A 42,004-nucleotide genomic window follows, 5' to 3' on the forward strand; every position below is an offset into this window, starting at 1 on the left:
TGGATGATCTTAAGACACATAACAAAAAAGTAGTACCATTTTTTGCATAATAACATTAAGTCGAATCTTGAAAATAAAATCTTTGGAAAAATATCTTTTTTTAAATTGATTAGAGGGTGCTTAAAATATTAAAACATTACTGGTTAACTTTCTCTGTTAATTTTTGCAGTATTGTCAAAGAGATGAACATCCTTAGTCTGACTTCAGACTAAGGTGATTTTTCCTAAGAGGTGTTAGAAGTGTCTATTTTTTTAGTTAAATTAATTTATATATATATTGTTTTTATTGTATCCATAAAAATTTTAGGGAATCAGCCCTAGCACAACTTACCCCTCACGAATTTGGAGCGATTCTATTTTTATCTTATTTAGCATTGGGGTCCATTAAAGTAAATGGAGTAACAGAGGGGATTATTGGAATCATTGTTATAACGGGCGTCACTTAGTTATATCAAAATTAAGTTTATTAAATTGGTTAAACCCTTTTATTATAGGAAAACCGACTATTTTAGTTAAACATGGAAAAATTGTATATAAAAATTTAAGGAAAAATAGATATCCTTTATCTGAGCTGTTGTCAGGTTTAAGAACAGCAAGATATCCAGATATTCAAGATATTGAATATGCGATTTTGGAAGCAACAGGTGAAATCAGCATTTTACCAAGGAAAGAATTAGTTCCTGTTACTCCAAAGGATTTACATATGAAAGTAGAATACCATGGATTCCCAATAGCTGTTGTAATTGAAGGGAAAGTTCAGAAGCGTAATTTAAAATTAATCAACAAGAATGAAGAGTGGCTTAAGCAAGAACTAAAGGCAAAGGGATATCATCAAATTAAAGATATATTTTACGCTTCTGTTAGAGATACCGACCATTCACTAAACATTAACACATTTGATATTAGCGACTAATCTTAAAACGATTTCCCCTCCCTATATTAATCCTAGATAAACGGTTTTAGGTAAATATGGTTTTCTTAGTACAGTACCTTATCAAACTATCAAGTTCTAAGTATTTTTGAAGAAAGATGAGAAACCAAATGCATCATTATAACTTTTTCCATACTATGGGGATATAAAGAGTGAAACTTTGAGTGTGGTTGTTGTTTAATAATTAATTTTCTTTCCCGAAAAAACAGTCAAATGCCTAAAAGGCTAATGCTATAATAGAGTTTTCCATTAATCTAATAAAAATCAATTCACCAACAAATTGATCCGAAATAATTAATTAAAAAGCCGATTTTTCCTTGACATAAAAGGAGAATCGGCTTTTTACTAGTTATCCCTATTACTCATCTTTATTATCCCTATCGAAGAGGGGCAGATCTCAACAAGAAAAATTGCTAATTTTAAAGTTGGGCATGTATTCGATATATCCCAAACGAATGCACCATTAGAAGATTTACCAAAAATATTCCCTAATAAACAGTTTAATTTCCAAATTGAAGAAGGCAGAAATGTCGAGCATTTAAGGAAAGGGATAGAAGCTGTTTCTAAAGAATTAAATATCGATATGAGAGATATGCGACAATCGGAATTAGGTGTAACAGAATTAGGAGCATCTAAAGGTGCCTTTGTTCAAGGTAAAGATGGTAAAGGTAAAGAGATTGTTATGAATAGTCGTAACACAGAAACACAAGCATTAGCAACGTCTATTCATGAGTTGGCCCATATAGTACCATTATGACCAAGTGCAATCTACGTTAAGCGATGGGAGCCGTTTCGTTCATTATGACTATAGAGATAAGTTTAATATCAACCTCGGTGAACCGTATCATAAGTAAAAGAGGTTTTTGAGGGCATATAAGATTCTAAACATTGAAAAACAGTTAATTTATCTAATCAAGTTTTTAAATTGACTAGCACTTTGAAAGGATGTTGACACGCTAGTAAAGCAAAAAGGCTGCCTAAAAAACAAAAATTTCTTTTAGCCAGCCTTTTGGATTATGCAGTTTTGGAAATGAGTTCGTTAATTTTTAATAAGACCCTTGATTCATCATTAGCGGAATGGAAGCCTTTTGATATATTCTTTTATGTATAATTTATTTTAAATAAAAGAAAACACAATCCCTGTTCAGTTGAACCAATCCACAGCATAAATGATCCAAATACTCCGCAATTAAGCATAAAAAGCACCTTCCTTACAGTTAAGTGAAGGTGCTTCTTTTCTAATAGATTTTGTAAAGCAACATTGTAAATGTAAGCTTATGCTTAATTGTTTAATTCCGAAATATCCATTTCTTTTATGATTTCTGCTATCCGATTTTTTCCCCATTCATACATCATTTCAACGATAGGAAGTAAAGTCATCCCCAATTCAGTCATGGAATATTCCACTTTCGGTGGAACTTCTGGATAAACCTCGCGATGAACTATTCCATCTTCCATCAGTTCTCTTAATTGATTCGTTAATATTTTATGAGATATTTTTGGAAAAAGCCTTTGGAGATCACTGAATCGATGTGGTCCTTCTACCCCTAAATGCCATAAAATAACGATTTTCCATTTACCACTTATAATTGATAAGGTAAGTTCTTTTTCACAATTATAATCACCATTTATGATCTTTTCTTTAACTTCATCTCTAAATGTATCTGGCATAAATTCTTACCTCCTTATTTGTATCAATTGTAACCTGTTGGTAACCTCCTTACAAAAAAGTGCAGTCTTCACAGTGAAGAAACCCAGCAGTAGAATGAAATAGTCGTCTTACCGGCGAATTATTTTTATTAATGAGGAGGAACTACTAATGAGTAAAAAAGCACTTTTAATTATACCACCAGAACGTTTCAATGAAGACGAATTATTTCAACCAAAAGCGGAATTGGAAAGCAACGGAATTGAAGTGACAATTGCAAGTACAAAAACAGGTGAAATCATAGGGGATTATGAAGGTAAAGCAATTGCTGAGGTCATTTTCTCAGACGTTTCTGCGACTGACTATGATGTTGTATCTGTTATTGGTGGATCTGGTACGAACGATCATTTATGGGAAAATAAAGAATTACAAGACTACTTGAAACAAGCGTATACTAATAAAGTTCTTGTAACAGGGATTTGTGCAGGTGCGGTTACTGTAGCTAAAACGGGTTTACTTACTGGAAGAGAAGCAACTTGCTATCCAGTAGATATACAAAAAGACCAATTAAAAGCGAATAAAGTAACATATGTTGAAAAACATGTTGTTGCTCATGATGATATTATCACTGGTGATGGTCCAGATGGCGCTAAAGAATTTGGAGAAGCTTTAGTAAAAGCATTAAGCTAATTCTACAGTCTCTTCGCTGAATTTTCATATAATCAAAAGCCTACGGAATTAATTCCGTAGGCTTTTGGCTATCCAAATGTAAGAAAAATACACCAAATATTAACTCTGATTCAATATGAACCGTGTTACGATATTTATATAGTTTTACTAGGTCGTCTTTTAGTTGAATATCAATCAAATTCAATCGAAAATCAAACCTCAACTTTTTCGTCATACTAAAAAAGTTAAGAGTAAACAGTAAAAGCTTACATAATTGAAGCTGATAAGAGATTTAAAAGGGTATATTTTTTACACGATGCTGGGAGGGACATAAACCCCACTGCCACCTTAAAACTTTATAAAAGAAAGACAAACTACTCATTATTAAGGAGGATTAAAATGGAACATATTGTAATTAATGCTGTATTAAAACCAAAAGAAGGCCTGCAGGGGCAACTATTATCAGAACTCAAAAAGGTACAAGCGGTATCAAGGGAAGAGAGTTTTTTTAGTGGTCTTTATTAAGAAGGGAGCATTTCGCCGTATCTCCTTCGAAACAAATCTTTTGATTTGGACAGACCAAATGGCTAATATATTAATATCGCGAATTACCGATTTGGCGTGATGCTTTCAGATCATCTATCCAGCGTCCATTGGGATAGTGATAATCGATATAGAAAGAGGCAAATGACATTGAAGCAGAAATTGGAACGCTTAAATGATGAACAAGCCGTTGAAATTTTTAAAGCATTGTCGAACCAGACGAGGGTGAGCATTCTTCAAATGTTAAAAGATCCCGACAGTCATTTTTCACCGCAAGCCCATATTATTGCTGATGAAGGATTTGAAGGTGGGGTTTGCGTAGGGGATATCCGAAGCAAGGCCGGGATTTCGCAATCCACTACTTCACAGTATTTATCGATTCTGCTGCAAAGCGGACTGGTTGAAATGAAGCGAATCGGACAATGGACGTATTATCGCCGTAATGAGGAAACGATTAAAAAGTTAGAAAAATACATTGGTACAAAAATTTAAGGAGAATTGAAGTGAGTTTATTACAGCATCGAGCATATAACAGGTTGTACCAAAAGGATAAAATGACGCTTGGTTTCACGATTCCGACGGCAAGGATGTCCAAATATCCGATTATGGAAAATCAGTTGTCGCTTGCCCGCAAAATTGAAGACCATGGTTTCGCGGCATTGTGGCTTCGGGACGTTACGATTCAGAATTTGAATATTGATGATAACGGTCAATTGTATGATGTATGGATTTATTTGACCTATCTTGCGGCCCATACCAAGGAAATTGCACTTGGGACGGCGAGTGTGGTCCTCCCGCTGCGCCACCCTGTCCGAGTGGCAAAGGAAGCATCATCTATTGACCGGTTGTTTCCCGAACGGCTGATCATGGGAGTGGCTTCAGGAGACCGGGATAAAGATTTCACAGCTTTGGGAATATCCAAGCTCGAAAGCGGAGGGCTGTTTAAAAAGAATTATGCATTCCTTGAACGGCTATTAAAGGAGCACAATCCCACTATCAACAGCGATTTAGGCATCATCGATGGAACGGATATGAGAATGATCCCCAAACCTTTTTCTTCGATTCCGACCATGGTGACAGGATTCAGCAATCAATCGATTGAATGGATCGCCCAGAACGGGGACGGCTGGATCCAGTACCCGAGGATTATCCCGCAACAAACTCAATTGATTAACGAGTATCGCGAGTTGTCGGAAATTTACGCCCCAGGAGTGTTTAAACCTTTCACTCAGACTTTATTTATCGATTTATCGGAAAATCCCGATTTGTCTCCTGTTCCGATTCCGTTAGGATTTCGTGTAGGGCGCAAACAGTTATTAGAAATTCTATATCAATTTCAATCCATTGGTGTCAATCACCTGGCATTTGTATTGTATTTTTCAAAGCGCCCTCCAGAGGAAGTCATCCAGGAGCTTGGAGAGTTTGTGTTGCCTTACTTTTCGACTCATGAAATTCCAGTATTAGATTAGTTTTAAAAATTAGATAAGGGAAGAAGATGAACTTATGTCTAAACATGCAAATAAACTAAACGAAATTCCTTTCTCGGTGCTTGATCTTTCACCGATAACAGCCGGAAGTACTCCTGCTGACTCTTTCCGCAATACATTGGAACTCGCACAGCATGCTGAAAAACTTGACTACAAACGTTTTTGGCTCGCTGAACATCACAATATGCCGTTTATCGCCAGTTCCGCCACTTCTGTGGTGATGTCCCATGTGGCAGCCGGTACATCAAAAATCCGGGTTGGTTCAGGAGGAATCATGCTGCCGAATCACGCTCCGCTCGTCATCGCTGAACAGTTTGGCACTCTTGAATCCTTATATCCTGGGCGAATTGACCTTGGTCTGGGGCGTGCACCTGGTACAGATCAGTTGACCGCTCGTGCATTGAGACGCGACTTGAGAAGTACCGGAGATGACTTTCCTGAGCAATTAGCGGAACTCCGCGGTTACTTTGATCCATCCCTGGCCCAAGGGAACCCTATAAAAGCGATTCCGGGTGAAGGTTTGAATATTCCAATCTGGCTGCTGGGTTCAAGCGGCTTCAGTGCGCAGCTGGCCGGAGAACTGGGTTTGCCATTCGCGTTTGCCGCCCATTTCTCGCCACTTAACACTCTGGGTGCTCTACAGATCTATCGCAAGGCGTTTAAGCCTTCGAATGTTCTCGATAAGCCGTATGCGATGGTGGCATTGAATATCATTACAGCAGAAACGGATAAAGAGGCAAAGCGCCTTTTCACAACCCTGCAGCAGCAATTTTTGAATCTGATGAGTGGCAACCTTACACAGCTTCAACCACCGGTAGATGACATTTCCGAATTGGCCAGCAGCTACCAATTAAAGTCTCTCGAGCAGCAATTAGGCTCATCGATTGTTGGCAGCCAGCAGACGGTAAAGGACAAGCTATATACATTTTTGGAGGAGAGCCAGGCAGATGAAATAATGGTCATTGCACAAGTTTACGACCACAAAGCTCGCCTGCATTCATACGAGCTTCTGTCAGAAATTACAAAAAGTGAAAGGTAATAAGGAGGACATCAGCAAGGAAAGTATTGATGTTTTACTTGATAAAAGGGAACCGTTTTTAGATGTGGTTTGGATCAAGTATTTCTATGTGTCACAAGCAGGATTTGACATCACGAATTCTTCCAAAGGGCATCACCATCCTTAAACACGTGACAGAGCGATACTAAATGTTTTTATACCATCATATATCTAGCAGTAACATATACTAAAAACAGTAGATTATTTGTATTTATTGTGTTAAATGAGAATAATACCAACGATGCTTTACAATTATAAGGGGGCTTATCATAATGAGCAAAAAAATCGCTACACTAATAACAGACTTATTTGAAGATGTAGAATTCACAGAACCAGCACGAGCATTTAAAGATGCTGGTCATCAAGTGATCACAATCGACATACAGGCTGGAAAAGATATTACTGGTAAAAAAGGTGAAGCAGTAAAAATTGATAAAGGAATTGGGGAAGTTAATCCTCAAGACTTTGATGCTTTATTCATCCCTGGCGGCTTCTCTCCCGATTTATTACGTGAAGACGACCGTTTTGGTGAATTCGCAAAAGCATTTATACAAGAAGGTAAACCTGTTTTTGCCATTTGCCATGGCCCACAAGTATTAATTGATACAGACCTATTAAAAGGCGTCGACATAACAGGTTTCAAATCAATAAGGAACGATCTCAAAAATGCAGGTGCTAACTACAAAGATGAAGAAGTTGTGGTAAGCAATAATATTGTAACAAGCCGTTTTCCGGATGACATTCCTGCCTTTAATCGTGAATCCTTAAAATTATTAGCTGAATAATAGCGTAAGTACTCAATAGTATCGTTTTAGAAATTAATATTTCACAATGAATTTCAATAAAAAAAGGTTTTAATAAGAAAGGGGTTTTACTATGTCATTAAATGGTAAACGAGTAGTTGTTTTAGGGGGTACTTCTGGTATTGGTTTAGCAACTGCCAAAGCGTTTCTCGATCAATCAGCTCAAGTGATCATTGCCAGCCGTTCTGTTTCCAAATTAAATGAAGCAAAACAAGTTCTTGGTGGCAATGTAGAAGCAATTGAAATCGATTTTCGAAGCGAAGAAAAAGTAGCAGAATTTTTCAGTAAGGTTGGAAAATTTGACCACCTTGTGGTAACAGCAGGTGAAGGCGCAATGGGGCACTTTAGCGAACTGCCTGTGGCAAGTGCAAAAGAGGCGTTTGATAGTAAATTCTGGGGGCAATATATCACTGTCCGTTTTGCACTTCCATATTTAAGCAATGAGAGCTCAATCACCTTAACCTCTGGTGTATATGGAGTTCGTCCTCCTCAAGGCGCTACTACGTTAGCGGCAATCAATTCAGCCATTGAAGGATTGGTTCGAGGACTTTCTATAGACCTAGCGCCTATTAGGGTAAACGTGGTTTCACCTGGAATTGTAGATACTCCAATCTATGCTGGAATGTCAGATGATCAGAGGCAAGCACTGTTCAACGGCATTGCACAACAGCTCCCTGTTGGACGGATTGCAAAGCCGGAAGACATAGCTGAAACCTATGTATACCTTGCTAAAAATGGTTTTACTACTGGGACGACTGTTCTTATTGATGGCGGGGCTCACTTGGTATAAGTGAGATTATAATGTTATTTTTGTGGCTATACTACAACATGTATAGCCACATTTAATTTTTTAATAATGATCCGATTTTCCAATAAACGGTAATGATTGAAGAATTGCAGTTCAAGAAAAACAAGGTGAGATATGAAAGGCATGATGAAAATGAGTTTACCTGACAATGAAAAAATATTGAGAATTAAGCATTCACTTGAAAAACGTGTAGTAACTTTACCTGATGGAACCTTTCTTCCAAGCATTGGTCAAGGAACATGGTACATGGGTGAAAATCCTGAATCGAGAAACAAAGAAATCAAAGCTTTGCAACTTGGAATTGAACTAGGCATGAAGCTAATCGATACGGCTGAAATGTACGGAAATGGCGATTCCGAACGTTTAGTTGGTGAGGCAATCAAGGGGCGTAGAGATAAAGTTTTTTTAGTATCGAAAGTATATCCTCATCATTCCGGGTTAGATTTGATTGAAAGTGCATGTGAAAATAGTCTAAAACGACTAGGAACAGATCATCTTGATTTGTATCTTTTACACTGGAGAGGTCGTGTTCCATTGGCAGAAACGATTGAAGGAATGGAGAGACTGCGCAAGGATGGTAAAATTGTAAGATGGGGAGTTTCTAATTTTGATACGGATGATATGTTAGAGTTGTGGGATACCGCTAACGGAAAAAATTGTGTGACAAATCAAGTGTTATATCATCTAGGTTCTAGAGGAATTGATTATGATCTCCTACCATGGCATCATGAACATAACATGCCAATTATGGCCTATAGTCCCCTGGCCCAGGGAGGGAGCTTAAGAAGACAATTACTAAGCGATCCAACCATCATTGAGATTGCAGAAAGATACAATGTGCAGCCATTACAAATTGCTCTTGCATGGACCATTCGTTCGAACAACGTAATTGCTATCCCAAAAGCTGTTAAGGAAGAACATGTTTTAGCCAATGCTCAAGCTGCTACTATTCAATTGACCATAGAAGATCTGAACAGACTTGACGAGGTATTTCCAAAACCAACAAGAAAAATACCTTTGGATATTATATAAAATGAATGGGAACAAAGGATCGATCGAGACTTATTAAAGCTTCAGCGACTCCTTTTTTTCCTATTTCAACCGGCCAAGCGACTTTTGTATCCAATCATGGAAGGATTTCCTCAAACGTATTGGAAAAAGTTTTGAAATCTTTTAATACGGTTTTCCCTTTTTCCGTGAAGAGAGGATAGATCACCATTCCTTCGATTTTGTCTCCTTTCTTATCATAAGGTAGTGTATCAATGATTTGAATTTTATCGATAATTCGGTCAGCACCATACCCTGATAATAGAACAAGAATGAACAAAACAACGAGGGTCTTTTCCATCTATTTCATTATTATCCAACATTTCATTCAAGAGGCTAGTTTAAGTACAGTAATTTTAAAAATTACAAACTCTAATGCGTTCTGATTTTAATCCATAAATTTACAGTTGACTTTACAAACTGTAATAATTAAAATTACAGTATAGCCAGTAGATGAGCTGAATAATATGAAGGAGTGTGTATAAGTATGGTTAATTTGTATACGACACCAAGTTGTACTTCTTGCCGAAAAGCAAAAGCTTGGTTTGAAGAACATCAAATTGAGTATATTGAAAGAAACATATTATCCAATCCCCTTACAGTCGATGAGATTAAATCAATTCTTCGATTGACTGAAGATGGGACTAATGACATTGTTTCAACTAAATCAAAAACATTTCAGGAATTAAATGTAAGTATTGAATCTCTTCCACTTAATGAATTTTATAAATTAATAATCAACTACCCTCAAATGTTGCGCCGGCCAATTATCCAAGACGAAAAAAGATTACAGGTTGGATATAACGAGGAAGAAATCCGCAGTTTTTTGCCTCGTAGACTTCGCACATTTTCGAACGTCGAATGGCAAAAAGTGGCCAATTAATATTATTTCGGAAGGAGGAAGAAAGTGATGATTGAAGTATTCGTTACAGTTAATTATAAAGATAAAAATTATCAAACCAATGTCATTGTAAATAAAGAAATGGCATGGGAAAAAATTAAACAGTTAGCAGAAGAACAAGTTAAAAAACAATGGGGTTATTAAACTTAATTATACAAAAATTTCTAAACAAACAAATATGTTTACGCACCTTTAAGGAAGTGAAGGTGATTCGTAAAGATTTACAGGATGCTTGGAATTCCTTATTCATGGTTAAGAGTTAATACAACATTTCTAATTAGATACTTGACAAGATAAACTGTAATATATATTGTTACACTATGTTGATTGATTTTAAAAAAAGATGCAGAAGCTATATGTAAAGCAAAAAGGTAATTAGCTGTGTTGATTTATAAGGAGGCAGGACATGAATAGTGATTTTACACTTGCCATTCATAGTTTAACTTATCTTGCGTTGCAGCCGGACCGTATGTCAACAAGTGATGGTATCTCAGAGAGTGCTGGTGTCCACCCAGTACGCATTCGTAAAGTGCTGAGCTTGTTAAAAAAACATGGATTTATAAAATCAAAAGAAGGAACCGGCGGCGGATTTATTTTTACTCTAGAGCTTAGTGAAGTTAATCTTTGGGAAATATATATGATAACCTCTGAAGGTGCTTTACAGCCTAAGTGTACTGATTCAAATGAAAAGTGTATTGTGGGAGCAAATATGAAAAGTGTATTATTTACAATTTTCTTAGGTGCGGAAGAACATTTGGGTGAATATTTAAAGAACTATACAATTAAAGAAGTTGTCGATCTTATAAATCAAGAACAAAATAGCGGCTGTGACTGACGGCCGTAGACTTCTTTTTATTAAATTGTAATAAAAAACATTACAGATTTATCTAGGTGATATATCCCCGATGACTGTAGCTTAAAAAAAGGTTCTATCTTGATTACATTCATAAAATACAAAAATAACTTAAGAAGGTGAAAAAGGATGTTGACGAATGGTAATTCCGTTTTGAAAACAGGTGATTGGATTAAGGGAAAATCAGAGGATGGGGAATTAATAATTGGTTATATTGAATCACAGAGTATTCTGGATGGAGTTGTTAAAGTAACGGTTGCTACGAGTGACAATCGTGAAACGCTTGGCAAAACAATTCCGATTTTAAGTAAAAATGTTAGGAAACTGCCACTTTCTAAGGTGGTAAACAAGGAAGAAATTCTATTTCTAATAGACTTGGCATTATCAACGGGGGATGAAGCATGGTTTATTGAGCTTTCTTCCAAGTTAAACTCAATCAATCAGCTTGTTGATGGAGTACATTAAAACTTATACAAATTATATATAGATTTTTTAAATTAAATTACAACGTGTTTGGAAATATTCATTTTTCGTGAAAATCGTGATTCATCACTAACGGAGCCAGTAATGGTTTTCCGTTGTACATATGAGATATGTATAAGGTATATATAGTTTTAATATCATGGTTATATTCGGTTAGGACAATAACAACAAGAATTATTGTAAAATATTTATAAAGTTTATAGATAACATATGCAATTAATACATATATGTTATCACGTCTGTTGATTAACTAATTTTTATCACTAAAAACTAATAAAAAAGAGAGATTCCATGTAAAATGTAAGTTACCACACAAACCTTTACAAGGAGGAATCTCTAGGCTTGCGAATACCACGATTTTCACACTACTTCAAAACTTTATTTCACAAAAAGAAATCGACGGGATTCTAGCTGTTCAGTTTGAAGATACGGCTCGTAAATGTGATGTATCAACACTTTTAAACTACTTGGTGGGTGCCGCTACATTTGAATGGAAAAGTATGCACCACGCTGCGGATGTTGCACCAGCACAAGGCTTGAAATCAGTGGATTATTCGACACTTTCAAAACGTTTAGGTGAACTGAATTATCTCATCGTGAAACGCATTTTTGAACGGATTGTCAGCCGTTTAATTAAAGTTTTTACACAAGCGCATCCAGGTAAAATCAGATGTAGAAGCCTTGTCATTTGCAGGTTTTACACGCCTGTTTCTTTGGCATGCACTTCCATTAAAATGGCGAATATACGTCGAAGAAATTCTGTCGTCAGCTCGGATGATGTATCAAAAAAGTGTTACGTGATTTTGGCTAATCAACACGTGTGACATTTAAGTATAGAAGAAAAGCGAAAACTCACGTATCGTAATTGTTGCTTAGACAAACCACGATAGGAGTTTTCGCCTTGTATAACCAGTTTATCAAATTGATTTTACCGTTACCATCTTTTTTTACAATTTCTTTGCCAACCGACGATGAACCAAACGGATTTCCATCTGCCATTCATGTGTTGGATCGCTTTCATCTCGTCCAATTTTTCACGGATGCCCAACAAAGATGTAGACGGTATTTAGGTGAAGTAAAGAAACACCATAAATCACGTTTTATTGACCGCTGCTTAGCACAAAAACCTGCAGAATTAACAGCGGAAGAACGTGGGTGGGTTTGTGGCTGAATGGCACAAGGAAGATTTGCATACGAAGCATATTTATCAAGCATTAAATCACATACGTTATGAGTTATTCGATAAGAAAAATTAAAAGTTTTGCCTTTTTGAATTTGCATCCGTCAAAGGATCGATATTAATATTGTATTGTATTTTAATGTCCATCTTCTCAAACAATTCAATCCATTTTTTTTCTTCCATTGGTTTTGAGAATGGTCTTTTTGTTTGTATGCCAATCTGTAATGGATCCACTTTCAATTCTTGCATCTTTTTAAACAGTTCATGTGTTTGTTTTTCAAGATGGGTTTCGATATCTTTTTTCATATTTTCTAATTCCTTTGGGTCAAATAATTGTTTCTCTCCCCGGTATTCCTCAATTCTAGTGTCCATATTCACGGTATAGGTCATTGTAGAATAGCTGCTATCGAAATCTACTATTACTTTAGATCTAACATGACCCAGTACAATTTCAAATTTTTGAATCGGTAAAACAACTAAGTAGTGATCGTTGTTTATCAGCTGGAAGATACGATCATCTAAAGATGAAATAGTTTCAACTAGCTTGTCATCTTTAAACAAGGCTGTACCTTCATAGTTGACCCCATCCTCTTCTATTTTGAATACAGGCAAAAAAGGATCTGAATAAGGAGTATAGAGCAAATTTTTAAATTGATGAAGATTAACGACAGTTAATTCTCCTTGGTTTTTTTCCTCATAATGCTTCAGCATACGGTAAAACGAGTAATCAAAGTTTTCATCTTTGTCCAATTGACTTTCCAAGTATTCATCAAAATTTCCTTTTACGATTACTAAATAGATTCTCGGAGAAATATCCGGATCAGTCAATAATACATTTATAATGGACATAATGCCGTCTCTTCCAAGTTCATCACTAATTACCAGCATCCGCATTTGTCCAGATTTCATTTCCTGGTAGAAGTTGAGGTTGTACTTCTGTACTCCCTCCTTTAATAAGCTGACTTCTTGCGACATAACAAACTTCTTTTCTTTACTTAGAGGAGGCAAAATTGTACTGACTTTTAATTTCCCTGTATCCCCCTTACTAATTGCCAAAAAGGTAACGGGAGAAATTTCTTCAATAAGGTTATTTTCGGTAAAAGGGGCACAGCCAGATAAACAAATAGTCATAAAAAGAAGTATTAATCTATTACATATCTTTTTATGTAGACGCACTTTTTTTAACTCCCCTTTTTTTCATTGCTAAAACAATAACAAGTGGAACAAGAAAATAGCTTATGCTTCCAGCTATAATTTGAAGATTAAGTAAAAAATTCTGCTTCTCCCAAGGCTTCCAAAATAATTCATTCACAAGAATCATTCCGATAAAAATAAGGAATACACTGAATAACAAACCTTTTCCACTGGTTGGCTTGCTCAATTTACCAAAAGCTATTCTAGATGCTCCATAAAACAATAGTAGAAATAGAGAAACTGCAAAAACTAGGTTAAATAATTCAAAGGAAAGCATGATCATATCAATTCGTTCAAACACTGGGTTTTGAAAATAACGGGACATATTAATAATTGGATATTGAGTTTTACTTAAATAATTGGAACCGAAAAAAAATAGGGATGCTATAAATAGGAATACATACTCTACAACGGTGAGAGCGTTTCCGTAAGACAAATAGCGAAAGGTTTTATTGTTTGTTTTAAGCCATGGTCCCAAAAATACCAGAAATTCCGGACCAGAATAGGAAGACAAAATTAAAAAAACGGCTTTCCAATTTTCTACTTTCCACTCCATTGGAATAAGTGGATACAAATCACTGAGTTGAGCTATTGGAGGGAAGACGAAAAAAACGAAAAATGTGAACATCCAAAATGTACAGAAAAAAGAAATCAACACAAAACGAATGGTATGTTCAACGCCCCTACCTGCGACATAAAAACATAACAACAAAATAAAAAAGACAAGAAAATTTGTATCTGTTGATGGAAGTATAAATGTTTGAACAATTTCGATGAATCCTAACGTTATGACGGAAAGTTTAAGTAGAATAAAGAACAACCCGATGAAAGAGAGAAAACGTACCAATTTTTTCCCAAACAATTGGACAAATCCATTATATCCATTGCTAGATAAACGGGTTAAAAGCCACTTCGATAAAAGAAGAAGGTTTAGTTGGGATAATATCCCGACAGCTATAAGCACCCAAATCATATATGGATTGATCAAGATATTTGGCATAATCAGAAAGAAGTATAGCATTTGGAGGCGATTTACCAACAACATGGCATAGAACCCATTATAGGTTTCATTCTTTTTAAATAATTGGTGGGTTTCCATCATCAAGTCATCTCCTAGTTTTATCTCTCTTCTGTTTTAGAGGTTTAAGATGCTCTGGACGCTCCAACATTTTGACTAATGGCCCTCGAATGAATAAGTCAATCCAATCCTTACCGAAAAAAGGGGAAACTGGTGAAAAATAGGGTTGCTTGATTGAAGACAAGCTATTAAGATGAGCCAAAATAGCAATGCTTCCTAGTGCAATCCCAATTATCCCAAGTAAAGAAGAAAAAACAAGAAGCATCAATTGAATTAATGAATTTGCTTTTGTCATAAGGTAGTTGGGAATAAGAAAGGAAGCTATCGTCGAGATCCCAACCATGACAATTAATACTTTGGTAGCGAATCCAGCCTCAACAGCTGCTTGACCAATCACAATACCACCAATAACCCCAAGTGTTTGACCAGTTTTTGTAGGCATTCTTAAACTTGCTTCTTTTATGATTTCAATAAAAATTAACATGATAAATGCTTCCCAAAAAGGAGTAAAAGGAAGCATGCTCCTTGATTCGACCAAGACCAGAAGTGTTTGCATAGGAATCATTTGATAGTGATGAGTTGTCAATGCCACATAGAAAGGAATCAATGTGATTGACAGAACAAAACTGGCATATCGGATGATGCGCAAAAAACTGGCAACTACCCATCGATTAATATAGTCCTCGGGTGATTGGAACAAATGGAAAAAAGTAATGGGTGCAACAAGAGCAAATGGTGTATTGTCTACCAGAAGGGTGATCTTTCCTAATCCCAGAGAATAAGCAACTACATCAGGCCGGTCAGTTTGCTGAAACTGAGGAAAAATACTGTTTTGATGTTCCTCCATGAATGCCGCAACTTGAGAGGAGTCAAAGAAGAGATCAAAATTAATTTCAGAAATCTTCTCTTTGACTGTTGAAACAAAATCTGGATTAGTCAGCCCCTCTATGTACATTAAAACAACACTTGTCTCACTCATAGAACCGACAGTAAACTTCTCTGCTTTCAGTTCATGTATGGGGAGTCGTCTTCGAATAAGCGTAATATTTTGTTCTACTTGTTCACTAAAGCTGTCCTTTGCTCCGAACAGAATGGTTTCTGTTTCGGAAGTTTCAATGGCACGTCCAATAGGATTTTTTAATGGCACAGCTAACCAAAGGTTTTGCGAAGAATCAAATAACAAAATGGAACCTGAAAACAACTGTTTTTTTGCCTCTATAAAATTAGGAATGTGAATAATGGAGGAATTCGTAATACAATCTTGAATAGACGGTTTGGAACATTTAGTTAAAGGTTTTATAATGCTTTCATTTAATTTTTCTTGGTCAATGAGAGTTCGTATGTAAACAAGATGAATTTTTCGAATAACGGAAATGTCAATTTCCACAAATTCTGCATCATCCATTTGAACGAGGCTTTTTTTCAGAGCTTCTATCGATAATTCTGATTCAGCTATTGATTGAGCAACAAACTTACTTTCAATTTGTTTTTTTTTCCAAAACATGTACATCCCACCCCTCTTATTGAGAAAAAACATTTCTAGTCGTACTTAAAAATTTCATATTCATACACATTGTTACCAATTTAATTTTAAAATATACAAAACACGTAGAGGTGCATAACGACCCAAGAGGAACAAAGGCAATCCATAATAGATAGGCCTTCTTCATCTTAAAGATTGTTATAATAAAGAAGTGTCAAAAGCTAACTGTAGCTTTGGATGCTCTTTTTTGTTCAAAACACGAATCTTACTAGCCAGGGAGTTAAAATTTAGAGATGAATAACAAAGATATAGCAGAGATTCGAAAACAATTTAAGTTGGATAACGATTTACTGAAAATAGTGGTGGAAGAAGAGAGTACTCCTACTTTGGATACTAAAGAGATTGAACGTGTGCTGAAGGCGAGCGGCGTAAAAGATATGAATACGGAAAAAGTGGAAAGGGCATTTCAGCAGGTGGTTGAAGACAAAACGTATGAAATGAAAGCAAGCCATATCGTTCCGAGTTACGCGTCCAAGTCCATTAAGATCAGCACAAAAGTAGCGAATGTTGCAATCAGCCCTCAAGACTTGAGATATGTCAAACAGGTCAATTAAAATGGCAAACGCTGTCTATTGATCAAGGTGGAAGAAGACTCGATGATTGAAGGATTTAAGCTGCTTCCGGAAGAGCTGTTGGAGTAAGAGAGATTGGGTGATCCTTCAGCCAGCTATCTAAAATGGACAGGGGAAAAAACCTCATTTAGCCCTGTTACGGTGAACCGTATCACAAATAGTGGTAAAGCAGAGAGTGGAAGTTGAATTAAGCAAAACCGTATTAGAACAAATTAAATAAATTAACAGCCCCTAAGGATTTTATATCAAGTCTGAAGGGGTTTTATATTTGTCTTAGAATAAGTTATAACAGGGGAATAAACGTTCTGTTTTTGTTAAACTATTCGATGGTTAACGGTATAATAGTACATAGAAGAACGTAGAAAAGGAAGGTAGAGCAATGTTAAATAACATAAAAACTTTGATCTATCAACCAGAGGGCAGGGATACATCAGTAGAAGTTAAAATAGCAGATGAAACAGTTTGGATGACACAGAAGGCAATTGCAACACTTTACCAAACCACTATGCAAAATATAACAATTCATTTATAAATATTAGTAGAATATTAGATTTACTTCAAGATACTAAGTATTATATAGTACAAAATAAAGAAGGAACTAGAAAAGTAAAAAGGAAAGTTTTACATTATAATCTAGATACTGTTTTTAATATCGCTATAAGAGGCCAATATTTTGAGGAGTTTAATAATCTTATTAATTTCGCGCAAACAAATGGAACGCAGATTTGGAGAAATATTAAAAAACTCTTTAGAAGGAATTGTTTATATTTATGATAAATATAGAGTGGACAATTACATCGTTGATTTCTATATACCACAATTAGAATTAGTGATTGAATATGATGAAAAACATCACAAAAAACAAATAAAGGACGATAATTAATCTTCTTGTTGTTGTCTTTAATAAGGATGGTGACAACAATGATGAATAAAAAAATAATTTCTGGAAAAGATAATCTAAGACAAAATATAAATTCTAAGAAAGAAGTTGAGAACAATGAAAGCAGTTACTTTTCAAGGTGTAAAAAATATGCAAGTCAAAGAAGTACCAAACCCAACAATTCAAAAGAATGATGATATTATTGTTCGCATTACTTCAAGTGCAATTTGTGGTTCTGACCTTCATATTTATCAAGGGGCAGTACCAGCTACAAAAGATTATGTATTAGGACATGAGCCGATGGGTATTGTTGAAGAAGTTGGTTCGGAAGTTACAAAGGTAAAAAAAGGTGATAGAGTAGTTCTTCCATTCAACATTTCATGTGGTCATTGTCATTACTGTCAAAATGAAATGGAGAGCCAATGTGATAATTCTAATCCTAATAAGGCTGTAGACACTGGGGGTTATTTTGGTTTCACTGAAAGATATGGTGGGTATCAAGGTGGTCAAGCGGAACTCCTTCGTGTACCATATGGTAATTTTATTCCTTTTGTTATCCCAGAATCAGTAGAATTAGATGATGAAAAATTGTTGTTTATGTCAGATGTATTACCTACCGCTTTATGGAGTGTCGAGAATGTAGGAGTTAAAAAGGGTGATACAGTTGTCGTTCTTGGTTGTGGACCTGTTGGTTTTATGGCACAAAAGTTTGCATGGTTGAAAGGTGCAAGTCGAGTGATTGCAGTTGACAATGTTCCTTATCGCTTAAATCATGCTAAAAAAATGAACAATGTGGAAGTAATTAACTTTGATGATTTTCCAACATTTGATGATGCTGGAAAATATATTCGTGAATTAACAAAAGGTGGAGCAGATTGTGTCATTGATTGTGTGGGAATGGATGGGAAGAAAACTCCTAAAGAAGCACAAGAACAACAAATGGGTTTAGTTGGGGGAACTACAAGCCCTATACAAATTGGTATGCAAGCTATTAAAAAATTCGGAAATTTACAATTAACAGGTGTATATGGTTCTGTTTACAATCAATTTCCTTTAGGTAATTTATGGGAAAGAAATATTCGTATAAGAATGGGGCAAGCACCTGTTGTTCATTATATGCCAATATTGTTTGATATGATTCAAAAGGGTGAATTTGACCCTACTGAAATTATCACGCATGTTGTACCGTTAGACCGAGCAAGTGAAATGTATAAAACCTTCTATGAACATGCAGATGATTGTATAAAAGTAGTTTTAAAACCATAATGAAAAATATAATTATTTTAATTCTTTACGCTTTAATGGTTTCAAGGATAATCCCGATAGTCCAAAAGGAATTGGCATACCAGTATCGACCTTAGTTACATATAAATAGGTATTTGTTATAAAAAAGGTGTTTTAATAATGCTAAAAAGCAGTGTGATTTCAGGTGTGAAATCCACTGCTTTTATGCATGTTTTTACATTTGCTTTTTCCTACGTGGGTACTTCAAAAGAGAATGGCTTAGTCTTAATTAGGTATCCCCTTTAAATAGATATTAAATTTCAATTTTAATTACATTTAAATGTTTGTCCCTCGTAACGTTACGATGAACCGTATCACAAATAGTGGTAAAGCAGAGAGTGGAAGTAGTGCTTGATAAAGAGTGGTTAGAAAAATTGCAATAAAATTAATGAAATAATTCAAAGTTTAATTTCAAAAGAGGGAATAACAATCAGATACAATCCCTCTTATATATTTCTTCAGAGTTATTCAATATGCTCAGACGACTCTAGTAATGCTTTGCTATAATTTACTCCAGCATTATAAACTTGTTTTGCACTAACAAAGAATATCCAAAACGATAAAAACAATACAGTTATAATGACTGATATAATTTCAAAAATAGGAACAGCAGAAATATTAAGTCCAACACCATAGTTTTTATAGATTGAAAATAATTGTATTGCTATTAATATTGAACATATTGTTAATCCGAAAGTTTTTAAACCAAGTAAATTTCTAGCCTGTCCATAAGAAACATTTTCATTAAAAATTAAAGAATATTTAGCCTTGTCTCTTGTTCTTTGTCTTAGGTAATCAATACAAGAATTAAATTTCTGGATTGCCTCTAAGGGGTCTTCTAGTTCTCTTTCTTTTGTTGGGATATCCACGTTTGTTAGTAACCTTAATTTTTGGTGATAACGATTTTTTGTTTCTTTATTTAATGTTTTATCGTTATTCCTTAAAATTATAGTAGCAGGAAGAGCCCCCCACATTAATAGATAGTTTATCTTGTACTTTTTTTCCTGAAGTTCTTGCAAGTATAGAAAGTGGAATTGATATGCCTAAACCAACAATTAGACTAATAATAGTTCCTTCGAGTGACCGGATTTCAGGGAACCAAAAATACAACCAAATGATAATTGGTGCGACCGTCAATAATGCAGATAGATATCTTGCCTTCCTTTCATAGGTATTAAGTAGAACCTCTAGATTCAATTTCTTTCTCCCCCTTATTATTTGTTATTTTTCAACATTTGGATTAAAGGAAAGGGGAGTTATGGCAGTCCAACCTGTCCTAGTCGGCATATTTTTGTGATGTCTAATTGTTGCACCTCTTCTGATAAAGGCATTCACTACGACTTTTTTTGGATGGTCTTCAGTCAGTTTTGATACCGAAACTAAGGTAGTAGTAGTCTGTTCGGTACCCTCAGATACTTTTTCACCAATAATTATATCAAGAACACTAGGTTGAAAGATAAAAGGGGGAATACGATGAAAAAAATCACTTGGTTACTGACAGTATTACTTACAACCATACTACTAACTAGCTGCAACCAACCTGCTAGTAGTGATGAAGCAAAGAATATTGATCGAGAGGAAACAAATCGATTAATAAGTGAAAAAGACACACAAATTAGTGAACTACAAAAAGAAAAAGAAGATTTACAAAACTCATTAGAAAATATTGAGTTAGATTTAAAATACACAAAGGAAGAAGCGGATTATTACAAACAATTACTTAACGACATAATAATAGATTTTAGAGATGAACAGGAAAATGAACTCTCTAGAGATTTATGGGAATATGAATTGAATGTTAATGGGATAGTAGTTTCGGATAATGGAGTTGTAAACACAAAAAATAATATTATTGAAATATCCATTGTACAAATGCAACCACCCTATCAGATTTTACCTAATAATGTGTTTTTAAATGGTAAAATCAGTGGTGATTATTATGATCATATCTCAGATTTTAGCCAAACTCCAAATGAAACTTATGAAACTTATGAAACTTATGAAACTTATGAAACTTATGGAACTGATGGAACCATTATAACTGGGATGCATTATAAATTTAATAACCTAAATGCTGGTTCAACTATTACATTCACCATTACGGATGAACTGAAAGAAAGGCTAAATTTAATGACTTCTCAAATTATCGTAACTAAGGTTGAATAACTACAAAACGTGATTCAATTAGATGCTATACATCAATTAGGAACTCCGCCTTATTAAAGTAAAACGGGGAGCGTTAGTTGAATAAAAGCAATAACAATTAGGCTGTCATTTTATGGAATCCTAATTTAATAGTAATAAATCAACATTTAACACTAACACAGCGTTGAGAATTGTAGTTTTGGTGGTGTCAGGAGAGCGAGGTGACACCGTCATTTTTAGGGATTGCAAATTCGGTGGTGTCAGGAGAGAAAGATGCCACCGTCATTTTTAGGAATTGCGAATTTGGTGGTGTCAGGAGAGCAAGATGGCACCTTCATTTTAAGGAATTGCGAATTTGATGGTATCAGGAAAGAGAGATGGCACCTTCATTTTAGGAAATAGCAGATTTGATGGTGTCAGGAGAGCGAGATGGCACCTTCATTTTAAGGAATAGCAGATTTGATGGTGCAAGGAGAGCAAGATGGCACCTTCATTTATAGGAATTACAGATTTGAGGGTATCAAACGTTAGGAATGATACCCTCTTTTATAAGAATTATCTTTTTGACGTCAGAATAATGGAACGCACCCTAGAAAAAGGGACAAATTGAAATGAATATCCATACATAGTCCGATATTGTCCCATTCTTTGCCTAAAGTTTACTCACATGCACCAACTCATCCTCTGGATCGATCCATAGATGATGATAATCTGGTAGGCCTAAGGAGTTAATTTCAAGCCCTTTTAGAAATGGTTGATAGCTCAACTTATTCGTTGCGTGATAAAGGAAATGAACGAGAACATTTTCTTTTAACATATCTTCAATTCTCTGTAAGTGAACCATTCTTCCCTCTGAAGTTTCCACCCTTTGAAATACCTCTAGTTCCAAATCTATATTTTTTTGAGTATCCTTATCTAGGAATTTTCTAAAAAAAGAGTTTTCACTTTTGTAAATGGTTAATAAGCTTAATTCAACATCCTGATCAAGTATGACTGATAATAGGAGGATGTCCCCATTTAAAATAGACTCATCCGTATCGTAATTAATAGGATGGAGATTAAGGGACAGACCAATCTTCCTCCCTTGTTTTTGTAACCATTCGGCACTTTCATATCCTTCATTTAGATTAAAATAATATAGATAAATAGTTTCCCCGTTATAACCACTTCTTAGTAAGTACTCCTTTGCTTTAGCAATAGACGATTTATTTATTTTGTAGAGTCTACTTACATCGGGCAAAAAACTAGTGGCAGCTAAACTTCTATTTCCTCCAAGTCCCTTTATCATTTCAACTGGATTCATGATTTCTTGAATAGCTAATTTAAAATATAGGTTGTGCTGATAACCTTCTTTATTTTGATTAAAGGCCAAAAATCTACTACCTAACAACTGATAATCTAATATAACTGGGTTTGAGTCTTTTTCCGTAGCATTCAAGGCAGTAAATTGATTTGGGTATGCATGCCCTCTTTTATTCATCCATATATCAAGTTGGTCAATTAGAGCTCTTTCACGAAAGTATTCTTCAAAGGCTTGGAGACATATAAAATTTTTATTGAATTCCTTTACTAGAAACGGACCTGTTCCAATTGGAATGTGGTTTTGTGAGTGGGATGGATGAATGATAGAACAGTGAAAGGATGATAAAATTCTTGGGAAAAATAAATTTTCCCTCTCTAAATGAAATGCGATGGTAAAATCATCAACAATGACTACCTCCCGGATATCTTTTAATAGTGGATATATGGCAGAGTGACTTCCTTCTATTAAAATTCGTTTCATTGTATATTGTACTTCTTTTGCAGTGACCATTTCCCCATTATGAAATCTAACACTTTTTCTTAAATAAAAAGTCCACTTTCTTCCATTGTGTTTCTTTTTCCAAGCATAAGCTATACATGGATTAGTTTGGTTTAATTCACTATTATATGAAACCAATGTGTTAAATATCTGATTTACCAAATGAGCCTCAGAATAAAAAATGGTTTCTAAAGGATCTAGTGAATGAACTTCTTGAGGAAGTATTATTCTTAGGATGCTCTTAGTTCCAAAATGCGAATGTTCAATACTAGGGCCGAGTTTTTCATAAAGAGACTGAAATAAAAACTTCTGATTTTCTTCAGAGAGGGTAGGGGAGTTTGCGAGGTCAACGATATCCCCTACCCTATTTTCGGCTGACATCTGGAATATGTACTCCTCCACTGTTTCGCTAAATGAGGAGTGGTAAACCAAGGTTGAGAGGTTTCCTCTTCCTCTCCCAGGCTTCCATGTAATTCTTTGTTCTTCACTCAATTTCTTAAGCAAATAGTTTGTGTTTCTAATAGAGCTACAGAAAGTTTCTGCAATTTCACTAATAGAAATGCTAATTTCTTCGTAGGGCTTTACGGCTTTGTGTCTAGCTCTTAACAAAATTAAATACTCCATTAATCTCAAATTGGTCCCTCCCATAAAAGGTGCAAATGTTACTTGTTGTTTTCACTTTTTATCATTTTATTTCAGGTTTAAAGTAAATACAACAGATAATTTCAGAAATATGGAGGCGAGGCCGATGCTTGAATTACTTAAAGATAAAATATATATCCGATATTGGTTGGCGGTAGTTGTTTCTTTTCTAGGTGATGCCATGACGCTAACTGCTGTTGTTTATTTTGTCGGAACCCATACAGACAATCCCCTAATGATTAGTTTCGTTTTTGTTGCTCAATTACTGCCAGTGGTCATCATTGGACCCTTTATTGGGCCTTTAATTGACAAATATTCAAGTCGATGGGTAATGGTATATTCAGATATATATAGATTTTTAATGGTATTCTTAATGGTATTTTTCTACGAGAATATCCCATTATTGTTATTACTAGTATTTTTACAAGGAATTGGAACAGCTTTTTTTGAGCCAGCTCGTATGTCTTCCATTCCAACTATTGTCGGTGACCATCGTATTCCTCAAGGAATTGCACTATTTCAGAGTACGATAGCTGTTATTAAGTTAGGTGGGCCTGTAGTCGCTGGGCTTCTATTAGCCTTTCAATCCCCGAAGAACATATTTTTTATTGATTCATTCACATATCTTATTTCGGGAGTTCTTATCTTTAGCTTATCTATTTTAAAGATAGATTCTAACAAGAACCAGCCTAGCTCAAATTCGTATCTGAAAAATCTGTTTGATGGAATAGTGGAGATGCTTAAGACCCCAATTTTATTCTTTATGATTTTATTTCTAGTCCCTGTCATGATGGCATTTGGAATGTTTATGACAAACTATAAGGCCGTTATGCTCCAAGTGTTTGAAGTATCAAAAATTGAATTTGGTGTGATGGAAGGAATCTTCGCATTTGGTACGGTGATTGGTGCTGTCCTAGGGTCAAAGCTGTTAAATAAAATGGCCCATTATCGTTTATTATATGTATCGATTGGTGTACTAGGTTTTTCTATTATATGTGTATATTTCATCACGGAAATAAGCTTTCTATCGAATTCGCTCCTATATCCATTAATATTGTGGAGTTTAGTGATTGGTCTTACAAATGCTTTAATGATGGTACCTACGAGTACGATCTTTCTTCAACATATTCCTGAGGAAATAAGGGGAAGAGGTACAGCCATTTTCTATTCGATATTTAATCTATTTTTGTTAATGGGTACCCTTATTGGTGGATATTTAGGGGGAATAAATATTGTTGCAACCTTGATTGTCGCAGGTTCCGTTTTAATGATTACTGCCCTTACTTATCCTTTATATAGAAATTCTACCTTGCTCGTAAAAGTAAGAGATACAATTAAACCAAAAGAAGTATCAAATTAAGTAGTCCTCCCTTAGTGAAAGCTAAGGGATTTTTGTTGTGCCCGGCATGGGCGATAACTTGGTGGTGTAAGTCCACTACAGGCTTGGCAGTAGGGAAATCTCTTCTCCTCTAATTATTTCATTTTTTTTGTAAATTTCATAGACTAAAAGAACTGTGTTATTTATCATAGAAGTGTATTAACTATTATTAGTGCAGCTTGATTCACTTTGATTAAATATGAGGCGGAAAACTTAGGGTTTTTCAAATCTCGGCATTGATTTACAAAAAAATACCCTTCAATATACTATGGGTGAAATGAGTGTTGAAAGTAAAGAGAGGCTCTTATTCATAAAGACTATCATATTTGCAGTTTAAGTCTTAATATGACTTTGATCGGACTGTTCTTATGAGAAAAAAATGGCCTAGTTCAAAGTGAGAAATAAAAAGATTACTTTACCCCATTATTAACGCTTGGAATAGAGCTGTAAAAAAGGTGCAAAATTAAAAACAATTTTTCACTTTTATTAGTGTTACAAAATAGTAAAATAAGGTCTATGTTAGGTAATAATGATTTCATTTCACACCACAGGGACTACTTCAGGAAAAAAAGTAGTATTTAACGCTACCGGAGCAAATATTATCTATAGAAACGGGGGAGATTATTATATTTCAAACATTTAACAAAAAAAATATGGTTTGCTCTACTCGTACTTCTTGCATCATTTCTTAGCATTCATGCTATCATTCGTTACTACGTACTCGACCCGGAACAATCTAATGCTATTTTAATTGAAATAGGTTTTGTAATGTATGAATTTAAAAATATTATTTGGAATTCAGCATTGTATATACATATTTTAACAGCTGCCGTACCATTAATAGTAGGGCCTTTCCTTTTTATAAATGAACTGCGCAATAAATACTTAAATACACATCGTGTTGTAGGTAAAATCTATGTCATTTGTATATTCATTAGTGGATTAATAGGGATTTACCTAACTTTATTTGCATTTGGAGGAATATTAGCTAAATTAGGCTTCTTTCTTCTAGACCTAGCATGGATTTATACAACATACAAGGCCTACTCATATATTCGAAATAAAAAACTTAAACTTCATGAAGAATGGATGATAAGAAGCTATGCGGTCACATTTGCTGCATTGACATTCCGTATATGGTCAGCAATCATTGGCTGTACATTTGATAACTTTACACTTGGTTATGTAATTGCCGTCTGGTTGTGTTGGACTGGAAATTTATTAGTGGTAGAAGTTTGGTTGAGAAAATCTAGAAGAATGACAGCCAACATTCAGTCCCCAGTTAATTTAAGGTGAAAATACTAATAGTGAGGATAATAGGATGGAGTTAATAAGAAACTTTGAGCATAATAAGAAATTAAGGGGCAGTTTTAATGAACTGGCTACTAATACCTTTGGTATAAGTTTTGAAGATTGGTACGAAAAAGGATTTTGGACAGAAAAATATTCACCTTTCTCCATCGTACAAAACGAAAAAATAATAGCAAACGTTTCTGCAAATAAGGTAGAGTTAATTATTAATAATGAAAAAAAGCGTGGGATTCAAATAGGTACGGTAATGACTCATCCTGATTTTCGAAAATTAGGACTATCTCGTAAGTTAATGGAAATAGTGCTTGAACATTATGAGAACCAATATGATTTTATGTACTTATTTGCTAATTCTACTGTGCTAGATTTCTATCCTAAGTTTGGTTTTAAGCGAGTACCGGAACATCAGTTTACAATGAATATACCGTCAAGAATAATTCCAGTCAGAAGAGTGACTAAACTGAATGGTACTGATTCTGAAGTGTTAAATAGAATTTTCCAATATAGTAGAGGTAGATTACCAGTATCTTTTATTTTTGGTTCAGAGAATTCACAGGAATTGCTTATGTTTTATTGTCTAAATGTCTTTAGTCAGGACATCTATTACATAGATGATTTAGATTTGTTTACAATTCATATGCACGATGGGGAAACTCTCCATCTTTTTGATGTAATTAGCCAAAAGGAAGTAACTATTTCTGATGTTATAAATAGAATTGCTAACGAAGATACGAAAAATGTAGTTTTTCATTATACTCCAGATTACGGGGATATTGTAATTAGTAAAAAGTTAATTGATACCGAGAACGATGTGCTGTTCATAAAAATAAAAAATAATTTAGATTTACCTGAATATTTCAAGCATCCCATTACAGTACAAGCTTAGTATTTATATATATTACTAGTAAAGAGAGGGATATAAAAATGAAGTATTTATTATATGGTTCATTAGGGTTAGTAGTAATTTTTATTGTTTTATATTTAGTAGGTTATTATTCTTTAGGAATTATTATAAATATAATGGAATGGTCAACAAAATATATTTTACCTTGGGTGGCTCTATATTGGTTTATTCAATTTGTAAAAGGTAAAAAAAGAATAAAATTTTCTATTAAGAAAACCAGCTAGTAGTTTGTAATCATTTTTCAATAAAGAACTTAAATATTATTGGAAGTTTTTGTTTTCTATTAAAACAATTGGTTTTATTTGTAAGAGTTTGGTGGCCTAAGCGTGATAGGTAAGATCGAGAGTTATGCATCCCACTATTCCTATTTTCTAATCATGTGGCTTACGACAACTGTATTGAAGAAGACTAGGAGCATCAATGGAAGGTAAACAAAATTCCTCTTAGTCTATAATAATTTGATGATTGACAATACTCGTTCATTAGAATATAAAGGAAGAAATTACTATTAAAAACACAAATTTGGTAATTCAGATACTAATGGAGGTTGTCTAAATGTTCAAATCCTTTGTTTTTAGACACCTTCCTTTTAATGGGGTGTAATTAACTTGTTTATGAATCTCGTATTACTGTTTATTTTGGAAGTATGTACTATTGTAGCAGTTAGCTATTGGGGCTTTGTTGTTGGTAAAGGAATAGTTTTTAAAATACTACTAGGTATTGGTGCACCCTTATTGATCATGATGATATGGGGGCTATTTGGTTCCCCAGCAGCACAAATACCCTTAACAGGGGGATATCGTATTTTACTTGAAGTAACTATTTTCGGGTGTGCGATTTTGGCACTATTAGCTGTAGGTAAACCGACATTAGCATTTGTCTTTGGGGCATTAGTCATAGTTAACAAAATCCTAATGTATGTATGGAAACAATAAGCCATGTAGTCATCAACAAATAAAGGGGATAGGTGAATGGAGAATGCGTTTCGAATCAAACTAGGTGGAGTTATGTCTATCATTGCAGGTTTCTCTCTTGCTACAGCTCACTCTATTAATCTACTGTTTTCAAATGGGGAAGGTATAGTAATAGGAAAAGCCATTGTATTTATTGCTCATCTTCTCATCGTTTTTGCGTTTTTTGGATTTCATGAATCACAAAGAGATAAAAATGGTATTTTCGGATCAATAGGTATGGTTTTAGGTGTAATTGGCACGATTATCGTAACGGCCATTGTGTTTGTCGAGATGGCTGGCGTTTCAAATGTTAAGATTGATGAAATATTTGCAGTTAGTACAAATCACTTTATTTACTCGTTTGGTCCACTGCTTTTTGTATTGGGGATGATCTTCGTTGGTATTTCAATGGTGAGAGCGAAACTATTTCCATCTGCAGTTGGACTATTACTTATTCTTGGAACGATTGTTTTTGCACTAGGGACGGTAGCAGGAAATTTAGAACCGCTCATCTCCACAACCGGGGCAATTATTACTGGACTCGGGTTTATATGGGGAGGACTCTTTCTTTTTAGGAGGAATTCTATGTGAACGATAAAAATCGAAGCTTAATGATTTTTTCTCCAATATTAGTTGTTGGTTTAGGATTTTTGACAGCAACCATTGCTGTGCGGTTAATCAATGAATGGGCATGGGTACCGCTAGCTATTATTTATTGGAGTACGATGGCATTTATAATCTATCGTCATAAAAGAACTACTTTTACAAGTTGGTTGCAAAAGCCAAAGGGCATAAAGGCTGGATTATTTTAGCCTTTTCCGTCACTCCTTCCTGCCTGCATTCATATTTGGATGGCATACATTAGATTCAGGATTAATCATCTCACTTTGGATACTTACTTTTCTTATTAATCCGCCTCTGGAGGAGGGCTTCTGACGTGGGGAGTGTTTTCCATTGCAAATCGGAGTCCTGTCACCTGGACTGCCGTATTTCTAATGGGTTTAGCATGGGGTACATATTTTTATAAGACAAAAAGTTTACGTTGGGTGATTGTTGCTCACATTTTAAACCTTTGTGTTCCAGTGTTTTTAAATAAATTTACGGGGATGTAGAGACTGTTCATTCATATGTTTTAGCTAGATGCAACCTCTATTGAGCTTACCCACTGCAAGTGAAACTTATTTTTCTTTCATTAAAATTAGGCTCATTTATTGGTAACGTTAATTTCCATTTCATCAGCTACTTGATACGGCCGATAACGCTGGGCGTTCTCATTAGCTACTGAAAAAGATATGCTATTCGAAAGGATTAGTAGTGAAGAAGCACTCATCGCTGATGTCGTTTATCTTGCGCTTCAATTAACACTATTATAGTCAACATTGTTCTTTACATAGCTGAAAATAAAATATGAGGTGGCTTTATGAAAATATTCCATAGCAAGGATTTTGTAATTACAGCACAAGGTATAAGCAGTGTAGAGAGCATTACAATAGGGGGGATAAAACAAAGCATCTTAATACAAGCGGATAATCCTGGTGCACCTGTTTTACTCTTTATTCATGGAGGCCCAAGCATGCCGGTGCCTGGTGTCTCCAATAGGGGACGTGATTATGCTTTAGTAATGACGACAAAGGAATTAGTCAAGCATTTTACAGTTGTTTTCTGGGATCAGCGTGGTACAGGTAAATCGTATGCAAAGCAAATTCAAAAAAATACGATGAACTTAAAGCAATTTATTCAAGATGGGTGTGAGGTTACCGATTATTTAAGGAACCGGTTTAGTCAAGAAAAAATCCACCTCATGGCACATTCGTGGGGGAGTGTGATTGGACTGTCGCTTGCCGCATCTTATCCAGAAAAATATTATTCATATACCGGGTTCTCACAAATTACGAACTGGGTTGAAAATGACAAGTTAAGTTACAAGTGGCTGATGGAAATATCGAAGGTGAAGAATCATCAAAAAGCGATAAAGGATTTGCTTGCCGTTGGGGAGCCACCTTATTTAGATGGATTTAAACAGTGGGCTGCAATTCGTAAATGGCAATTTAAATACAATTCGATGTTCCATGATGCAGGTGATAAAAAGTCAGCGACATTTTTTTCGGGACTTAAAATTATGTTGCAGTCACCGGATTACTCTCTTATCGACGTATACAATTCCCTTATACGCGGCTTTAAACTCTCGTATACGGAAGAATTGCTCAACGATATTAATACCTTCGACTTCTTTACAGAGGTTCCCTCATTACAAATACCTGTCATGTTTATTCATGGAAGTAAAGAAAAGCATGTTATGCCTGAACTAATTAAAAGATACTATGAGAATCTAGATGCTCCAGAAGGAAAAAGGTTATTATGGTCGGATAAATCTTCCCATGCCTTTCATTTGGATGATGCAAGGGAAAATGAGCAGAGGTTAATCCAATACCTGCTTTAATTTAAAAGGTTCTAACTATTTATTAGAGAAGCAAACCACTACAAAAGGTGAGGAGGAGAGAGAAGAGAATGGAATTTAAAGAGTTTCCGATTATTAACACGGATCGTTTTTTACTTCGACAAATGTCATTAGCTGATGCTCCAGGTGTCCTAGAGGTACTATCGGATAAAGATGTTACAAAAGATATGGGGATTCGCCCTTTAACAAGTGTAGAGGAAGCAGAAGGTGTAATTTCATTTATGAACAAACTATTTGATTTAAATCAAGCACTTAGGTGGGGGATTATTAAAAAAGATACGAATACTCTTATAGGAACGTGCGGATTCAATGGTTGGGAGGTCCAACGCGGGTCTAGGGGTGAGGTTGCTTATGATTTAGGAAAGCAATATTGGCGAAAAGGATACATGACTGAAATATTAACTCATGTCATCGGTTTTGGCTTTCATGAAATGAATTTGCATCGCATCGAGGCATTTACCAACATAGATGCAACACCGTCAAAAGAAATTTTACGTAAGTTTGGTTTTTATCAGGAAGGGGTTTTACGTGGCTACTCCTTGATTAATGGGGAGTATGCAGATCAATATTGTTATTCTCTTTTAAAAACCGAGTGGGATTTTCAGATGTACAAAAGAATTAGAGCTAATGATCGGATATAAGCACCGTCCACTTAAATACCATCAATCAAGGATATTCTATTTACATGTTAGACACATTACACCTGAAGAATAGGGAAGGATATAGTATTTGAATTAAAATTTTTCTTTAAATTTAGAAGGGCAGGATGGATTAGTTAACTCTGAAAAACTATATTGAAGAACACCATAAATAAGTAATGATAAGCGGGAGAGAATTATGAGTAACAACCAATTAATACACTTTGAAAAAATATATAATTTTCGTGACATCGGAGGGGTAAAAACAGAGCAAGGATCTACCTTAAGACAAGGTGTACTCTATCGCTCTGGTAAATTATCTAACATGACTCCATGTGATCTGGAAAGAATGAAGAAATATAAGATTAAAACAATCTTAGACCTTCGATCAGAAAAAGAATACAACAAGAATATGCCCTTATTACTGACTGCAGAAGAGATTAATTCTGTGAACATTCCTCTACTTCCCATAGAGACTCAAGATGCTAATTTCCGAAAGTTTCTTAGCTTTTTGTTTCGAAAGACAGGAGCAGACGATTTTAAAAACTTTACTAGGGAGTATTATCATAGTATTGCATTCTATCAAACTCCACAAATAAAAAAGGTATTTACCTTAATCTCTGATGATAAAAATTGGCCGGTGCTCATCCATTGTTCAGCTGGAAAGGATCGAACAGGGATTATTGCATCAATCATTCAGTCCTTAGTTGGGGTTCCATATCAAAGGGTATTGGAAGAATATCTCTTAACCAACGATTACTTCAAACATCGATTAGATAAATTTATAAAAGTTATGAGATGGATGACACTTTTCCAAGTGTCCTCAGAGCGTATAGAATTCATATTAAAGGCGCATCCCGAAGTGCTCGAGCAACTATATGCCAATATTAACGAGCGATATGGAACCGTTGAAACCTATCTTATGGAGGCTTGCCAACTAGAGGTAGAGATTTTGGATAGACTGAAGCAGAATCTAGTCCTTAAAAGTATAGAATAGAAATGAGTGATAACTGATGAATTCAAGAAATATTTTGAAACGATTGTAAAAAAAACGGCAAACTCTTCTGTTTTTTTTTGCCTAGTAGGGAACTCACTTAAATCATCATTCACTTTTAGATGCTTCAGTAATATCTGTCTTTATAACTGTTCTTACTGCGCAGTACAACGATACTGCGCAGTGAAAATCTGTAAAAAATGTACTTAAAGGTTATTTAGGGTAGATTGTCTCTATAAACAAAAGGTGTTATGTTTTTTTACACTACAAATGCTGAATTAAGCATGTACAAAAACGCTCGTTTAAAGATGTACATTTTTGATTTTCCCTGTATATTACAACTTTACATGGAGTGGCGGGTATGATAGCCTTGGTTGGCTTGCCAGCCCTTGTTACTGCTGGCTTTTTAGCGGCATAATCATGCCCGCAGAGGCTCCGTGTCAAGTTGTAATTATGCACTCACTTGTATAGAGAGCCGTATAACGGTCAAAAGTGTACATGCTTATATAAGCAAAAATGTACATTTTGATACAGACATTTACATTTACACAATTGATTTCTAAATTTTGTTGGAATTTTTTATGTAATTTCCTCAAGTATAGACAGAAAGTCGCTAATAACCCCAACATCCATATAACCATGATGGAAGTCAGATAATCCAAACAAATTCAATGTTTTTGCCTCTAGTTATCTGGTTATTGTTAGTAATTTCTAATTGGGAGTAATCTACAAGTTTTGCTATATGTATATGATCTCTTTCTGTGACTGTATTTGCTTTCGGTTTTAACATAAGTACTTCAGGTTGGTGTGGTATTTGAGAAAAACAAGAATCTACAGAATTATTATAAAAGGCTTCGAAATTTCCCTTTATTTCCGTACAAAATAGCTATCAAATAGTCCCCCTCAGTAAAATACCCTTAGTATCAATATATCCATAAAGTTAATTTAAATATTAAAGAAATAAATTTTTATATGAAGAATTAGCAGGTGAGCATCTATCTTTGTTTAATAGAAACGTTGTAAAGTAAAAAGGAGGTGAGAGCATTGCCAAAGTATTATCCAAATTTTAAAACCGGAGAAGTAGTGGAAGCAAAAAAATTATGGGGAAAGAATAAAATTGATTTGTATAAGGAAGGGTATCTAGTTAATTTCTTTAAATCTAATCAATATAATGGTCAAGAGTATTTCATATTAAGAAAAAAAGTGGGGGATTATTATCAATTTGAAAAGGTTAGCAGATATGGTACCACAAATAAATTACCTTTATTTCTAATTAAAGGTTGGACAATTGTTAAGGCTCCTGAAGGAGTTGAACTTAGAAGAGATTAAACTACCAACATGCATGTATTTTTAAGCCATCTAACAGGTCTTCACAACACAATAAAAAGCATACATATAAAACACAATATACACTCCTAAACCCTGTGTAATGAGGAAAGGGGAGTGATGTAATATGGCTACATCTAAAGAATTTAAAAACAAAGTTACACCACCAAATTGGAGTAATATTGATGGAGAAAACAATCAAGAAATAACAGTTTCTACTGAGGAACTAAATAAAAAAGTTGAAGAATATGAAAAAAAGGATTTAAAACAAGTCTCAATAAAAGACACAGAAAATCTCCCTATCTGGAAGAGTGTCTTATACGACGAAGACGGAAATGAATATATTGGACCGAAAGGATTTAAGGTAGAATACATAGATAATGAAGTTCGACTTGTTGGCCCATTTTTAAGGAAATCAGATAAAGGCTTTAGTTATATACATCGAGGTTTTTTGTCGGAATACCTCATAAAAAATGTTCCTGTCATCAATTCAACGGGAAAGTTATATTTTTTTGATAATGGGGTGTATAGACCAGCGAATGAGAATGAGGATAAGGGGATAGTAAAAGAGTTATTAACACCTGAATATGCTAAGTCCCAGGTTATAAATGATGTTGTTCAATTGTGGAAGATAGATAGTCGAATTAATAAGTTTCCGCACGAAATAAATAAGTATCCCTTTAAGTTAAATCTTCTAAATGGAACATTTGATTTACAAACTTGGGAGTTTACTAAAGGTCACTCAATAGATAACTATTCTACAATTCAAATACAAGCAAACTATGATCCGAACGCTAATGGAGAAAACTTCAATAAGTTTATTAATAGTGCAGTACCGGATAAAGAACTTCAAATGCTGCTGCAGGAAATGGTAGGGTATTGTTTAACTCCATTAACAGATTCCAAAAAGATGATTTTCATATTTGATGGACCGGGAGATGCAGGGAAAAGTACTTTTATCACAGCAACTCTAGAGAATCTCTTAACCGATAATGCTAAATCACACATTCCATTACAAGACTTGTCTGATAATGAGTACAAACAAGCAGAATTGTTTGGGAAGGTTGTCAATATATTTGCTGATCTACCCGCTAAAGGAATTAAAGATAATGGCTATTTAAAAGCGGCTACCGGGAATGATAGGATATCTGCACGAAGACCATATGGACAAGTATTTGAGTTTTATAATAAAGCAAAGTTTGTTTTCTCCACAAATGGTCTACCGGATAATTACAGTAAAGATACTAGTGATGCTTTTTACAACAGGTTAAGTATTATCCCTTTTAAGCATGTACCTGCAAAAAAAGACCCTCACCTGAAGGAAAAATTATACAAAGAGAAGGACGCTATCCTGCTTTGGATTCTAGACGGACTAAGAAGATTGATACATGAAAATAATTTTAAGTTTACAGAAAGTAGGGAATCTAGTGAACTAGTCCAAAGATACAGAGAAGAGAATAATGCTGTAATGAAATTCATGAATGAACATTGCGAATTTAATCCAGATGCTGAGACAGCGCGTATTAATCTGTTTACAGCATGGCAAAATTTCTGTGAACAAAATGGACACATTGCGGGAAGTCAAACAAAGTTTAATAAAAAAATTGAAAGTATATATGGTAATCTGGTTAAACGTAGCCAAATGAATAACAGTAGAAGGACTAAGTCTTGGAAGGGTTTAAAACTACTTGATTTTGATGAAATTTAAATTGCAGACGGGTATTAAACCCGTCTTTAATTTTGTAAAAATAGAACCCAAGTTGAACCAATCTTGAGCCAATAATGAACCAAGTGTTTGCAAGCGAGAAAAGGGTTGAGCCAAATGAACCAGTTTAATTATTAAAACAGTAGTATATGTGAGGTGTATACAAATAATCTCTTGTAGTTTTGTAATGCTTTTCAAAATGGTCATTTAGGTAAATAGTAGTTCAAACGGCTCAAGTATTGATACTAATAGAATCGCAAGGCTTAAAACTAGTTCAACAAAACATCCAAAAGTGGTTCAATGCTTCTTGTGATTCCTTCCAAAATAAAGGTAAGAACAAGTGTTTGTTTAAGTGTATAAGTAGAAAGATTACACTAAAGATACTTGGAGGGATTCTCTTGAAAAACAAGGATATACTTCGTAAGAAGGCTGATTATGAACTAATAACGTTTAACCATTTTCAGTACAATTTCTTCATTGCAAGATTTAAGAAATGCTTTTTATTGCCAGATGAAACTGAACCATTCTTCTATTTCATATATGTACTTAAAGAGGATTACAGAGTGGCAGGCAAAAAAAGGGAAAGACAAAAATTGAAAAGTATAATGTAATGTGTTTTAACCAAGATTTTAAAGATTTTAACCAAATGATTTTGCTGCTTTGTCCGATTTTGGAAGAGTATATACTAGAGCCAGATGTTCGATACAAATTAATCAAGTTAGCGCGAAAGTTACATCCATGTCAGTAGGGACTAGTCCCTGCTGTTTTTTTATTTTTAAACAAGGGTTGTTATAAGTTATGTCTAATAGAAAGGTATATGAAAATTCCGTTAAGGTCTGGTCAGTTTTTAACAATCAATTTAAAAATGAAAGGGGAGGATTTTGATGAATCAAAAAGTAGAAATTAGAAGAAATATAGTTGTTGAGAAGTTAGTGGAGTTAAACTTATTTCATGCAAGATACGGTTTGAAAGTAAAGGGTTACATATATAACGATAGGGATGAGGAGTTGGAAGGAGTACTTATAGAGGAGCGAAGAAGCCTAGGCGAAGAGCCGAATGTTTATCTCCTATCAGATATAGAATATACAAACATTTTGAATGGTTTCTATAATTATGATTTAAAAGAGGCGAAGAGGTTACTGTTACAAGATTGTACATTTTCACTTGCTAGAAACGATAAAACAGGTTTTTATCAGTTTACTTTTATTCGATCTATTAATGATATTTTTGTTTTTATGTGTTCGAAAGAAGAAAGAGATTATTTATTCAATTTTTTGATAGGTTAGTTTATAGTTGGCCCTGATATTATCTTTAAGACGCGCTATAATGTATGTAATTAGTAATTGGGGGTGACCTAAAATTGAAAGAGATTAATTCGAGAATAAGATATTTGGCATTTCTTATATTCTGGACGCTGCTAATTGGTGGAATTAGTTCTGTCATGTTGTATCCTATTAATCATTTCACATTAAAAATTGATATAGTTTTCTATTATTCCTTATTCATATTAGCATTTGTAAGCAGTGGAATATTTTATCACATATTTTATTCTGTAATTATTTTTGGAAGTGCCGAAAATCCTAGTGAGAAAAAGGAAAGATTTTGGGATACATTATCGATTGTTATATTTAGTATAATTGTATTAATCTTTGGCATAATCGTTTATTTATTATCAGGTATTCTGGCTTATGGTATTGTGACATTCTTTGTTTGTCTTAGTGGAGTATATACTTGGTGTTTGCCAATGCTTGACATAAAAAAATTGCTAAAAGAAAGAGAACAGAAATATAATAAAGTGTTTATTGATGAAAATGGTCATAAGCGTATGTGGTTTAAAGTTTAAAAAAGTATGTCTCCTAACAGTATTGTTGGAAGTAGACATACTTTTTTATTTATAATATGTCCCTTATTGCTTTGCTAATGGTGAAAAAAAAATTCAACCGAAAAAAATGCTACAGAGTAAAAATGAGCGATATTGATAAGGAAAAAAATGAAAAAAATAGGTCGTGCAAGAAATCGCTTAACATTTAATCATTTTGCAGATAAAAAAAATCAACTGACCGATTTTGGGGGAAATGAAGAAATAACAACAAATAATTAATTGAACGAGACGAAAAAAATAAATAACTAAAGTAGGGGTCCTACCAACAAAACGCGGAAAACATACGCTAAGCAAATTTCGACATGAAAAAAGCCGATTTTTCCTACGCTAAGGAATCATCGGCTTGATATTAAAAGATAGTTATCCTGCACAACAAGATAGTTTGGATACATCTTTGTCAAACGTTAGAGCAGCCAGCTTCAGTCCTTCTGCCATTGTCAAATATGGTGCAAGGGTTTCGCGAAGATCCTCTACGGTTAAACCGAATTTGACAGCTAATGTCGCTGCATAAATCACGTCTCCTGCGTTTTCTGCAACCACATGAGCCCCTAATATTTTTAACGTTTTCGCGTCCGCGACCAGTTTAAACACACCTGTTGTTTCCCGATTAACCAGTGCTCTTGGAACGGCATCTAACGGCAAAACGGATGTTTTCACTTCATATCCTTTCTCTTTCGCCTGTTGCTCCGTTAAACCAACCGTTGCAATTGCTGGAGCTGTAAATGTAACCCCCGGAACCACTTCTAAATTCAGCTTTTTGTTCAGTCCACCGATAGCATTTCCTGCCGCAACTCCACCTTGATAAGCTGCTACATATACAAATTGAGGACCAAGCGTGACATCTCCTGCTGCATAGATGCGTGAATTCGTTGTTTTTGAATACTCATCGATTACGATTTCACCACGGGGGCCTACTTCAACGCCTGCATCCTGTAAATTCAAGGTTGCCGTGTTTGGTGTTCTTCCTGTGGCAACCAGTAATTGATCTGCCTCAATGATTCGCTTCTTGCCATTTACCTCAACATGGACCTTTTTAATGTCTCCATCTTGTTCGATTCGTTCAAAAGATGCTCCCGTCACTAAGTTGACCCCTTGTTCTGTCAAGGCTTGCGTGATTGCTTCTGAAACCTCAGGATCGTATTCCTTTAACAAACGCGGGCTTCTTTGCATCAATGTGACTTCTGAGCCTAGATTATGGAAGAGTTGTCCCAATTCCATCCCGATATAGCCAGAACCGATGACCGTAAGACGCTTAGGAACCTTCTTTAATTCAAGCAGAGTTGTGCTTGTTAAATAATCGACTTCATCCAGTCCAGGAATGTTTGGCACTGCTGGTGAAGCACCTGTCGCGATTAAGAATCGTTTGGCTGACAACTGAATGCTATTGACTTCAACGGTTTTTTCATCTACGAATTTCGCTTCGCCTTTGATTAATTCAAAGCCGTAGTCATCAATCAAATCCACATATTTTGAGTTTCGAAGATCCGTCACCAGTTCATTTTTCTGCTTGATCAATGGTGCCAAATCAACGTCACCAGCTGACGTGTGCAATCCGATGAATGGATTATTTTTTGCCAGATGATTGATTTCGCCAGCCCGAAGCAAAGTCTTTGAAGGAACACAGCCGATGTTCACGCATGTTCCACCAACCGTACCACGTTCAATGATTGCCACTTTTGCTCCGTATTTCACGGCTTCGATGGCAGATGAAAAGGCAGCCCCACCAGAACCGATGATGATGTAGTCATAATCACCTTCATCACCTAACTGCATCATTTCTTGCGATTGTACTTCTTCTGCTTCGCCTGGTTGATATTTCGCTTCAGCAATCGCTTTTTTCGCTGTTTCAACCTCTAAGCCATTTGGTAGCTCAAATACAGCTTCGCCACGGCGAAAATCTACTTCAATCCCTCTTGCACCCATGTTTTCAAGAGCAACAGCTACATGCTCTTCACAACCCGTACAAGTCATTCCTTGAACGTTCACTCGATATTTTTTCATGTTAACTCCCTCCTTTTATTCGACTCCAAGCCCGAAATCCGAAACTGCCGTCTTAATTGCCTGTAAATCCGTTTTCTTATCATTAAAGGAAACCGTTACTTCGCCCTTGCTTCCACTGACTTTAATGGCTGTTTTGCTAACGCCATCTATCTCTTCCAGGACGCTTTCTACAACAGACGGCGGACAACAATCCATCCCCAAAACCGTGAATGTCCCTGTTTTAGTTGTTTCAATGGTAGCTTTTACTTCCTTCTTAGCATCTATAGTATTTTGTGCTTCTTTTTCGTTGCTACACGCACTAACCACTAACAGAAGGGATAATAGCATCATAATCCTAATTATTTTTACGCTCATATAAAGCACCTCATTTTTTATAGTCCACCTTCAACTAGAAATAAAAAAAGAAACATGCAGAAAACGAAAAACGTCGTGATCCATAAGCCGATGATAGAACTCTTCCTTTTGCCTTTTCTCCCGTAAACCATGTAAAAGGAGTATGCAAGAAGGATGATGGTAACGATGCTGAACAATAACCGATACTTCAATGAGTAGAAGGCGATTGCTCCTGCAAATCCAGTTAATCCAAGAGGAATAAAAATCAGTGGACCCAAGCAGCATGCAGCCATACCAAAAGCTGAAAATATAGTGGCTAACTGTGACACTTTTTCCTTCATGATTTAAACCTCTTCATACTGCAACAATCATGCGTTGTTGTTTCTTTCGTTGTTTCATTTTTAATTTCTGGGTTCAGTTTTCTCCATCCTTTGAAAAGGGTGAAAACAAATAACAGACCCATCACGATGAAAATAACATCTTTAAATTCCGTGAAGTATGAGCCCAGTGCCGTTCCCGCAAACAACGGAAGCAGTAAAAACAAATGGCACGGACATGTGATTAGTGCGACAAGAAACCAACCTGAACTTTTTATTGTGTTTTTCATCCTGTTTCACCTCTTATTTCTTCATCAGTGTTTCAATAATGGGACATTCGTAAATATCTTTGTTTTCGGGACATCTTTCTTTAAGATCCATCAGCATTTGTTCAATTCTTTTGAGATCTTCAATTTTACGCTGGATGTCCTCTATCTTAAGAACGGTGAAATCATACATATCACGGCACTTTGCTTCATCGCGATCAACGACTCCTAGCAACTTATCAATTTCATTTAGCGTAAAGCCTAGTTCCTGCATCCTCTTTATGAAATTCAATCGATCGACCGTTTGTTGTGAATACATTCGGTATCCCTTTTCGGTACGATTAGGCTCTGGAATTAACCCTAAACGTTCATAATATCGAATGGTCTCTTTATTAACGCCGCACTTTTCAGCCAGTTCTCCAATACGAAATTGCATTTATCTCACCTCATATAAAGTATAAACCCTGTACCATAGTACATAGTCAATATATATATTACTCCCTTCAATTAAATGATTCCAATGCCGAAAACGACCGTTTTTGGTTAAAAACAGAGAACTTCTCTAAAACCTCAAAAACTACTTAAAATGCATAACCAAAAATATGACCAAAATCTAAATACCAATATATCTATTACAAACCCCTTTTTGGTATAGTTAGGACATTAAAAAAGGGGGAATTCTTGTTGAAATTTGGATATGCACGTGTCAGTACACAAGATCAGTCATTATCGTTACAACTCGATGCATTGACTCACTACGGAGTGGACCAGACTTTTGAAGAAAAGGAGTCAGGCAAGAGAAAAAACCGTCCGCAGCTTGACGAGCTTCTTAAAGTTTTGCGTAAAGGCGACACGGTAGTTGTCTATAAATTAGACCGTATCAGTCGTAGTACCAAACATTTAATTGAGCTTATGGAACATTTTGAATCAAAGGGTATTCATTTTGTCTCCATACAAGACAAGATTGACACGACAACTGCTATGGGACGATTCTTTTTTAGAATGTTGGCCAGCATAGCAGAATTAGAACGAGATATTATTAGTGAACGAACGAAAGATGGATTGACGGCTGCTAGAGCTAGAGGAAGAAACGGAGGCAGACCGAAGGTTGATTTAAAGAAAATAGAACTTGCTATAAAAATGTACGAAAGCAAAGATTACTCTTTATCTCAAATTAAGACGGCAACAGGGATTGGAGCGACAACCTTATATCGTTATCTAGAAAAGAAAAAGATATCTAGCAAGGAGTTGTAGCATGAGAGGGAAAGAATTACTAACAGAAGATCAAAGAACGGAATTTGTACGAATTCCAGCTGATATGAGCGAAAGTGAACTAGAAACTTATTATACTTTTTCACAATATGACCTTGAAATTATTAAACGACACAGAAGAGATCATAATCGTTTAGGCTTTGCTGTTCAATTATGTGTTCTACGCTACCCAGGATGGTCCCTTTCAGATGTTGGACCTATACCAGATTACATAATCCAATACATAGCTGGACAAATAAATGTTAATCCTAATTCATTTTCTTTATATGCCCAACGAGAGCCAACTAAACATGAGCATATGGAAGAAATCCGTCAAGTTTATGGTTATCAAAATTTTTCCCTAGGGAACTACCGCAAGGTAGCTCAGTTTCTGTTGAATCATGCCCTTCAAAATGGAAATTCAATGTATCTTCTTCGTACAGCACAAGAAGAACTACGGAATCAGAAAATTATTCTCCCTGGTATGACTACTATAGAAAGACTTGTTTGGGAAACTCGTCAACGAGCAGAGGAAAGAATTTTTAAATCATTAACTTGTACTCTATCTAAATGGCAAAAACAAAAGTTAGATAAACTTATAGATCCATTTGTAGACAATAGAAAAACCCCCTTAGCATGGCTTAGAGAACTTCCCGGACACTCTTCACCTGAAGCCTTTTTAAAAGTAATAAAGCGCTTAGAATATATTCGAGATTTAAAATTAGAAATAAATTCAGAA

At 35.1% G+C, this 42,004-nt stretch carries 49 protein-coding genes and 2 pseudogenes; 38 read left to right on the forward strand and 13 right to left on the reverse strand.

Translation table 11 applies throughout. The features are described 5' to 3' along the window. The first annotated feature begins 239 nt into the window (after nt 1-239). A pseudogene (locus ADJ83_RS26105) lies at nt 240-912 on the forward strand (DUF421 domain-containing protein). A gap of 601 nt (nt 913-1,513) precedes the next feature. Next, a complete protein-coding gene (locus ADJ83_RS25405; RefSeq protein ID WP_155986741.1) occupies nt 1,514-1,687 on the forward strand; it encodes a hypothetical protein in 174 nt (57 codons plus the stop codon). Between the two features lie 524 nt (nt 1,688-2,211). Here ADJ83_RS25405 and ADJ83_RS00035 read toward each other — a convergent pair. Next, complete coding sequence (locus tag ADJ83_RS00035) at nt 2,212-2,601, reverse strand: winged helix-turn-helix transcriptional regulator (RefSeq protein WP_031537027.1); 390 nt, start codon at nt 2,599-2,601, stop codon at nt 2,212-2,214. Between the two features lie 148 nt (nt 2,602-2,749). On the opposite strand from ADJ83_RS00035, the gene ADJ83_RS00040 reads away from it, so the two are divergent. From ADJ83_RS00040 to ADJ83_RS00070, 8 genes are all read left to right on the forward strand, one after another. Then, a complete protein-coding gene (locus ADJ83_RS00040; RefSeq protein ID WP_031537026.1) occupies nt 2,750-3,268 on the forward strand; it encodes a DJ-1/PfpI family protein in 519 nt (172 codons plus the stop codon). Between the two features lie 378 nt (nt 3,269-3,646). Next, nucleotides 3,647-3,772 carry a hypothetical protein gene (locus ADJ83_RS26420; protein ID WP_264298268.1) on the forward strand — a complete coding sequence of 42 codons (126 nt, stop codon included), beginning with the start codon at nt 3,647-3,649 and terminating at the stop codon, nt 3,770-3,772. Between the two features lie 258 nt (nt 3,773-4,030). Further along, nucleotides 4,031-4,282, forward strand: a complete 252-nt coding sequence (locus tag ADJ83_RS00045; protein WP_371472758.1) for an ArsR/SmtB family transcription factor — start codon at nt 4,031-4,033, stop codon at nt 4,280-4,282. A gap of 11 nt (nt 4,283-4,293) precedes the next feature. Next, a complete protein-coding gene (locus ADJ83_RS00050) occupies nt 4,294-5,259 on the forward strand; it encodes a TIGR03571 family LLM class oxidoreductase (RefSeq protein WP_031537024.1) in 966 nt (321 codons plus the stop codon). A gap of 34 nt (nt 5,260-5,293) precedes the next feature. Beyond that, the gene (locus ADJ83_RS00055) at nt 5,294-6,316 is read left to right on the forward strand and encodes an LLM class flavin-dependent oxidoreductase (RefSeq protein WP_031537023.1); all 1,023 of its coding nucleotides are present in this window, start codon (nt 5,294-5,296) and stop codon (nt 6,314-6,316) included. A 290-nt stretch (nt 6,317-6,606) separates the two neighbouring features. Beyond that, complete coding sequence (locus ADJ83_RS00060) at nt 6,607-7,119, forward strand: type 1 glutamine amidotransferase domain-containing protein (RefSeq protein WP_031537022.1); 513 nt, start codon at nt 6,607-6,609, stop codon at nt 7,117-7,119. A gap of 91 nt (nt 7,120-7,210) precedes the next feature. Then, nucleotides 7,211-7,927: an SDR family oxidoreductase gene (locus ADJ83_RS00065; RefSeq protein WP_031537021.1), complete on the forward strand. Its 717-nt coding sequence runs from the start codon at nt 7,211-7,213 to the stop codon at nt 7,925-7,927. Between the two features lie 150 nt (nt 7,928-8,077). Further along, the gene (locus tag ADJ83_RS00070; RefSeq protein ID WP_031537019.1) at nt 8,078-8,977 is read left to right on the forward strand and encodes an aldo/keto reductase; all 900 of its coding nucleotides are present in this window, start codon (nt 8,078-8,080) and stop codon (nt 8,975-8,977) included. A 94-nt stretch (nt 8,978-9,071) separates the two neighbouring features. On the opposite strand, the gene ADJ83_RS00075 is transcribed toward ADJ83_RS00070, so the two are convergent. Then, the gene (locus ADJ83_RS00075; protein WP_031537018.1) at nt 9,072-9,293 is read right to left on the reverse strand and encodes a hypothetical protein; all 222 of its coding nucleotides are present in this window, start codon (nt 9,291-9,293) and stop codon (nt 9,072-9,074) included. A gap of 186 nt (nt 9,294-9,479) precedes the next feature. Between ADJ83_RS00075 and spxA the strand changes: the two genes are divergently transcribed. The 5 genes from spxA (at nt 9,480) to ADJ83_RS00100 (ending at nt 12,400) form a co-directional block, all read left to right on the forward strand. Beyond that, nucleotides 9,480-9,875, forward strand: a complete 396-nt coding sequence (gene spxA / locus ADJ83_RS00080) for a transcriptional regulator SpxA (protein WP_031537017.1) — start codon at nt 9,480-9,482, stop codon at nt 9,873-9,875. A gap of 27 nt (nt 9,876-9,902) precedes the next feature. Then, nucleotides 9,903-10,037: a BA3454 family stress response protein gene (locus ADJ83_RS00085; protein WP_031537016.1), complete on the forward strand. Its 135-nt coding sequence runs from the start codon at nt 9,903-9,905 to the stop codon at nt 10,035-10,037. 262 nt (nt 10,038-10,299) lie between these two features. Next, complete coding sequence (locus tag ADJ83_RS00090) at nt 10,300-10,728, forward strand: RrF2 family transcriptional regulator (protein WP_031537015.1); 429 nt, start codon at nt 10,300-10,302, stop codon at nt 10,726-10,728. Nucleotides 10,729-10,875: 147 nt separating this feature from the next. Continuing rightward, on the forward strand, nt 10,876-11,211 hold the full coding sequence (locus tag ADJ83_RS00095) for an IDEAL domain-containing protein (RefSeq protein WP_031537014.1): 336 nt from the start codon (nt 10,876-10,878) through the stop codon (nt 11,209-11,211). A gap of 919 nt (nt 11,212-12,130) precedes the next feature. Further along, nucleotides 12,131-12,400 carry a transposase gene (locus tag ADJ83_RS00100; RefSeq protein WP_031537013.1) on the forward strand — a complete coding sequence of 90 codons (270 nt, stop codon included), beginning with the start codon at nt 12,131-12,133 and terminating at the stop codon, nt 12,398-12,400. An 81-nt stretch (nt 12,401-12,481) separates the two neighbouring features. On the opposite strand, the gene ADJ83_RS00105 is transcribed toward ADJ83_RS00100, so the two are convergent. The 3 genes from ADJ83_RS00105 to ADJ83_RS00115 are packed head-to-tail and all read right to left on the reverse strand — an operon-like array spanning nt 12,482 to nt 16,185. Then, nucleotides 12,482-13,585: a Ger(x)C family spore germination protein gene (locus tag ADJ83_RS00105; protein ID WP_031537012.1), complete on the reverse strand. Its 1,104-nt coding sequence runs from the start codon at nt 13,583-13,585 to the stop codon at nt 12,482-12,484. Next, nucleotides 13,572-14,705 carry a GerAB/ArcD/ProY family transporter gene (locus tag ADJ83_RS00110; protein WP_081836610.1) on the reverse strand — a complete coding sequence of 378 codons (1,134 nt, stop codon included), beginning with the start codon at nt 14,703-14,705 and terminating at the stop codon, nt 13,572-13,574. The genes ADJ83_RS00105 and ADJ83_RS00110 overlap by 14 nt, the downstream gene beginning before the upstream one ends. Nucleotides 14,706-14,709: 4 nt before the next feature. Next, a complete protein-coding gene (locus tag ADJ83_RS00115) occupies nt 14,710-16,185 on the reverse strand; it encodes a spore germination protein (protein WP_031537010.1) in 1,476 nt (491 codons plus the stop codon). Nucleotides 16,186-16,529: 344 nt separating this feature from the next. Between ADJ83_RS00115 and ADJ83_RS00120 the strand changes: the two are divergent. From ADJ83_RS00120 to ADJ83_RS00130, 4 genes and pseudogenes are all read left to right on the forward strand, one after another. Further along, nucleotides 16,530-16,865: pseudogene (locus ADJ83_RS00120) on the forward strand (DUF4317 family protein); the annotation flags it as partial. Nucleotides 16,866-17,175: 310 nt separating this feature from the next. Beyond that, entirely contained in the window at nt 17,176-17,328 is a 153-nt protein-coding gene (locus tag ADJ83_RS25410) for a hypothetical protein (RefSeq protein ID WP_155986740.1), read from the forward strand. A 141-nt stretch (nt 17,329-17,469) separates the two neighbouring features. Beyond that, the gene (locus ADJ83_RS00125) at nt 17,470-17,679 is read left to right on the forward strand and encodes a DUF559 domain-containing protein (protein ID WP_047944579.1); all 210 of its coding nucleotides are present in this window, start codon (nt 17,470-17,472) and stop codon (nt 17,677-17,679) included. Between the two features lie 114 nt (nt 17,680-17,793). Next, the gene (locus ADJ83_RS00130) at nt 17,794-18,942 is read left to right on the forward strand and encodes a zinc-dependent alcohol dehydrogenase (protein ID WP_031537008.1); all 1,149 of its coding nucleotides are present in this window, start codon (nt 17,794-17,796) and stop codon (nt 18,940-18,942) included. A gap of 482 nt (nt 18,943-19,424) precedes the next feature. Here ADJ83_RS00130 and ADJ83_RS00135 read toward each other — a convergent pair whose 3' ends face one another. Further along, nucleotides 19,425-19,829: a ComEC/Rec2 family competence protein gene (locus ADJ83_RS00135; protein ID WP_031537007.1), complete on the reverse strand. Its 405-nt coding sequence runs from the start codon at nt 19,827-19,829 to the stop codon at nt 19,425-19,427. A gap of 64 nt (nt 19,830-19,893) precedes the next feature. After that, entirely contained in the window at nt 19,894-20,157 is a 264-nt protein-coding gene (locus tag ADJ83_RS25415; RefSeq protein ID WP_031537006.1) for a hypothetical protein, read from the reverse strand. Nucleotides 20,158-20,433: 276 nt separating this feature from the next. Here ADJ83_RS25415 and ADJ83_RS00145 point away from each other — a divergent pair, with 276 nt between their 5' ends. Then, the gene (locus ADJ83_RS00145) at nt 20,434-21,126 is read left to right on the forward strand and encodes a hypothetical protein (RefSeq protein WP_031537005.1); all 693 of its coding nucleotides are present in this window, start codon (nt 20,434-20,436) and stop codon (nt 21,124-21,126) included. Nucleotides 21,127-21,757: 631 nt separating this feature from the next. Here the strand turns inward: ADJ83_RS00145 and ADJ83_RS00150 are convergent. Beyond that, entirely contained in the window at nt 21,758-23,530 is a 1,773-nt protein-coding gene (locus ADJ83_RS00150; protein ID WP_226793725.1) for an ABC transporter substrate-binding protein, read from the reverse strand. Nucleotides 23,531-23,540: 10 nt separating this feature from the next. On the opposite strand from ADJ83_RS00150, the gene ADJ83_RS00155 reads away from it, so the two are divergent. From ADJ83_RS00155 to ADJ83_RS00225, 16 genes are all read left to right on the forward strand, one after another. Continuing rightward, nucleotides 23,541-24,908 carry an MFS transporter gene (locus ADJ83_RS00155; RefSeq protein ID WP_341195285.1) on the forward strand — a complete coding sequence of 456 codons (1,368 nt, stop codon included), beginning with the start codon at nt 23,541-23,543 and terminating at the stop codon, nt 24,906-24,908. Between the two features lie 786 nt (nt 24,909-25,694). Continuing rightward, entirely contained in the window at nt 25,695-26,222 is a 528-nt protein-coding gene (locus ADJ83_RS00160) for a DUF2306 domain-containing protein (RefSeq protein WP_047944578.1), read from the forward strand. A 25-nt stretch (nt 26,223-26,247) separates the two neighbouring features. Beyond that, entirely contained in the window at nt 26,248-27,123 is an 876-nt protein-coding gene (locus ADJ83_RS00165) for a GNAT family N-acetyltransferase (RefSeq protein ID WP_031537001.1), read from the forward strand. A 38-nt stretch (nt 27,124-27,161) separates the two neighbouring features. After that, entirely contained in the window at nt 27,162-27,365 is a 204-nt protein-coding gene (locus ADJ83_RS00170; RefSeq protein WP_031537000.1) for a hypothetical protein, read from the forward strand. 390 nt (nt 27,366-27,755) lie between these two features. After that, a complete protein-coding gene (locus ADJ83_RS00175; protein ID WP_031536999.1) occupies nt 27,756-28,076 on the forward strand; it encodes a YrdB family protein in 321 nt (106 codons plus the stop codon). Nucleotides 28,077-28,112: 36 nt separating this feature from the next. Beyond that, nucleotides 28,113-28,685, forward strand: coding sequence for a hypothetical protein (locus ADJ83_RS00180; protein WP_031536998.1), 573 nt, complete (start codon nt 28,113-28,115; stop codon nt 28,683-28,685). Further along, nucleotides 28,682-28,906 (forward strand): hypothetical protein, encoded by a 225-nt coding sequence (locus ADJ83_RS00185; protein ID WP_031536997.1) that lies wholly within the window; start codon nt 28,682-28,684, stop codon nt 28,904-28,906. The genes ADJ83_RS00180 and ADJ83_RS00185 overlap by 4 nt, the downstream gene beginning before the upstream one ends. 132 nt (nt 28,907-29,038) lie before the next feature. Further along, nucleotides 29,039-29,206 (forward strand): type II CAAX prenyl endopeptidase Rce1 family protein, encoded by a 168-nt coding sequence (locus tag ADJ83_RS26750; RefSeq protein WP_160314233.1) that lies wholly within the window; start codon nt 29,039-29,041, stop codon nt 29,204-29,206. 308 nt (nt 29,207-29,514) lie between these two features. Further along, nucleotides 29,515-30,534, forward strand: coding sequence for an alpha/beta fold hydrolase (locus tag ADJ83_RS00190; protein ID WP_031536996.1), 1,020 nt, complete (start codon nt 29,515-29,517; stop codon nt 30,532-30,534). Nucleotides 30,535-30,602: 68 nt separating this feature from the next. Further along, nucleotides 30,603-31,193 (forward strand): GNAT family N-acetyltransferase, encoded by a 591-nt coding sequence (locus ADJ83_RS00195; RefSeq protein WP_047944577.1) that lies wholly within the window; start codon nt 30,603-30,605, stop codon nt 31,191-31,193. A 196-nt stretch (nt 31,194-31,389) separates the two neighbouring features. Beyond that, nucleotides 31,390-32,187 (forward strand): tyrosine-protein phosphatase, encoded by a 798-nt coding sequence (locus ADJ83_RS00200; RefSeq protein WP_031536994.1) that lies wholly within the window; start codon nt 31,390-31,392, stop codon nt 32,185-32,187. 1,041 nt (nt 32,188-33,228) lie between these two features. After that, complete coding sequence (locus ADJ83_RS00205) at nt 33,229-33,513, forward strand: hypothetical protein (protein WP_026675551.1); 285 nt, start codon at nt 33,229-33,231, stop codon at nt 33,511-33,513. A 124-nt stretch (nt 33,514-33,637) separates the two neighbouring features. Next, nucleotides 33,638-35,218: a DNA primase family protein gene (locus tag ADJ83_RS00210; RefSeq protein ID WP_048716341.1), complete on the forward strand. Its 1,581-nt coding sequence runs from the start codon at nt 33,638-33,640 to the stop codon at nt 35,216-35,218. Nucleotides 35,219-35,613: 395 nt separating this feature from the next. Beyond that, nucleotides 35,614-35,826 carry a hypothetical protein gene (locus ADJ83_RS00215; RefSeq protein WP_031536992.1) on the forward strand — a complete coding sequence of 71 codons (213 nt, stop codon included), beginning with the start codon at nt 35,614-35,616 and terminating at the stop codon, nt 35,824-35,826. A 273-nt stretch (nt 35,827-36,099) separates the two neighbouring features. Further along, nucleotides 36,100-36,501 (forward strand): hypothetical protein, encoded by a 402-nt coding sequence (locus tag ADJ83_RS00220; RefSeq protein WP_031536991.1) that lies wholly within the window; start codon nt 36,100-36,102, stop codon nt 36,499-36,501. Between the two features lie 74 nt (nt 36,502-36,575). Continuing rightward, nucleotides 36,576-37,058, forward strand: a complete 483-nt coding sequence (locus ADJ83_RS00225) for a hypothetical protein (protein ID WP_031536990.1) — start codon at nt 36,576-36,578, stop codon at nt 37,056-37,058. 399 nt (nt 37,059-37,457) lie between these two features. Here the strand turns inward: ADJ83_RS00225 and merA are convergent, their stop codons facing one another. The 5 genes from merA to merR1 are packed head-to-tail and all read right to left on the reverse strand — an operon-like array spanning nt 37,458 to nt 40,450. Next, nucleotides 37,458-39,098, reverse strand: coding sequence for a mercury(II) reductase (merA, locus tag ADJ83_RS00230; RefSeq protein ID WP_031536989.1), 1,641 nt, complete (start codon nt 39,096-39,098; stop codon nt 37,458-37,460). A gap of 15 nt (nt 39,099-39,113) precedes the next feature. Beyond that, complete coding sequence (gene merP, locus ADJ83_RS00235) at nt 39,114-39,452, reverse strand: mercury resistance system substrate-binding protein MerP (RefSeq protein WP_031536988.1); 339 nt, start codon at nt 39,450-39,452, stop codon at nt 39,114-39,116. 17 nt (nt 39,453-39,469) lie between these two features. Further along, nucleotides 39,470-39,772 (reverse strand): mercuric transport protein MerT, encoded by a 303-nt coding sequence (gene merT, locus ADJ83_RS00240; protein WP_031536987.1) that lies wholly within the window; start codon nt 39,770-39,772, stop codon nt 39,470-39,472. After that, complete coding sequence (locus ADJ83_RS00245) at nt 39,769-40,038, reverse strand: hypothetical protein (protein WP_035416349.1); 270 nt, start codon at nt 40,036-40,038, stop codon at nt 39,769-39,771. The genes merT and ADJ83_RS00245 overlap by 4 nt, the downstream gene beginning before the upstream one ends. A 13-nt stretch (nt 40,039-40,051) precedes the next feature. Next, nucleotides 40,052-40,450, reverse strand: coding sequence for a mercury resistance transcriptional regulator MerR1 (gene merR1, locus ADJ83_RS00250; protein ID WP_031536985.1), 399 nt, complete (start codon nt 40,448-40,450; stop codon nt 40,052-40,054). Nucleotides 40,451-40,698: 248 nt separating this feature from the next. On the opposite strand from merR1, the gene ADJ83_RS00255 reads away from it, so the two are divergent. Beyond that, entirely contained in the window at nt 40,699-41,268 is a 570-nt protein-coding gene (locus ADJ83_RS00255; RefSeq protein ID WP_031536984.1) for a recombinase family protein, read from the forward strand. A 1-nt stretch (nt 41,269) separates the two neighbouring features. Then, on the forward strand, nt 41,270-42,004 hold a 735-nt coding region (locus tag ADJ83_RS00260; protein ID WP_048716353.1), incomplete at its 3' end, for a DUF4158 domain-containing protein.

The sequence above is a fragment of the Bacillus sp. 522_BSPC genome (assembly GCF_001076885.1).
Taxonomy (GTDB): domain Bacteria; phylum Bacillota; class Bacilli; order Bacillales; family Cytobacillaceae; genus Niallia; species Niallia hominis.

Excerpts from the sequence above, each read along its gene's own strand:
- ADJ83_RS25405 (WP_155986741.1), top strand. The coding sequence starts at position 1,514 with ATGAGAGATATGCGACAATCGGAATTAGGTGTAACAGAATTAGGAGCA.
- ADJ83_RS00035 (WP_031537027.1), bottom strand. The coding sequence starts at position 2,601 with ATGCCAGATACATTTAGAGATGAAGTTAAAGAAAAGATCATAAATGGT.
- ADJ83_RS00040 (WP_031537026.1), top strand. The coding sequence starts at position 2,750 with ATGAGTAAAAAAGCACTTTTAATTATACCACCAGAACGTTTCAATGAA.
- ADJ83_RS26420 (WP_264298268.1), top strand. The coding sequence starts at position 3,647 with ATGGAACATATTGTAATTAATGCTGTATTAAAACCAAAAGAAGGCCTG.
- ADJ83_RS00045 (WP_371472758.1), top strand. The coding sequence starts at position 4,031 with ATGTTAAAAGATCCCGACAGTCATTTTTCACCGCAAGCCCATATTATT.
- ADJ83_RS00055 (WP_031537023.1), top strand. The coding sequence starts at position 5,294 with ATGTCTAAACATGCAAATAAACTAAACGAAATTCCTTTCTCGGTGCTT.
- ADJ83_RS00060 (WP_031537022.1), top strand. The coding sequence starts at position 6,607 with ATGAGCAAAAAAATCGCTACACTAATAACAGACTTATTTGAAGATGTA.
- ADJ83_RS00065 (WP_031537021.1), top strand. The coding sequence starts at position 7,211 with ATGTCATTAAATGGTAAACGAGTAGTTGTTTTAGGGGGTACTTCTGGT.
- ADJ83_RS00070 (WP_031537019.1), top strand. The coding sequence starts at position 8,078 with ATGAGTTTACCTGACAATGAAAAAATATTGAGAATTAAGCATTCACTT.
- ADJ83_RS00075 (WP_031537018.1), bottom strand. The coding sequence starts at position 9,293 with ATGGAAAAGACCCTCGTTGTTTTGTTCATTCTTGTTCTATTATCAGGG.
- spxA (WP_031537017.1), top strand. The coding sequence starts at position 9,480 with ATGGTTAATTTGTATACGACACCAAGTTGTACTTCTTGCCGAAAAGCA.
- ADJ83_RS00085 (WP_031537016.1), top strand. The coding sequence starts at position 9,903 with ATGATTGAAGTATTCGTTACAGTTAATTATAAAGATAAAAATTATCAA.
- ADJ83_RS00090 (WP_031537015.1), top strand. The coding sequence starts at position 10,300 with ATGAATAGTGATTTTACACTTGCCATTCATAGTTTAACTTATCTTGCG.
- ADJ83_RS00095 (WP_031537014.1), top strand. The coding sequence starts at position 10,876 with ATGTTGACGAATGGTAATTCCGTTTTGAAAACAGGTGATTGGATTAAG.
- ADJ83_RS00110 (WP_081836610.1), bottom strand. The coding sequence starts at position 14,705 with ATGATGGAAACCCACCAATTATTTAAAAAGAATGAAACCTATAATGGG.
- ADJ83_RS00115 (WP_031537010.1), bottom strand. The coding sequence starts at position 16,185 with ATGTTTTGGAAAAAAAAACAAATTGAAAGTAAGTTTGTTGCTCAATCA.
- ADJ83_RS25410 (WP_155986740.1), top strand. The coding sequence starts at position 17,176 with ATGTTAAATAACATAAAAACTTTGATCTATCAACCAGAGGGCAGGGAT.
- ADJ83_RS00130 (WP_031537008.1), top strand. The coding sequence starts at position 17,794 with ATGAAAGCAGTTACTTTTCAAGGTGTAAAAAATATGCAAGTCAAAGAA.
- ADJ83_RS00145 (WP_031537005.1), top strand. The coding sequence starts at position 20,434 with ATGAAAAAAATCACTTGGTTACTGACAGTATTACTTACAACCATACTA.
- ADJ83_RS00150 (WP_226793725.1), bottom strand. The coding sequence starts at position 23,530 with ATGGAGTATTTAATTTTGTTAAGAGCTAGACACAAAGCCGTAAAGCCC.
- ADJ83_RS00160 (WP_047944578.1), top strand. The coding sequence starts at position 25,695 with ATGTATGAATTTAAAAATATTATTTGGAATTCAGCATTGTATATACAT.
- ADJ83_RS00165 (WP_031537001.1), top strand. The coding sequence starts at position 26,248 with ATGGAGTTAATAAGAAACTTTGAGCATAATAAGAAATTAAGGGGCAGT.
- ADJ83_RS00170 (WP_031537000.1), top strand. The coding sequence starts at position 27,162 with ATGAAGTATTTATTATATGGTTCATTAGGGTTAGTAGTAATTTTTATT.
- ADJ83_RS00175 (WP_031536999.1), top strand. The coding sequence starts at position 27,756 with ATGAATCTCGTATTACTGTTTATTTTGGAAGTATGTACTATTGTAGCA.
- ADJ83_RS00180 (WP_031536998.1), top strand. The coding sequence starts at position 28,113 with ATGGAGAATGCGTTTCGAATCAAACTAGGTGGAGTTATGTCTATCATT.
- ADJ83_RS00190 (WP_031536996.1), top strand. The coding sequence starts at position 29,515 with ATGAAAATATTCCATAGCAAGGATTTTGTAATTACAGCACAAGGTATA.
- ADJ83_RS00195 (WP_047944577.1), top strand. The coding sequence starts at position 30,603 with ATGGAATTTAAAGAGTTTCCGATTATTAACACGGATCGTTTTTTACTT.
- ADJ83_RS00200 (WP_031536994.1), top strand. The coding sequence starts at position 31,390 with ATGAGTAACAACCAATTAATACACTTTGAAAAAATATATAATTTTCGT.
- ADJ83_RS00210 (WP_048716341.1), top strand. The coding sequence starts at position 33,638 with ATGGCTACATCTAAAGAATTTAAAAACAAAGTTACACCACCAAATTGG.
- ADJ83_RS00220 (WP_031536991.1), top strand. The coding sequence starts at position 36,100 with ATGAATCAAAAAGTAGAAATTAGAAGAAATATAGTTGTTGAGAAGTTA.
- merA (WP_031536989.1), bottom strand. The coding sequence starts at position 39,098 with ATGAAAAAATATCGAGTGAACGTTCAAGGAATGACTTGTACGGGTTGT.
- merP (WP_031536988.1), bottom strand. The coding sequence starts at position 39,452 with ATGAGCGTAAAAATAATTAGGATTATGATGCTATTATCCCTTCTGTTA.
- merT (WP_031536987.1), bottom strand. The coding sequence starts at position 39,772 with ATGAAGGAAAAAGTGTCACAGTTAGCCACTATATTTTCAGCTTTTGGT.
- ADJ83_RS00245 (WP_035416349.1), bottom strand. The coding sequence starts at position 40,038 with ATGAAAAACACAATAAAAAGTTCAGGTTGGTTTCTTGTCGCACTAATC.
- merR1 (WP_031536985.1), bottom strand. The coding sequence starts at position 40,450 with ATGCAATTTCGTATTGGAGAACTGGCTGAAAAGTGCGGCGTTAATAAA.